Source organism: Rhizobium sp. 11_C7_N12_5 (assembly GCF_051811145.1).
In the GTDB taxonomy this organism is placed as follows: Bacteria; Pseudomonadota; Alphaproteobacteria; order Rhizobiales; family Rhizobiaceae; genus Rhizobium; species Rhizobium lusitanum.
Map to the genome: position 1 here is coordinate 1 of NZ_JBPWPY010000004.1, position 56,599 is coordinate 56,599.

The window sequence follows — 56,599 nt, forward strand, 5'->3', positions numbered from 1 at the left end:
TCCGCTCTGGACGCTGCGATCGAAATATTGGCGGAACCAGACCTTTCCCAGAGGGAGGGATCTGATCGTCCAGCAGACCTATGTCCCTATCGTCGGCAGTCAATCCTCGCTGTCGCTTGGCTCGCCTGACATGGGGGAGGATCAGCTGAAGTTCTATCGCGAGCGGTTCTGCACCGACGAAGCCTTCATGAAGGCGGCGCGCGGCCTCTACAAAAAGGTCGCTGACGACAACGCAACGACGTTTCAGGCTTTCGAGCAATATCTGTCCTATGTCATCACCTCTGGCGGCAACTGGGCGGGGCCGATCGGCGATTTCAAGCTGATCGTCGATAAGGGCGATCCAAAGACGCTGGTCTCCTTCTGCGGCAACGGCGTGAAGAAGATCAGTCCGACCCAGTTCGAGCTCGATACAAAGAACTACAAGCCCGATCGCGATATCGACGTGCTCCTGCTGAAAATCGTGCCGGTTCAATGATGTCGGCGCCCTCCCCATCCCTTTGGCCATCCATCCCGAGAACCGGAGCCCGCGCAAAATGAACTTCACCCCGAAGCGCTACTCTTCCAGAAACGCAATCGTCGCGCTGGCTTTTCTCCTTGCCCTCCCGTTGTCCGCCTTGGTCCGGCCCGCACTCGCACAAACCTCAAACCAAAGCACATCTCGACTCGATCTCAACAGCTCGGAATCGATCGAGAACGCGCTTAACATCTGGGAGAAACGCCTTAGCCAGGAAGGATTGATTGTGCTTGGCTACTACAACGGCTTCGCAGATGGCTCTTTCGGGCAGAGCAGCCGCAATGCCATCGCAAGCTATCAGGGCGATCACAAGCGGCCTTCAACTGGCAAGCTTTCTGCCCGGGATACCCTGGAACTGGGCGGCGCGGCCCTCGACTTGCGCAAGCAACTGCAGTGGCGCCCTCTGGACGGCTCCAAGGCCGGCGTAACCATCTCTTATCCAGCAGCGCTGCTCACGGAACGGCAGGACAACACGCTCGGCGGCGAAACCCTTCAAACCGCTGACGGCGCGCTCACCCTGAAGACTGCGCATTTTCCAAATTCCGGTCCGGGCCACATCGACGCGCTGTTCAAGAGCCTTTCCAATGAGCAGGGCAGCACGGTCACCTATCAGCTCAAGCGGCCGAACTGGTTTATCCTGTCGGGTACGGCGGGAGATCGAAAATTCTATTCCCGCTTCGAGCAGAAGAGCAACGACATACGTGGTTACGACCTGAGCTGGACCGCGAACGAAGCCAGCAAGGTCGTCGACAATATTTCGGTACTCATCTCCAACAGCTTCTACCCTTTTGGCGACAATCCGGCCGACGGCGATCCGAGCTATCCAACCCTGGTACAGCTTGCCAATCTCGCCAGCGCCGATGGCCAGGGCACTTCCTCAGGCGAGAACGGTCCCGCAAGCGACAGTGGTTCCGGAGGTCAGCCAGCCGATACGCAGGCTCAACCCCAGCAGAATGATGGTCAGGCTGCTAATCAGACTTCCCAATCCGGCGGCAAAGATGGTCTTACGGAGCAGAAGGAGGGCGCGCTTCCGCCGCCTTCGGATGGTTCGCTCGTCACGTCGGATGGCAAGGGACTACGTTTCGTCTATCACTATTTCCCGCCGGAAGACTCCAAGTTCAACTATGCCTATCAGTGGGCCGTCGACACGCACCTTTTCTTGAACATTCCGGAAATCGAAGGCCTCGACGGTCTCTTCGTGACGCCACGTCCCCTGCACTACGTTACCCGGCAATGCAACACGATCAACGCGTTCTATGACAAGAAGAACGGCGCGGTTTTCCTCTGTTATGAGATGATCGACAGCCTGTTGCAAATGGGGCAGGCTCTCTCGAAGGGCGCCTCCGATCCCAAGGCGTTGACCATCGAGTTCGTGCGCGACAATCTCCGCTTCATCCTCCTGCACGAGTCCGGACATGCGCTGATCGATCTGTTGGATCTTCCCGCCGTCGGGCGCGAAGAGGATTCGGTCGATCAGCTCGCCTCGGTCATGCTGCTCGCGCATGTGGACGACAGCGAGAACAAGAACGACATCGCGCGTGTCCTGCAACTGGCGTCCGTCTGGTTCAAGATTAACAGCCAGTCTTCCGGCAGCCCGGATGTCGCCGCCTTCGCCGACGAACATTCGCTCGACGCACAACGCTACTTCAATCTGCTGTGCATGGTCTACGGGCTCGACCCGCAAGATAATGGCGCAATCGTCGACAACGGGATGTTGCCCAAAGAGCGGGCAGCGCGCTGTCCGGACGAAGCCGCGAAGATCAATCGTTCCTGGGCGCGATTGCTGCTGCCGCACTTTTCGCCCAGATTCCAGCCGAAATCAGACAGTGATAGCGGAAACGGCACCAGTCAGCAGAATGCGCCGGCCCCGCAGCCGGCGGCGGGTGGGAATCCCCTTGAGTGGGACAAAAACAGCAATCCGTTCGCCAAATGAACGGATGATGGAAGGCCCTATGCGATCCGCCTCCGATAGGCTCAATGATCGGGTGTGCCGAAAGGCAATGTCCAGCCCGAGGGCAGATTGGCATCTTCGGGACGGTGCTGAGGAACCGCTTGCTTCGACACAGAGGCGCGAATGTTCTCCAGGGTCTCACCGGGCGTGTGGCCAAACTCGGCTTTGAATAGGCGGAAGAAGTACTTCTCGTTCGAAAAGCCGTGACGCCAGGCGACCTCGGCAATATGCGGCTGCGGACGGTTGGGATCTGCCAGCATCTGGTAAGCACGACGTAATCTTTTGCGCTGTATTTGCCGCATGACGCCCCCACTGCCTTCGAACAACTGATAGAGTTTTGCGCGCGACAGCCCGACATCTCGGCAAATGCCGTCAGGCGTGAGATTGGCGTCCAGCAAATGCGCATCGATATAGCGCAGGATTCGGCTACGCAGCATATCGCGAATCGGGCTGCCTGCTTCAGCGAGCACATGCGGCGTCGAAGAAACCGCCGCCGCCAAGAGCTGAAGGGTCGATTGGACGATATAGGGAATCTCGTTCTCACCCAGGTTTGCTAGGTTCTGGAGCAACGAAAGCAGATGATCTGCGACAAGACGACCTATGCCCGTTGCCAGCGTATGTCCATGCAAGAGCTCCGTCTGGCTTGGCAGGAGATCCCTCGGCACCACCAGGGAAATTACATCGCCAACCTCCACCATGGATTCGTTGATTTGGGCAGCATCGAGAACGAACAGATCGCCAGCCGTCTTGATGGATTGGGGACTTGTCCATCGGCAGAGAAGTCTGCCGCTGAGGACCAGCGTGAACCGAAAGAAATCATGACCGTCGGTTCGGATGTGCCGTTGGGTTCGATGAACTTCATATGTGGGAGCCCCATCCTGATTGAGCCACTTTCTGCCGGATAGAATAAGGGGGCCGAGAGAAGCGCCAGTCGCTTCTGCATTGAAGGCTAGATGATCACCATCCCGCAATCTGCAATCACAGTGATTGTCCTTCACCCAGGCGTGAAATCGGTCTTTTTTGGGAAAGTCGAGAGTGGAAAAATTGAATATGGGGGTCGAGGATATTTGCGCCATGCTTCTTCTGTCCACCGCCTAAAATGCTGAGGGAACGATCGCGATGAAGGCTGCGGTCGTCCCGACTCATCAGTCGTGTTGCACCGGCTTCGGTGCGGCCGTCGCTGCTTCCTGCTTTATAATCGTCTCCGCAGCATTCCACGCTCTTGATGCAATCGTCGGATCGTGAAAAGCTCGAGCGTCGATTGTTGCGCCATCAAGCAGAATCATCAGGATTGAAGCGGTGCGTGCCGCTGCTTGCTCTGGCAAAAGGGTCTTCAGTATGTCGCCCATCCATGACGTCATGGTTGTCTTATACTGAATGGCGATCATGGAGATCTTCGGATAGTCGGTTCCAAATTCAGCGAGCGCGCGCTCAAAAAGGCAGCCCGAAAATTCCGGAGCGGCAAACCATTTCTCGTGCCACGCAAAAATAGCTCTCAACTGTTCCTTTGCCGAGGCTGCTGGCTCAACGGATGCGCGAAGACTGGCCATGATATCTTGATAACGGCGATCGAGTACCGCGCGGATCAGATCGTCCTTGCCCGGGAAATGGTTGTAGAGCGTCATGCGGGCGACGCCGGCTTCAGCAAGAATTCGGTCGACGCCGACCGGATGAAAGCCGTGCCTTGAAAATAGGTCCGTGGCAACCTTGATAAGTTGCTCCTTCTTCGAACTCATCGGCCTCTCATCCAAAGTCCTTCAGTTACCCATAGAACAACCCATCCCGCAGCTGCAGGTGGCGGCCCGCCTTGAACACTACATACCGATCGTTCTATCTATTTTATATCGACACCGGCTCCGAAGCGCAAGCAAACAACGGTGAGAGATTTTATGACCTTATTGAGGAGCATATTTGCCCGGCTGCTTGCAACCACTGCGATGGCCAGTTGTGTTGCTCCATCACAACACGGTGCATAGCTGCCCCCCTCGCTCTATCTAGCATTACAGTTGCATATTTCTATAAACTCTGAATCTATGGGTCTCCATGATTCGGAGGTCATGGATGATGGGTGCATCAATCGAGACGACGCTGGAACTTTGGGCATCGTCGCTGCGTGACGTCAAGGCTCGTATGCGGCGACTGTTTACGCAGGAGCGAGTTGCAGCATCCGCGAACCTTTTCCTGGACGGCTTGCTGGGTGACGAGCGGCGAAAGACAGGTTGGATGCGCGCTGAGGCGGCCGGGGATCCCGGTCCGTGGCGGCAGCAAGCCATTTTGGGTCGCGGACGCTGGGACGCGGATGGACTTCGCGACATCGTGCGAGAGTATGTTGTGGAAAACCTCGCCGCCGATGATGCGGTCCTGGTCATCGATGAGACGGGCTTCCTCAAGCAGGGCAAGACATCGTGCGGTGTTTCGCGTCAATATACAGGTTCGGCAGGCAAGATAGCGAACTGCCAGATCGGTGTGTTCGCCGCCTATGTGTCCGTTCGCGGTCATGCCTTTATCGATCGAGCCCTGTACTTGCCCAAGAGCTGGACCGGTGATCCGGCAAGGCTTGCAGCCACCCATGTTCCTGAGGCTATAGCCTTCGCTACCAAGCCAGGCCTGGCTGTCGATATGATACGGCGTGCGCTGGCAGCCGATGTGCCGTTTTCATGGGTGGCTGCAGATGCGGTCTATGGCGTCGGGGACGTTGAAGGGACCCTGCGCGGAGCCTGCAAAGGCTACGTTCTTGGGGTTAAATCGGACCACCATTTCGGCTCCTGGTCGGGCAAGCCTCCGGTCGCCGGCACAGCTCAGGAGATCGCCCGTGACCTCGATCCAAAAGCATGGCAGCGTCTTTCCGCCGGTGATGGCACCAAAGGCGCGCGGCTTCATGACTGGGCCTACTGCGAACTCGCCGATCTCCATGCCGACGAATATAACGAGACGGAAACGGGCCTTTGGACCCGTGGCCTCCTGATCCGGCGCAATATCAGCGACGGCGATCTCGCATTCTTCACCACATGGTGCCCGGCCGGAACGGGCATCCAGACGCTCGTTTCCGTTGAAGGCCATCGCTGGGCCATCGAAGATAGCTTCGAGACCGCCAAGAACGAGCTCGGACTCGATCACAACGAAACCCGGTCATGGCATGGCTGGCATCGCCACGTCTCCCTGGTCATGCTCGCCTTCGCCATGATGGCGGTGATCCGGTATCGCGCCAATGACGTGACGCCCCAAAAAAGACCGCGGATGCCGCCCATCAGGATTTAATCCGCTGGTCTATCCAGGAAGTCCGGCGCATCGCCACAAGGCTTGCCCAGCGTCGCATAAAGCCCGCCTACGTCATCGCGTGGTCATGCTGGAGGCGCGCCCATCAGGCTGCCGCTCGACGAGCGCATTTGAAAGCAAAAATGCAACTGTAATGCTAGTTACGCGGCGCAATTGGCGCCGCCTTGTTGGCATGCTGATTGTGATCAGCCCCCGCTCTCCTTGCCCTGTTGGTGTTCATGCTCAACGTCCCCCCTCAGCAACGGCCTGCGTGCCGTTACAGGGTAATCTGCCTGGCCAAAGCGGGGCGTTTTTCGCGTCATGTGGATCATCTCGATTGCCGGAGGGAATGTCCTCGGCATCGACTTGAAACCGAGCATGCACCGAGTGCGGAGCTTAATACGCCGACGCTCCTGCGCAGGCCTCACGGACGCAGGTCGTGATTAACGACCGGATCGGTAAGGACTATATCCAAGGTCCGCAAACGGATACATACGAAGGTCGAAATCAAGAGGTGGCGCAGTCCTCTTCGGGTGGCAATCCAAATTCAGCCTCCGCCAAGGCCCTGAGCTCCCGTTCTTGATTTGGATAGGCTGCAGACGGAAGATCCAAAAGCGTCAATCGCAAGCTGGCCATATGGAGGAGCTGTTGTTGCGCCTCATTGGGACTCTCAATATCGAACAGAGACGCGATTCTGTCGCGCAACCAGGCTTCCTCGCCTGAAATCCACCCGCTGTACTGTAACCACTCTTCTTTCGGCGTCATGTGAGCGTCCTGGTGGGCCCGGAGAGAGCCTTTTCAGGTCAAAAGACCAGTTACATTTTCGGCTATAGTCCAGATCCAACGCTGTCAGCGATTGCCAATTGAAGGCTCTGGAATGTGGCGTATTGGATAATCAGGCACGGTACGCATGAGCTTGACGCCGGTCGTGGCGGTTTACTCGACGATGTTGATCGAGCACGATTGCACCATGCCCGAGCCCGACAAGTCCCCTTGTTCGAGCGATCATTAAGCCGGTCGATGCGTTCAACCATGGCGCGATGTATCTTGCCGACGGGAATGACAGCGCCATCCGAGCACATCGTTGCGTGCTGCAATCCAGCGGCGTTGGCTGCTTACCGGCATGGCCCGGATTTCGGGATCTGGTGTCTCTTTAAGAAGGGCGGCATAGGCTTGCCCGATGGCCGCGTCGGCCGCCTTGAGACTCGCATTGTCGCAGATCTTCTTATCGATGAGGCCGCCAGCAAGGAATGGTGGCACGCTCATCCTGCAGAGTGGCAGAAGTGCGCTCTAACCGCAGGGCACCAAGCCAACGGTGTCACCATAATTCACCGAGCACATTTGCTGGGTCTGAACGGGCTGTGGAGGCGTACAAATATCTTTTCCCATGGGGGACAGGCATGGATCGCTCTGCACGGCATTGAAGTGGATTGGATGCGCTGCCGCAGACTTCTGATCGAGTTCATTCCTTCTCGCGATAAGAGCATGATATCGTCGCGACCAATCCCGTGCCTTGGCCTGGTCATGCGAGGCGACGATCACTTGCCCTTCAGGAATCATCTTCGAAAGAGTGAGGTCGATCGGGATAATCTCCGGGGCCAACACACCTGCGTTCACCGCCTTCTGATCCATGGCGATGACATTGGCCCACTCATCAGGAGTAATGTTGCCAGCCGATCGATTGGCAATCGGAGCTCCTGCCTGTGATGCGGGCACACAACTCGTCATAACGGCCGCTGCAAACAACAGGACCGACACTCTCGTCATTACGCTCATGGGGTTTCTCGCGCAGTTGGAAGGCACCGCTCAGCCGGCGCCCGTTGGCGAGATAGATAGAACGATCAGTATATAAAGTCCATATGCGAATCGTTAGGCAAGCAGGTATCACCAGGTATCACAAGGCCTACTGCGGGGATCCAACTCGGCCGGAGTGGTTTTGTATCGAATGAAAGGAAACATATGTTTGCGCGCGGGGTAATCATCTTTTGCTTGTTGTCGACATCGGCTTTGGCAGCTGATGACAAGCCTTACCTGAATTCGAGGTTCGGGTATTCCATCGATCTCCCATCCGAGTTCAAGGTCGTCTCAGTCGCGGACAATAATGATGGCATGAGCCTCGAGTCGCCAGATGGATCGGCGAAGCTGTTGGTGTGGGGTAACAACATCATGGAACGAGATTTCAAGGCGGAGAGCAGCAGCCGACGCAAGTCGTATGCCGAAGACGGCTGGCTCATTTCCTATGAGAAGCACGCGAGCGCTTGGGCGAGCTATTCCGGCAGCCGCGGCGACCGTTTCCTCTATGTGCGAGAGATCGCGCTCTGCGATGGAGCAATGGGAAATTTTTCGCTTGAGTATCCCAAGGTCGACCAAAAGCGCTATGGTGGGCTCATCGAGAAGCTGGTGAAGAGCCTCGCAGCGCCGAACCGTTGCGAGTGAAATGGGCCTTGATGGGCCAGTTTTTGCTTCCGGGCGATCGCCGGCACCGTGCATCGTCGAAATTGTTGCGGCATCGATGAATGTGTCGATTGGAAGTGTAATTGTCCGCTCGTTTTTTGGACCGCCGTCCGCTTCTAAGTGGTTCGACTGCCATCACATTATCCGCCAACGAGCAAAGAACTCCGAAATATCGTAGGACAGCGCGACTGCAATCTTCTCCAGCGTTATCACGGTCGAATTTTTTCCGCCGCGTTCGATAGAGCCGATATACGACCGCTGGATGTGCCATCGTCGGCGAAAAAACCGCGAGCGCTGAGAAACTTCAACTGCGTGGCCAAGCCAAGCCTCGCAGCGCCCGGTTTGGAATTGATGAAATCTATGTCGGCAAAGCTCAGGCTCCATTGACCGACGAAATCAGAACTCGAGATACCCGTACTCACTGCAACGGTCCTCAATGTGGAGCGTAATGTCACGAACCGGCATTTAAATGGTCAATCCTGCAAACGATGTTCCAACAACGTACTTTGAGTTGGCCGAAATCGCAGCCTCGGGCCAACTGGGCCTGCTTGGTCAGAACGCGATGGCGATCTTGTTCGATTTTTTACGTCGGTCCAACGACAGCGCTCAGACCTTCTGTGGGTATCCTAGGGACAAGGTTCCGTGCAAACTAACTCGATTTCCTTCCACACGATGTCTACATGTGATAGTGTTTAATCCTATCCAATAGGACCTAAGAAGAGAGGTTGCCCCATGCGAAGCACGCAACAGTTCAGCGTCACATTGCCGAATGAAATGGCGCAGATGGTCAAGACAAAGGTTTCGTCGGGCGAGTATGCCAGCGAGAGCGAGGTTATCCGCGACGGTCTGCGTGCATTGCAGGCGCGCGACAAGGCTCTTGAGCATTGGCTGCGCACCGAAGGAGTTGCCGCCTATGACGAACTGAAGGCCGATCCGACCCGGGCGCTGAGCGTGGATCAGGTGCGTCAACATCTTGCGAACAAGCGCAAGCGGTCCGCCTCAGCGTGATGCACAGGGTTTACTTCGCGCCGGAAGCCCTGCAACAGCTTGATGAGCTGGAAACCCACATCGGGGCGGTGGCGTCGCCGAATGTGGCGGCACGATATGTTGATTCCATCGTAGAACATTGCGAGGGCTTGCAAACTTTCCCACAGAGAGGAACGCGCCGCGACGATCTTCGACCGGGTTTGCGGACACTTGGATTTCGTAGGCGCGTAACGATATTGTTCGAGGTGGCGGTCGGCACGGTGAATATTCTTGGGGTCTATTACGGCGGGCAGGACTATGAAGCAGATTTGCGAGAGGGCGAGGAATAGCAGAAGCTATCGTGTGAATCGCGCCTGCAACGACCTCAGACACTGTGCGTTGGACAGTGTCGGTCATTTTGGTGGGGTTGCTGCAAGCGATCGCTGCGATGACGAGGTTGAGGCTGGATGCACTCTGTTGGGTCACAGTCGCGATGGGTGATGTGTCCCTGGCAAAATATGCAGATTGCTTGCATTAGAGTTCGGCGCCGTTCGCTTTTTTCGCAGGAGCTTTAAGAATATCTCAACGACGTGTCTTTCAATCCGGAGGAGTTCGATGTGCTGTTGGCCGCAACGCCTTTCGCACCTTCCGCGAGAGTTCATCGACAGTCGCCATCACTCGGTTCACCTGTGACAGCGTGGACATGAGCTCTGGGGTATAGCTGACGACGTGATACTCGTTGCTTGTGGAGAGCGTTGCCAGATGCGCCATCGTACGCTTGCGCAGGACAAGGCCAGCTTCAAACGCCATACGCGTCCGCTCGCCGAGATCGTGCCGAGAACCGCGGATATTGGTGAGGTTTGCGGGTTTCGGAAAAGTCCGGACAGGATTTCCGGTAATCTCCGGACACTCGCCCAAAGAAAAGCCCTTACGCTCAACCGTCTGCCCTTCACATATTACAAAGCCACGTTGGTCTTCCGTCAATGGACGAGAAGGACCTGCTAACCTAGCGGTCGATTCTCTAGAATAGCGCTGCTCTTATTCATCGCCGTAATTTGCTGGCAAATGCTGCTCGACCTCCATCGAGTCGTGCAACACCCGACCAATGCCTACGAGGTCGGCATGGGCAAATCGGAAAAGAAGTAAATGGCGCGGCTGACGAACTATGCCGCTCTCATGCCTCGCACGTTCTCGGCTGTGCCGCAGATGGTAGCTGCAAACATGATCGCCCAGTTCGGGTCGCTCGACAATTCCGACGCGTTGGGGTTCAGCAGCAATGTCCCGCATTGCGGTCACCAAAAGCCGCTCGTATCTAAGACGCGCGAGTTCTCCGAATTTGTCCTGCGTCCAGGCAAGCATATCGAGGATGTCGGCTTGCGCCGACGTGGAAATACGGAATGACGGCATGGTTATCGGGACATATTCTTGACGCGCTGGCCGGCTTGCCGTCCGAGCCCACTGATAAACCCTTCGAGTTCGTCGTCATTCACATTGGCGAAGCGGCCGCCCTCGATATCCAAGAACCCAACGCGAGCCGCTTCGCGCAAAGCTTCCAGCTTGGCGACGTCAAGGGCATCGCGCTGCTCGACCAGCCGCAAGCCGTCGCGCAGAACCTCACTGGCGTTCTGATAGCGGCCTGACTTTACCAACTTGTCTATCACTGCTTCGTGGTGGTCGGTGAGGACAACGTTTCGTGTCGGCATTTTCGATTCTCCGGTCAGCTTATGTCCAAGTGCTCTTCTATCACCATATGGCATATTATGCCATATGGCCGAAATTTCAAGTAGAGGCGATCCGATTTGAGAGCCGTGGCGCCAATCAAGGCTTAAGTTTCGACGGCCCACAGCTTTCCGGGGCCGGAAGGCTCGCGTATGCTGCCAAATTGAAAAATCAAGAAATTTTGTCAACTGCGGGGCCTGATGTCATTCATCTAAAAATGAATATAAAGTGGGGCATCGATTCAGATCCCTCCAGAGAGTTTTCTAGAAGCGACCTCACTCTGCCACGGTGCAGGCCCCTACTCACCCCTGATGGGATCTCAAGAGTAAGCCAAATATTGAGGACTTGAGGTACGCTCGCCAGCCCTGCCCAGGTAAGGCGTAATCATGACGATGCCCGCAACACCTTTCGCACCTTCCGCGAGAGTTCATCGAGAGTCGCCATCACTCGGTTCACCTGTGACAGCGTGGACGTGAGCTCTGGGGCATAGCTGATGACGTGACACTCATTACTAGCGGAGAGCGTTGCCAGATGCGCCATCGTACGTTTGCGTAGAACAAGGCCAGCTTCAGACGCTATACGCACCCGCTCGCCGAGGTCGTGCCGAAAACCGCGGATCGTTGCGTGGTCCACGCCTTTGGCGAGCAAGAATGCATTCAGATAAAGCTCCATCGCATGGAGCGCCAGAAGACGCCGTGGTGCCTGGTTGGGCTTGGACGAGCCCTCGCCAAGCTTGTTGGCTGCGTCTTGGTACTGCATCGCCAAATTTAGAATGCCGAGTACGCCCGCTTTTTTTCCAGGGTATGCAAATCCATTGCATGATTTCGGCCCGCACTTCTCCAAAATGCGGATGAGATCCTTCAGCATTGTCCGTAGTTCGGGCCACGGGGCATCCACAAGCTTCAGACTGGCATCGTGCGTGACGATCAGGCAGTGGAGCTTTGCGGTGACTTCGATCAGCGAGGAGGGCCGTGTAATCCACATGACGCGTCCGGATATCCCAGCCCGTTCCGCCATTTCTTGTTCTCGAGCGACGATTGCACTGTATCCCAGGCGCCGATCGACTTCCTTCCATCGTTTCCGGCGCCGACGAAGCTCGGCTCGCGCCTGAGACAGGTGATCTGCATCGAGCTGAGGGGCCATTCGATTGAGGTCGGCAAAAGAGCGGACCTCGACGACGCCATCCTTTCCGACATTCGGAAGCATAACGACGGGAAGATCGCCGGCCTCTTCGAGCAATTCCGCCTGCAGCTTTTCTCTAAGACGGATGACCCTCATGTGCTCCTGATGGTACTCGTACCATCGAGGCCACATTTCTCTGACGGGCGTAGGACCACTCGCCTTTCGCTGCGGGGTTTCCGCGATCAATGCGCGCAGGAGGCGTGTGGCGACTGAAAGCAGGTTTCGGCGATCGATGATTGGAGGTAGGCCTTCGCACGTCCCGTGCTCAGGTTTTTCATTTCCACGCGAAATTGCAGGCAAAGTTCTGCTATTCTCAGAATCAGCCATGATCCAAGCTCCAGATAGCTAGGTTGTGGTTAGGTCAGGCAGGGCGGTACGAACGCCCCGCTTGGCCGTCTGCCAGTTGAGCAGATTCTCGATTGTAACCGGAAAACTTGGCGGAGCAATAAGTTTCGCCAAAAAATGGCGATTTTAAATGTTGGCGGTTCAATTCCGTATGGCGCGAGCGGCTCTGGATTGGGGTATTGTGGAGTTTGCCAAGCGGGCAGGGGTTTCCACCAATACGCTTGTTCGCCTCGAACGGGGCGAAGAGCTGAAACAATCAACCATTGATCATCTGCGTACGGTATTGGAAGAGGCCGGTATTGAATTTATTTCTGAAGGTGATGATTGGTTTGGCGTGCGCGTGAGACGCATCGAGAGGTCAAGCTCCTGAAGCACCGGTACCGACACCTCGACGTTTTCACTACGAATGGCGACGCGGTCGGTCCGGTGCTGAGGCAAACTCTCTTTCGATTGGAGATTGTCGAGCGCAAGTGCTTCGGGGTCCTGCATAAACCGCCGCGGACATTGCCTTCAAGAATGTATGCACGAAACAACATGACCGGGCCAACATCATTATCGAGAGCGAGACGCGACAGGCGGACTGGCGCCGAGCAAACCCTGCAAAATACGACGCCCATTTGGCGGTGCAGCGAGCGCTGAAGACAGGCGAACTGGAAAAGCAAACCTGCGAGGTCTGCGGCATCGAAGCAGTCGACGCCCATCACGACCGGTACGAACACCCATTGCAAGTTCGTTGGCTCTGCCGACGCCACCACACGCGCCTTCACCATTATGGGGAAGACATGTTCCCCATAAGATCGGTTGCTGCTCAACGCGAAGCTTAGGACCGGTGACTTCGATCACGACGGTGGCTTGTAGGAGGTCTTACGAATCTGCCCGTGATGGGTTTTCGACCTGCCGGAGACCGCTCACGCCGGATCGAACGTCCCCTCAAATTCCGCATCGGCATAGTACCGCAACTTCCTGGTCCACGCTGGGCGCTGCCCCTGTCTCAGCACAATCATCCCGTCGTCGGGTAGGCGCATGATCTCATCAGCGTTGATGAGATCACGCGCGGAGATGTGTTCCGATGTGGACTTCTTTCCCTCGCTCCACGACCGGGTGATGTATTGAGCGTCCGTTTTGCCAATCGACCGGGCGATAAGCTCGGCGGTTTCGATATCGTTGACCCCGAACACCTGGAGGACAGCGGCGTTGGACAGGAAGGTGCCAGCCCGTTTGCCATAGGTGGCGCGCAGCTGATGGATGTCCTGGAGGATCGGCCAGAGCTGAACGCCATAGCCAGCCATCAAACCCATGGCGCGTTCGACAGGAGCGAGATGGCCGAGAGCCGCAAATTCGTCGAGCAGGTAGAGCACGGGCCGGGCAGGGGAGGCTGGATCACGCGCCATATCGGTGAGGCTTTGGGTGACCAGCAACCGCAGCCATCGCGAATAGGTGGAAAGGCGATCCGGCGGTAAGACCAGGAACACCGTCGCGTTGTCGCGCTTGAGATCAGCGAAGCGGAAATCCGATCGGCCGAGCGCGACCATCATGCGCGGACTGTCGAGGAAATGGGTGTGACGTTGGGCAGCCGAGAGCACGCCGGCCGCCTCCCGATCGGACTTGCCGAGATGGCGATTGGCGGCGCGGGCAATCAGACCGCTCGCCTCTTCCATCTCCTGCATGACGGCGAGCAGCGTGGCGAACCGTTCTGGCGGAAACGTCAGATATTCGCGTAGTGTTCCCAGGTGTCGGCGCTCCGGAGATTCCGCAACGGCGATCGCGAGGATCAGCCCGGCAATGAGCGCTTTGGCCTCCTCGTTCCAATGCGCTTCCCCCGCCATGCCGGGTTCATCGAAGACGAGGGCGTCGGCAAGCATGCTTGCGTCTTCGGCGACGTCGAGGCCATTCGGATCGAGCGTATCGAGAGGGTTGAAGGCGGCGGATCGTTGTGCCGTCGCGCCGAATGGATCGAGGATATGGACGGGCCCGAATTGGGCTCGAGCGCGACCGGTGACCTTGGTATTCTCACCCTTCGGATCGATGCAGATCACCGAACGCTCGGCGGTCAGTAAATTGGGAATGATGGTGCCGACGCCCTTGCCGGTTCGTGTCGGTGCCATGGTCAGCAGATGCGCAGGTCCGTCATAGCGCAGCAGCTTGTTCGTCACCGGATCCCGGCCGATCAGCAGGCCGTTATTGGTAGCTGAGAGCGTCTGCAACTCTTTCGTCGTGGCCCAGCGGGCAGAGCCGAACACGGCAGGGATCAGAGCATCGGTCATGAAGGCCGAAAAGAAACCTCCGACGCCGAATAGGAGCGGCAGATACTTGACGACGGCAACGAGGAGCTGGCTCGCCGCCCCATGATCAATCCCGGCAACCAGATGGATGAGACCGTTGGCAAGCACGATCAGTCCGGCAAAAAGAATGCCGATGATCGCACCTGCGACGGCCATGACCGGTGCCTTGACGCTCCGTTTCAGCAGCCGGGTAAACGTCATTTCTCGTTGCCAATTGTCTCCGGCGGGGAGGCCGGCTTGAGGATGTCGTCGAACAGGGCTTTGTCACCATCGCGAGTGAGGAAACCGGGCAGCTCCCTGCGCAACCAATCACCCAGTCGTCGGGTGAAGTCGGCATCGTTGGAATTCTCCAGCCGATGGAGCACGAGCGCGCCGAGCAGCACCTTGCGCCGCGTGTCTTCCGCGCGCTCCCGTTTGCCAAGACGCGCCTGCAGCGTCTTCTTGCGAACCTCCAGTTCGGCGATGCGTTGTTCCAGGGTTTTACGTGCCATTGCTATTCCTTCATGTCGGGTGTCTGTCACACTGCTTTGAGGAAGAACGGGAATTGCCGCTGCATCGACGCGTTGCTTTCCGGCTCACGAGACTACACGGCGTTGCGTCTGCAACAACCCTGAATATATGGGGGCCTGAATATATGGGGGATGGTGCGTCTTGCCTGATCCCGGAGTGGCGTGAGCGAAGCGAACAGAATTCTAAGGGCGCACTTACGAGTTGCTGCGCAACTCAATGCTTGTTATCATCGATTGGCCGTTTCAATTCGGAAATCTCTCATTTGGCAATCTATCACTTCAGCATGAAGCCGATAGCCCGCAGCGGCGGTCGCAGCGCCGTGGCATCGGCTGCCTATCGTGCTGCGGTAAAGCTGACCAATGAGCGTGATGGGCTTACGCATGATTTTACCCGCAAGCGCGGTGTAGAGCATAGCGAGATCGTTTTGCCTGATGGTGCGCAGGCGGACTGGGCTCTTGATCGCTCAGCGCTATGGAATGCGGTCGAGCACGCGGAGAAACGCAGCGATGCGCGGGTGGCGCGGGAGTTCGAACTAGCACTTCCCCATGAGCTGAGTTCGGGTGAGCGGCTTTCGTTGACGCGAGACTTTGCCCGCGAGCTTGCAAACCGCTATGGTGCGGCGGTGGACTTTGCCATTCATCAGCCGCAGGGCGAGAGTGATATCCGCAACTTCCACGCCCACGTACTGATGACGACGCGGACAGTCGGGCCGGATGGGCTTGGCGAAAAGACGATGATCGAGCGGGAGAACAAGTGGCTGCTGAACCATGATCAGCCGACGTCACACATGCAGCTTCGGGATATCCGTCAGGCCTGGGAGAGCCACGCCAATCGTCATCTGGTGCGGGCCGGACTTGATGTGCGGATCGATCATCGATCGCATCAGGAACGTGGGCTTGAGATCGAACCGACCGAGCATATGGGCGTCTATGCATCGCAGATGGATCGGCGTGGTTTGGAGGTGTCACGGGTGCGGCTCGATGAGAAGGCGGCCCGGCGCAATGCCGAACTGATCCGTGAGAAGCCCGAGCAGGTTCTGGCGATCATTACGGCTGAGAAGAGTGTGTTCGATCGACACGATGTGGCGCGGGCGCTGCATCGCTATATCGACGATATCAAAGGTTTCCAGAATGCCTTTGCTTCCGTCATGGCGTCGTCGGCATTGGTCGAGTTGCGGCCGGAGCAGAATGGCGAGTTGGCGCGATATTCGACGCGGGAGATGTTGGAGATCGAGCAGGCCATGGTCGTGAGTGCTGAGCGGATGGAAGGCTCCTTCAGCCATGGTGTCAACCGACATCATGTCGATCAGGCATTGGGTCGGCAGGACGATGCCATCAGGGCGAGGACCATTGCCTCGCTCTCCGGGAAGGTTGAGCGCGGAGAGATGCTGCTGGCCGATCGCGAGCGGGCGATAGAGCGTTCCGGTTTGAGCCAGGAGCAACGCGCTGCAGTTCAGCATATTACCGGCCTTGGACAGATTGCGGTGGTGATCGGCTTTGCCGGTGCTGGCAAGTCCACCATGCTGGCGGCTGCATGCGATGCCTGGGAGAGGCAGGGCTACCATGTTCATGGTGCGGCCCTTGCCGGCAAGGCGGCAGAGGGGTTGGAGGAATCCTCCGGTATTGCATCGCGCACTTTGGCGTCCTGGGAATATGGCTGGCAGTCGGGAAGGGGGCAGCTTGGCAAGGGCGATGTTCTCGTTATCGACGAAGCCGGAATGATCGGAAGCCGGCAGCTCGCACGCTTCGTCAGCGAGGCCGAAGCACGGGGTGCCAAGCTGGTCCTTGTTGGCGATCATGAGCAGCTGCAAGCGATCGGAGCGGGATCTCCGTTCCGGGCGATTGCCGAGCGTGTGGGGGCGGTCGAGCTTTCGGAAATCCGCAGGCAGAGCGAGGGCTGGCAGCGGGAGGCGTCGATTGCGTTTGCGACACATCGAACGGGTGAGGGGCTTGCTGCCTATGCCGATCGCTGTGCCGTGAACTTTGGCGAAACGCGAGAGGCGGCACGAGCAGAACTGGTCCGCGATTATCTCTCCGATCTGGAACAGCGTCCGGGATCGCGGATCGCACTGGCGCATCGCCGCGTCGATGTTCGAGCGATCAATGCGGATATCCGCGTGTCGCTTCAGGAGCGAGGCCGGTTGGCGCGAGGAGAGGATGCCCAGGGCGAGCTTGGCCGCGAATTTGTCTATCAGACCAATGACGGCAAACGTTCATTCGCGCCAGGCGATCGGATCGTATTGTTGGAGAACAACCGCGATCTCGGTGTGAAGAACGGCATGCTTGGAACGGTGCAGGCCGTCGAGGCGGACGCACTACAACTACGTCTCGACGGCTCTGGCGACGGGCGGAACGGTGCCCGTGTCATTTCCATACCGGTCAATAGTTACCAAGCCTTTGACCATGGTTATGCGACGACGATTCATAAGTCGCAGGGAGCGACCGTCGATCGAGCTTTTGTGATGGCGTCGGCCACCATGGATCGGCATTTGACCTACGTGGCGATGACGCGCCATCGCGACAGTGTCCAGCTTTATGCCGGACGCGATGACCTCAAGGATATGAAGGTGCTCAGCGCCAGCTTGAGCCGATCTGGCGCGAAGGAAACGACGCTCGATTATATCGGTGCCTTTGCCGAGCGGCGGGGCCTTGCCGAAGAGTTTGGCGTTCGCAGCGAGATTGCTGTCAGCCCCTTGCATGATCGGGATGAACAGCGGATCGACAGGCCAGTCGAGACGGTCGAACCGCTTGTGCCGGCGCTGACGAACCATTCCCGCAGTGTTGAGGACGTAGCTCGCGAGAAAGCGCGTCCTGACTTCGAGCGTGCCATGGACGCGGTGCGCTCCGTTGGTCGAAGTGTCTATGTGGATCCGGACGGTGTTGCCGCGCGGTTTAGCCTGGCCATCGTCGATAAGGGCATGGACGCTCAGGTGTTGGCGAAATCGGTCGCCGAGCGGCCCCAGCGGTTCGGGGAACTGCATGGCAAGTCCGGGCTTCTTGGTGACAACAAGGAGCGTAACGCTGCACGTCACTATGCCAGAGCGCTCGGCAATCATGTAGCATCGGCAGGTCAGGTCTGGGAACGGCGGCTGGAGGCTGAACGCCAATCCGAGGTCTGGAGCCGCGAAAAGCGCGATGTCGTCGAGATTCCTGGGCTTACCCCAATCAGCGAAGCCCTCCTCAAGCAGCTCGATGGATTGCCTCAGGCAGAGAAGTCTAAATTCCTCGAACAGCTATCGGGCACGCCGGAAGGAAAGCAGGCTCTCGATGAGGCGAAGACGATCGTCCAGGCGCTTGAGCAACGGTTCGGCAGTTCCGATCCGCGCGCGTTGAAGAAAGAGAGCCTGCGGCTCGGGCCAGAGGTCACCGACAAGCTCGATCGTATCGAGGCTGTCGCTCGTATAGCCGATCGAGCCCGGAGGGCCGAGCTATCACGTCAATACGAGTTAAAGCGCACCCTTAACAAAGGGCTGGGATTGGGGATGTAGATAGCTGGCAAGTGAGCGTCCCGGGTTAAGGCACCAGGCCACTTGGCTTCGGCTGTCCCGACCCTTTTGCAGGCGAGGAGGGGGTCTGCTGTTGCTGGCGGAATCCCCAACCGTCGCATTCATTGAAATTGTCGCTGCTTTTTCTGCTCGCCAGTCTGGAACAAGGAGATCGCTATGGTGAAGCTTGCATATGGTTTAGGAGGACTGCTCGTTCTGATCGGTCTCGTCTGGATGGGTCAGGGGAGCGGGTATTTTCCATATCCGGCCGAGAGCTTCATGATCGATCAGGCGCCCTGGATTTATCGGGGAGCTCTGGTCGCCATTGTCGGCATTGTGGTGATCGTGCTGGCGCGACGCAAGCGGCCGCTCCCGTGATTGCTCCTGTTCACTAGTGTCGCAGGAACCATTTCCCCGCGTGTCTGGGTGGTGAAAACGGATCGCCAGGCGTCTCCCAGGTTTGGCTGCCCTCCGCGTGGGGGCATCGGTATCGGTTTGGGCCCCATTCTCATGCGTATGCTAAACACAGCCAGTTTGTCTTTCGGATTGTTGATGGACGGCTGCATACCCGCAATGAGCATACAGGGGCTTGGGCCATCGGCTGGAACGCGCCAAGAGCGACCAGTCCGGTTGTCGCGAAACAGCCTATTCTGCGATGTCACGGAAATCAGGACAACGATTGTGATCTGGCTTGCGGTTAGTATTGCTCCATGAGCCGGATCAGTAGAAAAGGCTTGAGACGCTTTGCTCCTTGGAGGTGCGGACGAGGGCTTCGCCGATCAGCGGCGCGATAGTGACGCGTCGGATATTGGCGGTCTGACGGTGAGCGTCGGTTTCTTCAATAGAATCAGTCACCACCAGTTCCTTGAGATTGCTGGCTCCAATGCGTCCGCAGGCACCGTCGGACAGTACACCATGGGTGATATAAGCGGAAACCTCCTTTGCACCGGCTTCCAGCAGGGCTTCGGCTGCATTGATCAGCGTGCCACCGCTATCCACGATATCGTCGATCAGAAGACAACTTTTCCCAGATACATCGCCAATGATGTTCATCACTTCCGACACTCCTGCGCGGGGTCGCCGTTTATCGACGATGGCAAGATCGGCACCAATGCGTTTGGCAATGGCGCGAGCCCGGGCCACGCCGCCCACGTCGGGCGAGATGATCATCAAGTTCTTGGTGTCGTAGTGCTCTTCAATATCGCGGGTAATTACTGGCGCTGAATAGAGATTATCGGTCGGAATATCGAAAAAGCCCTGAATCTGGTCGGTATGGAGATCGACCGTCATGACGCGGTGAACACCCGCGCCGGTAATCAGATTGGCTACGAGCTTGGCTGAGATCGGAGTGCGGCCGATGACGCGGCGATCTTGCCGGGCATAGCCGAAATAAGGGATCACGGCAGTGATCCGGCGGGCCGATGAGCGGCGCAGCGCATCTGTCAGGATCAGCAACTCCATCAGATTGCCGTCGGCGGGTGAACTCGTTGACTGGAGAATGAACACGTCCTCACCACGCACATTCTCATGGATTTCAACGTAGATTTCCTGGTCGGCGAAGCGCTTGACCGTACAGTCTGCGAGGGGAAGTTCTAGGTAGCTTGCAATGGCTCGTGAGAGGGCGCGGTTGGAGTTACCGGTCACCAGCTTCATTAGCGCGATCCTGTTTCAAGGAGCCTACGAGAGGAAAAACCTTCCAGTTTCGCGGGCACCTTTAGAGCCTTGCCACTGGACTTGCAACGGAGCAACTCGCATTACTTGCGAATGGGGCAAGAAAATCGTGGAGGTGCCAGGATTCATCTGCCGCAGAAGACGGCGCTTCGAGACTGACTTTTGCGGCAGCCTAGGGAAAAGCCAGAGATCCTAAATTCCATAATCCTCCAATTGATACAGCAATGGGAAACGTGGACGATGTTTCCGTAGAATGGCATTCCGCCGGACAATGCCGAGGACGCTGCTTATGCTGATTATCACCCGCGCGAATTCGAGTGATACATTGAGGTGCAGGTCTGGAGGGATGCGCCTGTCAGGGATTTGCTCGACCAAAGGAGCCAACTTTGAGGCTGCATAACGATTGCATCTTTTGTCGAATTTCCGGAAAGCAGTCTCCGGCTTACGTCGTGCACGAATCCCCGAATTTTATCTGCTTTTTCCCCATCAAGCCTGATGTCTATGGCCATACCTTAATCGCCAGCAAGGCGCATTACCGTGACCTCCGGGATTGCCCGCCGGAACTAGGTCAGGACTTTTTCGGGTCGGTACAGTTCATGTTCATGCTGTACGGCGAGCGACTCGGGGCAACAGGGTTCAATCTACTGAATGCAAACGGAAAGTCGGCGGAGCAGTCCATTGACCACCTACATTTTCATTTTCTTCCGCGCTTCGCGGAGGACGGTCTGAATGCATGGCCCGTGCTTCCCCCAATTGAAACTGACTTGAGCAAACTATTCAAAATACTGGAGGGCTCCTGACACGCAACGACGCGATGCCGGTTTCATTCTAAGGAGCGGCATAGCGCCATTCGTCAATTACCGGGCCGATGTCACGAGTATTTCGAACATGCCAAACCCGAACGCCCTGAGCGTTGGAAAGCTGCGCAGAAATCGAACGTCGGAACTTGGTATGATTTCGGAGGCTGCGAATTGCGAACTTGTATTGTTCCAAAGGCCAATCGACGTTGCCTTCGGGCAATTCAGGCCGAGTTTTTCCCAGATGGCGCAATGGTCTCAACCCCAAACGCCAGGCCCTTAGCCATATGGCGGGATCTAACCATACAACGCCATCAGCACGCTGGATCGCTTAGGGGAGGAGGCTGGGACCACCTTCTAAAACCCATCGATCCGTCTGGACGATACGACGCAGCTCTGCGTTGATTTCATCTCTGGACCGCTGCTTCCAGTTCGTGGTTAGCTTCATGGCGTCAAAGGAGATGACTGGCACTTCTCTTGCTGTCGCCAATTGCGCGGCGAGATAGCTTTTACCGGCTCCATTCGGACCGGTCACAATCAATCGCTGCATTTAACTGTGCAACTCCATTTCGGCGTTTACAAATCCAACTCTGCAGTCAGAGCCTTCAAAAATAAAGACTGATCACAACAGGTTTGTCGCGGATTTACAGCATTGGCTGACGGAGCTGTCATGAGCAGAGGCTATGTGAAGCGAGTGCATGCATATTCCAGGGGACCGAAATGATTAAGGCCGTCCTGTTCGACCTCGACGAAACGCTGGTGGACCGGCGGTCATCGGCCGCCGAATTCTTGAAGGTCCAGTACAGGGAGCTGGTCGCTCGCAGGTTCGGTGACGCCATTTCTGAGGAGCAGTATGCCGCACGCTACTTCAAACTGGAAGAAGAAGGTCTCGTCAAAAAATCCGATCTCTATCCGCCTCTTGTGGCGTCCTTCGGCTTACCTTCTGAGGTGTCCAGTCCGCTCCTGGACCATTTTCGTTTGCGATATCCCGAGATGGTGCGTCCCATGGAAGAGGCATGCGAGGTTCTTCAAGGTCTTCGGGAAATCGGATTGCCTTGTGCGATCATCAGCAATGGGGAAGGGATCGTTCAAAGGAAGAAGATCGATCTGACGGGTCTCGCGGACCTAATTGAGTTTGCCCTCATATCTGGCGAAGTGGGCATTCGGAAACCTGACCATCAGATTTTCGAGATGGCTGCTGAAAAGCTGGGCGTAGTTCCTGCGGAATGCGTGTTCGTTGGAGATAATCCAACAGCCGATGTGATGGGGGCTCTGAATGCTGGAATGAGGGCCGTGTATTTCGGGGACATCAATATGTGGCCCGCAGACCTTCCTAAGCCGACCTATGTTTGCCACTCTCTTCGCGATCTTCCGGCTCTCATTCGGCACTAGAATGACAATGTGATGATTGGAGCACCCTTACTGGATGGCGAGTTTTCTGATACGTGCTCTTCGAGCTGACGACACCGAGGCAGTTGTTCGTCTGTACGAGGCGGCATCCGCGCGAGATGCGAATATCGGGCCGATCACATCCGCCCAATGGGCGAGCTTCATGCAGCGTCCCCATAACCGGGGCGGGCAAGATTTCCGGGTTGCTGTACAAGACGATCAGCTTGTCGGGTTGGCAGAGTCCTCGTTACGAGATCAAGGCAGTCATAGCGTTCGTTTCTTCAAGCTGGTGGTTGACCCTTCGATGCGGAGACAGGGAATTGCCACAGCTCTTTTGAGAGAGCTGTTGGCGCTTAATGCCGTTGGCGACGCCATCTTGTTCCAGACATTGGCGGCCAGCGACCGGGGTGATGGCATCGCATTTCTGGAGGGACTCGGTTTTTCGCATATCGAGTCCGAGATCACCATGGGCTGTTCGGCACTGAAGCACCTAGCTCTCGCCTTGCCGGATGGACTGGTTATCGAACGCAGCGACCACCCGCCCCATGTGGCGGACGATGTCGCCCGTCTCCACAATGCCGCCTTCGCGTCGGATGTGGCGTTTCGGACCTATAGCGTAACCGAAATGAAGCACGTTCTTTCGGAGGATAACCAAGAGCTTTGGATCGTCAAGGACACGTCGCGTATTCTGGGCTACTGCCGGATCGAACGCGAACCGAAACTGACCTGGCTTGAACAGATCGCAATTGATCCAAAGCATCAAGGTCAAGGTCTTGGCATCGCGCTCGCTTATCAGGCGCTGCAGGCTATCGGGATTGACGAGGAGCGCCCGGCTGGTCTCAATGTTTCCAGTGTCAACGAAAAGGCGCGGTCAATATATCAGAAGCTTGGTTTTGTTGTTTGGCGGGAGGTGCGTCGATACGGCTTGCCACAATTCGATTTGATGGAACGTATCGCGACAGCTTAGCAGCTGCTTCGGGCTTACAGATGTCCAAAGCCTTGACGTACGTACGATAAAGGACCACGGAACTACAGCAGCTCAGCGGGTTTTCGCGCATATCGCTGACGGGTTACGCCATCCCTTGTCCAAATTTCGGTCGGCTTGAAGCAGCAGCTCCTATAAAGCCCTGCCGCTGCCTCAGCTCCGGCGCTACCTTCAGCAAAGGTATCGACATAGATGACGGAATTGGCAAGGGCCTTGGTAATCGCGGTTTTCACAAGAGTTCTGCCGATGCCGTGCCGCCAATGTTCAGAGGAAACAGCTAACCAACGTATCCAGAACTCGGTTCCGGCTCCGCCAATCAACATCCCGCCCGCAATTGCTGTGCCTGCTGTGCGTCGAGCGCAGAAAGCCTGCTTCCGCAATATCTTTCGTTCCAGGACGGCTCCAAAATCAGGCATCGGACCAAACAAGGGAGTAACCTGTTCAGCCAACGCCATCCATGATGCGATGTCCCGGGTTCCAGCGAGGGCAACTGAGAACTGCATCTTCTCTGAATCCGCTATTCCTATGGACAATAGGTTATCCTCACATCGCTGTTCTCAAGCTGAAGAATCGGAAGTTTCACTGAGCGAAGGCCGCCTTCGGCTCATGAGGCCAGACTGCTTGCGCCATTGATAAGACCTTTATCATGTTATGTGGGATCGGCTGTAGATGTGGGTGATGATCACAGAAATCGTATGCGACAGGCATTGCGGCTATCTTATGCGGGAGAACGCCGCTTCATCGGCAATCTCAGGCTTTCCCTTTCTATCAGCATTCGATTGAGCGTTTAGCGCCGAGAGGCGATTGAAGTGGTGGCGGGAATACGCGAGCTGCGGCCATTGCCTCCAATGCAAAAGTTGCTAGCGTTTGGCATGAACAAAATTCACGATATCCCGGAATGCTTCCATATCGCCGAAACTGACGGATGGTTGGTGAACCATCGTATCAATTCGGCTTTGCCTGGCTATCTCATGATCAGCTCTAAGAAATTCACCAATGACCTAAGCGAGCTTTCCAGTGAGGCTCTAGCTGAACTCGGACCGTTGCTTGCCAAAGCTCAGAATGCGTTGAGATCAGGTCTGGCTTGCGAGCGGGTGTACATCGAGCGGTATGGGCATACTCCCGGATATCCGATCCACTTTCATGTGATCCCAATATACCATTGGGTCGAGGAATTATTCTGGAATGATGCGCGTTATCGGCTCCTCGAAACATTCGCGGACGGGCCTGGGGAAACGGCTACGGACGGTGCCGAAATGACCTTGTTCGTGTGGCGCGAATTCTGCGAGCGGCCAGATCCACCTCCCATAAAGGGGCCGAGTGTTTCAGATGTCATCCAGCTTTTGCGCAAGATGATCTGGTAAAGGGCTTGACCGCAAAGGCTCAAGATAAATTGCATAAACGCTGGAATTCCAATGGTGAGAAGAACACAATTCAAGGGCATTTGCCACGATATCCTAGAGACTGTCCGCCGACTTAGAAGGGAACAGCCTTGAAACCGATTGTCCTGATAGCGGCCATGGACGCCAGCCGTGCCATCGGCAGAGGCAACGATATTCCGTGGCGCATTCCAGGTGAACAGAAGGTTTTCAGGGCACTGACGATGGGGAATGCAGTGATCATGGGACGTATGACCTACCTATCGCTACCTCGTCCACTTTCCGGTCGGCATTGCATCGTACTGTCTCGCTCGATTGCTCCCCAGACTTCCGCCGTGCACTCGGCTACGTCGACTAACGAGGCTCTTTCACTGGCATCGGAATTGCCGGGTTCAGAGATTTTCGTCGGTGGTGGTCAGGAGATTTATGAACTCTTCCTCCCTCTGGCCAATCGAATTCATCTTACGGTGTTGGACGCCACGTTCGGCGGCGACCGCTTTTTCCCGGTGGTGCCTGGCGACAAGTTCGCGATTTCGGCATCCGAGCGGGTGGAGGGCTCGATACCTTACACCCGGCTAATTTATGAACGCAGCGCTGCATTTTAGAATCCGCTATGAGAGGGTGCCGCTCCAGCGCAGCGGGTAGCAAGGCGCTCGGCAAATGAAGGACGCTCAGATCGAAAACCATATTGAAAACTGTTAGAGCATCTTACGATCCTGCTTGTCCGGCGATGTTTGTTCGAATGAAAGATGGAGTGCTTGCAGCTGTGGGATTGACTGTACTTGCTGTCGAGAGTGGGGTGTGGCTGGCAGATATTCCCTACTGCGTCGGTTTCGGGCGCGATATCGAAATTCTGACCGTCGTGCACGCCCGCCAGCGGCGGCCTTAAGAGCACTAGAGCGCCATGGATGCAGTGATTAATTGGGCGGAAGGCTGGCTCACGGCTCAGAACTATCAGGTATTTAACGGGCCGGAACTTATCCGTGCCGTACCATGGTCAAAGATCTACCGTTTCGCCACCAGTCGGGGAAACATCTACCTGAAATGGAGTGCGCCCGCTTACGCACGCGAGGCGGCATTGATGGAGCATCTGGCCGAACGCTTCCCAGCCGCCATTCTCCCGGTCCTTGCCCGGAACCAGGCCATTGACGCATTTCTTATGCCTGATGGTGGTGAGCCACTACGTGTCAAGCTCAAAGAATCCTATGATCAGCAACTCGTCGGCATAGTCATCGGCCAATATGCCCGCATTCACAGCGCCATAGCTTCTAATGTAGATGCGCTTCTCGCGTTGGGAATTGACGACTGGCGCATGGCTGTCTTTCCCAGTCTTTATGATGAGCTGGTTCATGACGAAGGTCTGCTGGGGCGCGAAGGTCTGGAAACTGCCGAGATCAAGCAGTTGCAACGGAGCGGAGACGACGTTCGCCGACTATGCCGCGCCTTGGCTGAATTCAAAATTCCGGAAACGCTTGAACATTGCGATTTTCACGACAACAACGTCCTCTCTAATACACAGGGCTTCCTAATTAACGACTGGGGCGATGCGGTCATCACCCATCCGTTCTTCTCCTTGGTTGGTTTTCTGGACAGTGCCGCGCGAAATCATGGGATGGATGTTGGTTCGCCGGTCTATACTGGTCTCAAGCACGCGTATTTCGAGGCCTGGCTGGGCCTTGAAAGCTTGGAACGACAAGAGCACGTCTTCGAAATCGCTCGGGTTCTCCGTCCCATAGAGTTTGCCTTCAATTTCAGGCGCGTCGTTAGAATGACAACCACGAAGGAGTTCGAGCCTTACCGTGGCTATATTGGCGAAGCTCTGCGCCGGTTCCTTTTCAAAATTCGGTAGATCTTGCCGCCGCCCAGTGTGCTATCGGCTGTTGCACGGTTATCAAAAGGGGCGACGCATGAGCCCTTGACCTGTCATGCAAGGATCGTCGCAATCTGCGCTATGGTGTCAGCGGCTAACGGCGGTCACCGAGACGAGCTATCAAATCCAAATAGCGAGCAGAGTCCAGTTCAGGCGGAGCTTCCAATCATGAATGATGTTCCAAAGTACGCTCAGCTGGAAAATGAGCGCCGATTTTTGGTTGACCGATGTCCAGACCTGTCTTCGATCCCGTCTCGATTGATCAATGACCTGTACGTTGAAGGGACACGACTTCGACTTCGCGCGATTGCACACGGCGATGGGTCTTCGACCGAGTTCAAGCTATGTAAAAAGTATCCGTCGGATAGCTTCACATCCAGCCCGGTAGTCAACGTGTACCTGAACGCAAACGAGTACGAGTTGCTGTCAAAGTTGCCGGGCAGAGCCCTTCGCAAGCGACGGCATCGCCTCAATGTCAGAGAAACCGCATTTGCAATCGACGTGTTTGAGGGCGAACTGGAGGGTTTGATATTGTGCGAGGTCGAGAAAGCGACCCTGGAAGAACTGAAAAGTTTAACGCTACCGGACTGGGTGGCGGCCGAGGTGACGAAGGATCCCTTCTTCAGAGGCGGCAATCTATCTGGGATTGACGCGGTGGAGCTTGCCCGGAAAATTGCTTCGTTGCCTTCTCGAAAGAACGGGCAGTGACCATTGCGGGCTAAGAGTGTTCCCGACACCCTGAAAGTACTGCTTATCCGAGGTTGAAGATAAAAACCTATGCGTGAATACTGTGATGGAAACGGCGAGTAAGACATTTCGGCCCGTTGACAAATGCTGCATCGTTGGAGGGCGGCTTGCCGTGATTATCCGAGAAATCCTGACCGGCAGAGAAGAGGTAGCGCGAAGCATACTTGATACCCTGCCAGAGTGGTTTGGTATCCCGTCCGCGCGAGAGGCATACATCAATCATGCAAGCCATGCCCCTATGCTCGGAGCGGAACATGAGGGTAGGGTAGTTGGCTACACGTCCTTGGCAGATCACTTTGGGAACAATTGCGAGATACATTCGATGGGCGTCGACCCTCGCTGGCATCGCAAGGGAATCGGCCGCGAGTTGATTACCGCAGCTGCTCAGTGGGCGGCGGCTCAGGGATTTGGCTATCTCAGCGTCAAAACGATCTCGGATAAGCACCCAGATCCAAACTATGCCAAGACTCGGGCATTCTACCGAGCTGCCGGATTTCATCCGTTCGAAGAGCTTCCGACGCTTTGGGGCAAAAATCTTCCGTGCTTGGTCCTCGTTCGCCTGGTCACAATCCGATGAGGCTGTTCCGTGCTGCCCGACAGGTTCAACACTTGACTGTCCCGAGATTACAGGCCCGAGCTTTCAATAAGCCTCTCTGTAACTCAAGGCCAAAGGCGAGGGGCGAAGAAATTGAAGGCTTCATGAAAGATTGGATGCCAGTCTTGGTCGAGCGGCAGATCGATGGGATGCCAGAAAAACGCAAACGTATGGCCGTGATCGTCTGCAGTCAGATGCTGCCACGTATCGGGTAGACCCACGGCTTGACACCCGAAGAAATGCCAAAGTTGGCGGCTAGGCCCGATTTGGCATTGACCCAAGAGAGCCATGGGCGATAGCGCTGTCAGGCCACTTTCTTCCCAAAGCTCTCGCTCGGCGGCGGCGAGGGGCGTTTCACTCGGCTCAATGGTCCCTTTCACAAACTGCTTTCCGGCAGATGGATGGATAAAGGCAAGAACCTCCGATCCGCTGTCACGCATTCTGAAAACAACGGGACAGGCTTTCTGGACTTTGCTCATGCGGTGATGAACAAGTCTTGCCGGGCGGTTGTCAATGACGGCTTTATGGTTTCCTCCACCGTAGCGGTGGGCAAACTTTCGGAGGGAATATGTTCTGGCGTTTGTTTAGAAAGCCGAAGGATACGTCGCAGACATTGGACCCGCTGCCCGATTTTAAATTGGATCTTGGGCAGACGGGGCCAGGGTGGACATCACTGTCAGGTCTTTCACTCAAGCGAGATGAATTCCTGGGTGACGATCCATACGACGTTTGGACACTAACCTTCGAAAAGCACGCCTTCATGATGATATTCAATCCTGCCGGGGAAGATCCAGCCTTTCAGGGGCCAGAGCAGTTTGCGGCTTCGAGATTGGTATTGGCTCTTGTTCGCAATCCAGGCGGAAAAGAATTCGAGCCACCCGAGGGAGAGGTTTGGTCCGAGCAAATCGAGTATCTGCGGGGCAACACGTTGCCAAAGCTGAATGATTTGCTCCGAAGGCAGAAAGTGGAATCCAGTCCCAATTTATCGAACCGGCCTTAGATGGGGCGGTGCCGCGAGATTCCCCCGGCGGGGTGGTTCAACTTCCCTTCCATGTTAGACCAAACACGCGAAGCCAATTATCGAAGGCGAATTTTCTCAAGTCTGTCTGATCAAATCCCGCTTTGCTCATCGCTTCAATAAGGCTTGGCAGCCCGCTCGCATCTTTGATTTCGCGCGGCGTCGGCCCGAAGTTGCGGCGGCTTTGACGAACGGAGGACCCTCCGATTATAGTGGGCGCAATTGGAGGCACATCCGATTGATTAGCCATAGCACAGGAGGCACCCGAATGTCCCCATCCCCGGCGCCCGTATCCACCCCCGGCGGCACCTACGCCCTCGGCGGTTTACCAGTCGCTCGGATTGGCTATGGCGCTATGCAGCTCGAGTGCTATCACGCCAATCCATCGGAAGGCGTGGAGCTTCTCGTCCGAGCCTTCGAACTTGGCGTCAATTGTGTGGACACGGCGCAATTCTACGGCGATGGCTTCGTGAACGGCCTAATCCGCGAAGCTCTGAAGCAGAAGAACTCTATCGTAATCGCCACGAAGGTGGGAGCGCAAACGCTGCGCATCTCAATCAAAATATAGAGACTGGCGCGATCGCGCTTGATCCTTCCGTAATGGCAGAACTCGAAACCATCAAGGTCACGCCTATCTCTTGAGTTTCTGAAAATAGAGTCTGCCCGGCGACTCAAGACATTGTCTCGTCACGTACACAACATCATCTATGTCATGAAAGAACCCGAACGGCGAGGCTGGCGCAGACGCATACAAAAACCAAAATATCCGAACCTATGATGATGCCCTCAAGCTCGAAGATAAATCAATCCTCGACCTGGTGCAGAAGTATGAAGAGGTGACGACCAACCACATTCAGAGCATCTTCCCTCAGCTTCTGATGCCGCAGATTCACAATGCATTGGTCGTGCGTCAGATTTTACCGAAAAAGGGGGGTGCGGAGTTCTGAATTACGGCTCGCGCTATCGACTGTCAGGCGAGGTGCGAAGCGCGGCAGAAGCAGAAGCGCGAAAGCAGTTGGACGTTATTCTGCAACGGGGAGAAAACCCGCTCGATATGTGCAGGAACGCTGACGCTATGTTCACCAAGGCGCTTACCGCGAACATGGAGCCGCCGACCGGAACACTAGCGTCAAGCGACGCCGAGATGGAAAACGAGGGGCTTGTGGATCAGCTCAAAGACGGCTTTCCTGGCTCAGTTCGATTGAGAAAGAAGATCCTCTCGTTCAACGTCGATCATTTCACGCGCACGGATCGTCATAATTTCGAAGCCATTATCCACTGGAAAGGCTCGGGAGCAGCCAACGTGATCAAAGGGCATGTCTGTGGTTACGAGCAATGCTCTGGAAAGAGACCACATCATTGGGCGGGAAGAGGTCACGGGAATACGTTTATATCCTCAATCGTCGTAGTCCGACGGCGATGGCAGGAAGCTGGGGTGATCGCAGCCGCGGCGGATTTGTCGAGATCAAGTTGCCAGCAGCAGAGCCGGAATGAGTCTGCGGGGCAGTTGCAAAAATCGGGGCTGCGGAAGAAGCTTCATGCTCTCCGTCGTCGTTGCGCTGCTTGAGTTTCGAGATGTTGGGTGAGAGAGGCTACCGACTGTTGAGTTTCATGAGGGTTTGACCCCAATTGCAACTTCACGCTAAACCGTTCAGACGGATCTAACATATTGAAAAGCTGGACAGTTCGGCTAGGCAGCCGAGTTATCACGAAACGCAAAACTGGGTTGAACCAACGCGCAAATCAACAGTATTTGCCTTAAAAAGTCCGCCGCATTTGCCTGCAGCGGTCTTGAGAATGCGCCCGATAAGAACGAACAGTCTCTTTTAGTTGGCCGTCTGGGCCGAGACCTTGGCGATCTTGGCTGGAGTCTGAGCCCCGGTTGCCTTGCCGGCCGGCACATAGCCGGCGCCGATCGCGACGTTCAGCAAGATATAGTCGTTAGCGCTCCCTTGAACGGCCTGCGCCAGGCTCTGCTGAGCATCTGTCACGTTACGCTGTGCGTCGAGAACGTCGAGCAGCGAGGACGCGCCGTCCTTGTAGCTCGCGGTCGAGAGCTGCAGCGCTTCCTGGTAGGACTTGACCTGCGCATGCAGTGCCGCAATGGTCCGCGCATCGCGGCTGACGGCCGACAAGTAGTCCTCCACCTGTTGGACAGCAGTCCTCACCGTCTGTTGCCAGACGATGTACTGTTCACGGCTTGAGGACTGGGCGCTCTTGACGCCGGCACGCAATGTGCCGCCGTCGAAGATCGGCAGGTTAAGCGCCGGGCCGAACGACCAGCTGGTCAGGCTGCCGCTTGTCGACGAGCTGTGGATATAGGATGGCGAGATCGCGCCGCTGAGCGTGATCGACGGGTAGAGCTTGGCTTCCGCTACGCCGATTTGGGCGGTGGCAGCGGCAAGGTTACGCTCCGCAATACGAATGTCCGGACGGTTGCGGATGAGATCGGCAGGCACGCCGCTGCGAACGTTGCCACGGAACACCGGCTGTTTGCCGCCGCCCTGCATCTGGGCGATGATCGTAGCAGAAGGCACGTTCAGCAGCGTGGCGATATGGTGCACGGCCTGGCGATAGCTGATCTCGAAACCGGGAATGGTCGAAAGCGTCGAATTGACGAGGCCCTCGGCCTGAACGACGTCGAGGCGGGATGCCGCACCGGCTTCGAGCTGGAACTTCGTCAACGAAAGGGTGTCGCGGCGGGACTTCAGGTTTTCTTGAGCGATTGCTACGAGCGCCTGGTAATAGCGGGCGTTGACATAGCTGGTAGCCAGATCTTGCAGGTAGACAAGGCGTGCAGAGTCGACGCTGGAGTAAGCGGCATCGAGCGATGCATTGGCACTTTCCTTGGCGCGGCGATACTGACCCCAGAGGTCGAGCAGCCAAGAAACCGACGCGCTGCCGTCCGTAGAGTTGCGCGTTTCGGTCTGCGTGCGCAGCGAGCCCTTCTGGCCGCTGGTCGTATTGTCGCCGCTGACGGTCAGGTTTGGCAAGCCGCCGGCACCTGCGGTTACGACCGCAGCCTCAGCCTGATTGATGGCTTCCAGCGATTGCTGGATGTTAAGGTTCTGGGCAAGCCCCTGGGCGGCGAAGGCATTCAGTTTCGAATCACCGAAGGCGGTCCACCATTGTGAACCGGCGATATCGCCGTTGATTTTCGTACCGCCCTCCGAGAATTTGGCCGGTAGAGGCATTTCCGGTGGCTTATGGTCTGGGCCGCTGACGCAACCTGCCAGAATAAGCAGCAGGGCGGGCGCGGCAATACGATTGGAAACCATCACATTGTCCCACAATTCAATTTACTGATCGGGTCGTAGTGACCCATGTGTGTTGGCGTTCCAATCCTACGCGATGCAAACAAATAGCAGGAAGGGATTGTCGTCAACCTAGCGATAGCTGAAAGGTTGTGGTGAACCGCGACTTGCGCGTTGATGGAGGCTAGCCGGTGAGCTTGTTTTGAGTGCGCGAATTGTTGCCGAAGACTTCGGCGGGCGTTCGAATAGCCAAGGCATTTTCGTGGCATCGTATCGACCCGGGTACGGGTCTCGATCTCCGCGAAATGTGAATGACGCCGGAGCTCACGTTAGATGGTCGGGCGGCGGCGGAGCTGCGAATAGTGACCAGCGCTGATCGGTAAAAAGATGGATAAATCATATGTATTTCAATATCTTAATGAATCACACGTAAGTCTAATTATGGAACTGCGGCCACCATACTTAAACCCGTCGCACTCCAAACTTTGAAACGCAATTGAGTTCCGCCGATGTCTCTGGATCTCGGACACCTAGTATCTCGCAACAATTGATGGCCTCAATCCGACCAGGAGCTCCATCGCTTGTATTCGAACATGGAATAGTCAGCCACAGGGCATGAGCGATTACTTCAGCTGCAAAGCGATGGCGGCGATAAAGCCGATTACGAGCGACTTGAATCTTGCTGGAAGATCGCGCAGACCGATCGCCGACAGGTTAACTTTACACTGCCGGAAACCCCGCTGTCGCGAGGGTTTTTGGCTGCGGTATTATCACGCAACCAAAGCAAGCCTCGTTGCAGCAATATCTGCGAGCACCGAAAGTGCGAGAGATGTAGAATCTTTCGTCGGTCCGAATATGCCAATCGGAGCCTTTATGCGGTCCACCTCCATCTCGCTGAAACCGTCAGCTCTTAATCGTTCACGCCTTTTGCGGTGGGTGCGCGTGCTGCCCAACGCGCCGATGTAGAAAGCTCGTGATCGAAGGGCCGCGGCCAATATCAGCGCCTCCGCATCTAGGTCGTGGTGGAGCAAGGCAACGGCGGTATGAGGATCAATCAATTTTGCAATGTCGTCTATCGTTGCCCCACGATCAAGAACGACTACTTCAAAATTCGCAACTGACGCCAGGCGAGCGACTCGTTCGGCTTCAATCGAATGGCTGGATACAATGACGCGCGTCTGCGGCCTGTAGACCGTTGTGAACCGTTCTTGATGCCATCCTGCTCGAGCAGGCGGATCGACAACGGTCAGAGACTGGGACCGCGGACAGTATTGAAGGGCAGCGACATTTCGTTCCGCCAGACAATCGAAGAGATGCCGCAATGGGCCGACTTCGCGCAAAAGATGGATGGCGACCGTTATCCCTCCCCCACAGGGCAACACTATGTCGAAAAACGGTGATCCGTCTCCAAACATAACCGACCGGTCGCATCCAACAGCCATCGCTTCCATCGCTTCAGCCGCCACGGCCGCCTCGATACACCCACCGGAGACATAGCCGCAAAAGCGGCGATCTGCAGATATCGCGATGTGTGCGCCTAGGGCGCGCGCCGCGCCGCCGCGGATTTCTACCAAAGTGGCGAGTGCTACAGGACCGCGAGCAAATGCGCTTATCGCAAAACCCAGAATATGTGCGGGGTCGTCAGTCATGCTTGCCCGGACCTGGACAGCTATTGCAGTGTCTTCAGCTATAACCACGACTCTTCCTTCTTAAACATCCTTTCCATTGAACCAGCACCAATCGGTTAAAACGGCGCGATTTACGCATCGACTCAACAAGAAGCGGCGTCAGCAGCAGCGGTCTTGCCAGAAAGCAAACTGACAACACCAAGCAGGATCGCCACTGCGATATAGACTGGCGCAAGGCCAACCAAGCCGCCAACAAAACCGATGAGGGACGGAGCCAACAAAATACCCGAATGGCCCATGGTGGTTAAAACGCTGAGGCTAACGCCGGCGTTCAGTCCGGGCTGATTGCCGGCTGTCGAAAATAGAATTGGCGCGAGATTTGCCAAGCCAATGCCGCAAAAGGCGAAGGCGGCGATTGCCAGCCACGGCCAGGGCGACAGACCGACAGCCAGCATGCCGACGGCCGCGGCAATGCCGGACAGACGGAAAGTCGCGACAGCGCCAAAACGATTGCGGATGCTATCGCCGCCAAACCGTGTTAGCGCCATCGCGCCAGAAAAGCCCGCAAAGGCGAAACCCGCCGTTGCGGTGTCGGCCAGAAGCTCCTTCTGTAAGTAGAGGGCCGACCAGTTGAGGACCGAGCCTTCGGCGCTCATGGACAGAAGCGCCATCGCACCAATAATATAGATCGTCGACTGATTGGGCAGGGTAAAACGATAGCGACTTTCCCGAAGCGGTTGAACGGTGTCTTCAGCAATATACGCGTAAGCCAGCGCCACCCCGATAGCAGCAAGAACAGCGACAATGACGGCATGATTGAGCGGGCCGAATGCCTGAATAGCGATGCCGCCCAAGCCGCCCCCGACGAAGCCGCCGAGGCTCCAGAAGCCATGCGATGACGACATGATCGCGCGTCCCAATTGCTTTTCAATCGCCACGACACTGGCGTTCATGGCGACATCCATGCCACCGATGACACCACCGAAAAGAGTGAGTACGATCGCCGCAATCCAGATATTGGAGGTCTGCGCTATCATTGGCAACATTATAACGACCGGCAGAGCAAACAGGCGCAGTGTTTGCCGCGATCCCCAATGAGCGATCAACTGGCCTGCCAGCGTCATAGCGAAGAGCGCTCCAATACCGAAACAGAAAATCAGCAGGCCAAGCGTAAATTCGCTGATGCCAAGTCTGGAAACAAAACTCGGAATCTGTGGCGCCCAACTGCCGACAACAAAGCCATTGATAAAGAATAGGGCCGCCGCGGCCCGACGGCCAATTCGAAGCGCGGTCTGTCTGTCATTCGATGTCACGTCGATACCTCCAATCCTTGAAATCTTGTCAGATTGTGTTTTTCAAATTCCACGCCCGAAGCTTCGCCAACGCGAAGTCTCCGGCTTGTTGACCATCTACCGCCGTGTCGCATTGGCATCGCTGCCGGTGCGATAGCGCAGATGCGGTCGAGCGCTGGGCTGCCCCGGACATCAGGTTCGACTCAATTCTAAGCGCCCGCTTGCGCAGCGGCGCCCGTCAGCCGGCTGAGATCAACGCACACTCTGGGAGATCGCTACATCGCGCGGGTCCATCAATACGGATCGAATCCAGGCCTCAGCCTCCTCGAACGACATCTCAAGCACATCCTCGGCTGTCAGCATTCGGCCATTTGACGATATTCCGGCGCTGGCGGTCTCAAGGACTTTCTGGATATTCGCCGAGGTCCATAGCTTCTCGCGCACTAGTCTGGCGGCACCCTCATTGTGTGGTAGATTATATTTTTCAATTACATAGACAAAGCCGTGCAGCTTCTGCCACCAGACCTTGACGTTGGTGAGAGCGATCCACGTTGTTTCAAGATCGGAATCTACCGATACGATCGGGATAATCGCAACGGCTGCGCGGCTTGTCTTGAGATATCCGACGATGTCGAAGTCGACGCAAAAGTCAAACACGTCCATATTTTGCAGAAGCGCCAACAGATACTCCCTCTCGAACATCTTGAATGGGCACGTTACGTCTCCAAGCAGAAGGTCGAAATCGAGCAAGGCGTGAACGCGCTTCAAAATGTAGTTGGCGTAGGACTCGCTTTCCCTTGTCGTGTGCCATTCCGAGATGCGGGTAGCCCGACGGTCCCCGATGGCCGCCTTTTTTCCGTTGCCCACCAGCTCGCGAAGAAACAGGCCAATCTGCCCGAGATGATTGCTATTGTCGCAATCGGTATACATGACATAGTCATGTCCATCATGCGCAGCCCTTTGCATCCCCAGAAGGACTGCGCCACCCTTTGTCGATGACGCCGCGCTATCGAGCTTGGACAAAGGCAATTCGGGTGATGGCAAAGCATCTCGAAGTTTTAGAAGAAAGACATTCTTCCATTTAAAAGCGTCAACGATACTGTGAGCGACGTCGAGGCTGTCCTCGGGGCACTCATCATCAACAATGTAAATGCTCCAGGTAACCGGCGTATCGCGAAACAACCACTCCAGTTCCGCAACCTTGGCTCGCAAGGCATCTTCACCAGTTGGGTTGTCCGAAGAATGCGGCTGCAGCCGCCGAACCTCTTTCCATACCGCAAAAACGACTGCAACGCTGAGTTCACCGGAAATAGTAAGCACGAACCGCCGAGATTCGGCCAAGAAAGAAACGAGCTCCGCGAGGATCTCATCGTTTTCGGCAATCTTGAGGATAGTTTCCCTGTCTTTGATCGACTCAGCCACCAACAAGTCGGCGATGCGAAATGCATTCGCGCGATAGGTCCATGAGCTTAGGAAACGGACAACATAGTCGTTGTCGGGAACGATTTTCGTAGTTTTTACAGCGGTCATATCGGCTTAACACTCCAATCTGGTTTTTAGAGGATGGCACGCACTTCAATGAAGCGAGCAGGCCACCGTTGCGATTGCCCTCTAGAGACACATATGTCGCAAATCGAGGGCCTCGGTTTTGTCGAGCATGAGCGCAAGGACGCGGGGCGGCGTCAGCGGCAGTTCCTGAACGTTTTTCCCGGTGGCGTTGGCGACTGCGCAAGCAATTGTGGCGCCGACGTTCAATATCGGGACTTCGCCAGCTCCTTTCGTGCCGAAAGGACCGATTGATGGAGCCCCCTCGTGAAGCACAATTTCGACCGGAACGACGTCCTGAGCCAACGGTACGCGATAGCTTCCGAAACCTGATTGAGAGATTTGCCCATCCGCATTGAGCGTCACCTCCTCATGAAGGGCATATCCAAGACCCTGGGTGACACCGCCCTGGATTTGTCCATGGATTGCACGTGGATTAAGCGCACGCCCGACATCCTGAACAACCCGGTAGCTCAAGACCTCGACGTGACCCGTGTCGGGATCAACAGCGACCTCGCACTCGTGCACCGCGAATACCGGCATATCGATCGCATCAAGGAAGTGGCCGGCCGCACAACCCGGCATCGACGGGACACCAGGGCGTGTGAACGAGCCGCTGCCGGATATGGGGCCGCTCAGCGACTGAGCGTGCTCGGCAACATTGGCGACAGCGGTGCCGGCTCCCTTCCTTCCGACGATTTCCACGCGGCCGTTCTGAAGAACCAGGTGCTCGGGGCTGGTTTGCAGCATCTCGCTTGCGACATCGAGAATTTTCTTGCGTACTTCGTCGCACGCGACGGAGGCGGCGGAACCAAGAGAAACCGTAGTCCGCCCGCCACCAACACCGACATCGAATCCGGCCGCATCGGTGTCGGCTGCTTTCACAATGATATCTTCGGGGCGCAGGCCAAGCTTTGCCGCGACAATTTGCGGCAATGACTGCATCATCGTTCCCTGGCCGATCTCCACTCCGGCTGTAACAACTGTGGCGCTTCCATCGGGGTTGAGATTGACGGTCGCCGCGGACGGTCCGACAAAAACAAACCATGTTCCTACGGTGATTGCTCTGCCGTAAAGGCGGCCTTCGGCATCGCTCTTTCGCGATGCTCTGGATTTGGACATTGCTTCCATGCGATCGAGCATCGGACCGAGGACATTTCCCTCAAACACCTGGCCTGTCGACCCGATATCCCCGTCGCCGAAAACATTCCGTCGGCGGAACTCCAGCGGATCCATCCCAATCGCGCCGCAAATCTCGTCTGTGTGACGCTCAAGGGCAAAGATATTGTAAACACCATTGCAGGCGCGAAATGCCCCATTGGGGGCCGTATTGGTATACACCGCGCGACTTGTCATCTTGACCGCGCCCAGCCGATACCCTGCTCCGAGCGTATGCGCAGTCATCGTCGTTAGATATATCTGCTCGCCCCCATAAGCACCGCAATCCATCAACACGGTCGCTTCACGACCCACGATTTGGCCATCTCCCGTCACAGCAGAGCGGATATGGATGTCAGCGTTCTCCCGGCAAAGGCAGGTCTGGATTTCCTCCTGACGCGAGTGGATTAAAACAACCGTTTGGCCCGTCGCACGTGCGAGTGCCGCAGCGTAAGGCTCAACGGAGCAACCGTATTTCACCCCAAACCCACCGCCCACGGGGGGCGATGTAACCCGAACTTGTGACGGAGGCAGGCCGAGGGTCCTTGCCGTCACGTTCTTCACAGTCCAGGGCGCCTGTGTCGAGGCGATGAGATGGATCCGCCCGTCTTCGCAAGAAGCAATGGCGGCGCGAGGCTCCAGTTGCATGTGGATTTGACGGCCGACACGGTAGGAGCTTTCTATGATGTGCACGTCATTGCGTGAGAAAGCCGCATCGATGTCTCCTCGATGGACGGTGGCCTCCCAGGCTATGTTGCCGCCACGCTTGGCACCTTCAGCTTCAAGGATCACGTCATAGTTTTTCCAATCCTCGTGGACGAGCGGCGCATCAGGAGCCAGGGCGTCGGCCATGGTGAGTACCGAAGGAATAGCCTCCAGGCCGACATCGATGGCGGCCGCGGCCTCTTTCGCTTGCTGTAGCGTGTCTGCCGCAATGGCTGCGATTGGTTCGCCGTGATATCGCACGACATCCCCTGCGAACAAAGATTGGTCGGCAATGCCGATGCCGAATTTGCCAGGCGCATCCTGCGCGGTCACGATGGCTCTTACCCCAGGCATTTTCCGCGCGGCAGACGTGTCCAGCTTCACGATCCGCGCAGACGGCACGGTCGCGCGCAAAATGAAGCCATGCAATGTGCCAGGTCCGACCTGATCCACGGTAAAGCGGGTTCGTCCACGCAGTTTATCCCGGGCATCTCGCCTGGCGAAATTCACCACTGCATTCGAAGGTTCTGCGTCCGACATCAGCTCTTCGATCCTTGTTCCTGGCATAGCGCAAGCGCAGCATCGATGATGCGTTCGTAGCCGGTGCACCGGCAGACATTCCCGGTGAGACCACGCTTGATTTCATTGCGTGTTGCAGCCGGTTTCTCCTCGAGAAACTTCGTCAGGCTCATCACCATGCCCGGAAAGCACATTCCACATTGGACCGCGTCGAGATCTTCGAGGACCTGCTGTAATGGAGAAAGGTCGCCTTCACGCCCGAGCCCTTCGATCGTTACTATCCGCTTGTCCATGGCTAGGCCGATGGGGATCAGGCAAGACGCCATGGCCACCCCGTCGACATGGACAATGCAGGCTCCGCAAAAACCCTCGCGGCAAACATCCTTGGCACCGGTGAGAAACAGGGTGTTCCGTAAAACATCCAGAAGCGGCGTCACCACTTCGCCGTCAAAGACGCGCTCTTCACCATTCACATTGATACGGATCGACATTCTTGTACCGCTCCGACTAGTGTTTCTGTAGTTTTTCGAAAGCGCGCCGCACCAAGGTTGGCAAGACGTGCACGCGATACCATCCGGGCACCTCAGGCCCGTCTCGTCCGACAAATTCGCCGGCAAGATCCGACGCGCATTGCTGAATGAGGGGCGAATTGTATGGGAGACCTGAAATCGCCTCTTCGAGGCTGCCCCATCGTCGCGCAGCGGCCTCGACGGATCCGATGCCAATGGCGGCATTGCTGATCAATCCGTCCGGCCGTCGCTCGACCGAGACGCTTGCAATCGCTACCGGATAGTCGCCTGCCTTTCGGAGCGGCAAGCGAGCATGGGCGGAGATTGCCCGGCGTCTCGGCACAAGGATATGGAGCAGCAGGGAGGCAGGTTGGAGTGTGTCCAATTTCTTTTGGAAGGCCGCCAAACCCATGCGCCGACGGCCCCCTTCCAGGGTCTCGAATTCGACCTCAGCACCCTGACAGAGGAGCGCCGGCACGATATCCGCAGCTGGGAAGCCCACGGCACAGAGATTGCCGCCCACTGTTGCGGTTTGGCGCACGGCCGGATTAGCAGAGTCACCTGCCGCGGCCATCATGCCACTTAACTCCGGAACCCCCTGAAGGTCACGTGCAAGCTGAGCATGGGTTACGCCGCTACCAATCGTGACGTGAGTATCGGTGACCACGACCTGGTGCAGCTCTGGTATCCGCGCGATCGTAACGTAAGCTTGCGCCAACGCCTCGTTACGCAGCGGCGCCCTCATGATCCATGTGCCGCCGGCCATGACTGCCCCACGCGAGCCCAGTTCCGCCAGAATAGCCAAAGAGTCCGCTATTGTTTCCGGTTGATATAGGTCGGTCTTTTGGTGATTTAGCATGCTTTCTCCAGACGGGTGCGAATGAGGTGCTATGCGATGCAGCTTCCCTTGGAACGTCAAACACGCCGCTCGAAACCGCCTTGCTGATCGATAGCCAACAGAAGCGACGCCGTCTCGGCGGCACCCGGCGCCGCGGCCAAGATCGAGCCGCTTTCGGCGCCGCTCTCAATGAAATCTTGAACGACACCACCGGCCTCGCGCACCAACACAAGCCCAGCGATCACGTCCCAGACGCTGGTGCGCGCGTCGGCGTAACCATCCAGCCGGCCGTCCGCGACATGGGCAAGCATCATCGCGGACGAACCGAAGCGGCGGTACTCGCAACCGTGATCGAGAATATGGCTGATCTGCTGGGCATGCGCCGCTACGCTTTTGCCCGACGTAAAGCCCACTCCGAATACTGACTTGTTAAGCGTCGTGTCTTGATTGACCGAGATTGGTTGGCCGTTGCGCGTCGCACCGCGACCCGCTGCCGCGCTAAACATTTCATCGTTGATCGGATCGAAGATAACACCAAGCACCGGCTTACCCTCTATCGTGGCGCCGATCGATACACACCAACTCGGTCGATGGCGCATGAAGTTCGACGTACCGTCGATCGGGTCCAGAACCCAGACGACACGCGCACCCTCCCTGTCCAGGCCGAATTCCTCACCCAATATGGCATGGTCCGGAAAGGCCTGACGCAATCTGTTTCGGATCAGCAATTCCACATGCTTGTCCACCGCCGTCACAAAGTCCTGCGGTCCCTTGGTTTCAATTTCCAAGGGCTTGTTCTCTGTCAAGTAAGACAATGCGAGCCGACCAGCCGCCTGAACGGTCGCCTCGGCCACGATTTGCATCAATACGAGTGCTTTCTCTTCCTGTATCATTAGCTCAACACCTCCCTTGTTGATTTTGTGCAATAATTTATCATTCTATTTCGTCGCAGAAGGGTCCTTGGCCCGATATGAAAAGAAGCGAATTTCTTGTTTCGTCGGAGCTACGCTGCGCGAAACCGGTACTCTGTTACCTGCCGATATGTTTCGCCGGGCCGCAGCACCGCGTCGGAGAAATGGCTGCGGTTAGGGCTGTCGGGATAGCGTTGTGGTTCAAGACAGATGCCGCAATTTTTCCCATATTGAGCACCATCGAGTCCCGCAGCCGGCCCATTGAAACTCCCGCCGTCGTATAGTTGCAGGTGCGGCTCGGTCGTATAGACATCCATGGCCATTCCGGTTTTGAGGCCGTAGAGTGTCGCTGCATGGATCAGTTCCGCAGCTGGCGAAGACCTCTCTCGCAGGACGAAACCGAGATCGTATTTGACACCCAGCGAATTCCGCAGCGGTCTTGCCTTGTGAAAGTCGAACGGCGTACCGGCGGTCGAACGAATCTCACCCGTGGGGATAAGGTCGTCATCGACTGGCGTATAGAAATCCGCTTCGACGACGAATTCATGGTCGATTGCGCTAGGAACGGGAGCGTTTTCAAACCCGACCGGCAGTTCGAGATTGAAATAGCCATGGCTGGCAAGATTGCAGAGCGTCGGCGCGTCTGTCGTCGCCGTCAGCTCGACACGCAAGGTTGCCGAGGCCAACAGGCGGTAAACGCACTGAACGTGCAAATTGCCGGGAAAACCGGCATCGCCGTCTTCGGATTGGAGCGACATCGTCGCCGATGATGCATCGTAACTTTGCAGCGTCCAGGGGCGCCGACTGAAGCCCTGGCCGTCGCCACCGCCATGCAAGGTGTGCTTCCCATCCTGATTGAGCGGCAATTGATGAGCTTGCCCGTCGATTTCAAAGCGGCCCTGAGCGATCCTGTTGGCAAAGCGCCCTGCGATCGCGCCAGCGTGAGCGGTGTCAGCCACATAGTCGTCAATAGCATTGAAGCCAATGACCACCCGTTGTTGGCCCAGAGCGGTTGGGATCAACAGATCACGTACGGCCGCCCCCCAGGTCAGGATTTTCGCCTCTGCACCCGTCTCCGAGCGTAAGGTGACCTCATGGATATCGATGCCGTCGGCTTGCCCAAATACACGATCGTTCATTTCATCTTCCGTCTGTTTTGTGTTCGAAGAAAGAGCCGCGGCCGACACTTCCGTCACTGCGAGGAACCACAGGGGTCCACGTTACCTGCGCGGTCAGTTCAGATATTTGTCCGGGTCCGCATTGCAGTTCGTTGATAGTCCATTGTCGAACGAAACCACCTCCGGCGCACCAAATACGAGGTTTTGGATCGATGTGTTGGCAATCGTATCAGCGTCGTCGATGAACTCGTCCCAGACACCAGGCTCCACAAGGCCGACATGCAAAAACCATCGGGCCGATTCCGTCGGAATCCCGAGCACATGTATCCGGTCCTTGACCTCTCCCTTGACCGTGATCGGGTGAAATGGCTTGCTGGTCACTTCAGCGCCCCCGACCCCCATGAAGTTTCTGAGGAGACCTGCATCGGCTAGGCTGCGAATGACCGGATTCTCATCCAGATCAACATTCGGTGCAGCAACATACGCGTCGATGAGAACATCGATCTCGACACTATAGTCCTTGACCTTGTCGGAAGAGGCGACAACAGCCGCTTCATCCGTTTTGCGAAAGGTCGCAGACGGGCCGAGCAATTCCAGCTTTCCGCATTGGATAAGAGCCAATAGTTGCTTTGCCCGTGTCCGGGAGGGGCCGGACGACAAGAATGCAATCGTCCGTGCCATCTTTGTTATGAAATCGTGATGGGACGAACGCGTTAGCCCGCCCAAATCCACGGCTTTGCGTATAATTGGCCTGATGTGCCGGAGCACATCGAGAGCGGCCTTGATCGGATCATTAAATTCACCGCGGTCCGCTTGGGCAACATCCTCGCCGACGACCGAAACCACAGCCCGCCTGAACTCTTCCTGGCTGTTGAAGGACAATCCCTGGAATGGCGCGGCAAGCGCTCCGAGGTCCAGAAGCTTGTCTATCCCATAAGGTCTTGCCAGCTGTGACATCACATGCATGACGGTGTCCGAGGTAACTTCACTTGCGTCGAGCTTCTTGCGAAACTGGCCATACTGATCGGAACCAAGAACCTTCTCGACATAGACAAGGTTCACTTCCGCCGTAATCCACGGTAGGTAGCTGGAACGGAAACACGCCGGACCGTTCGCGCGTATGCTTGCAACGCGCGAGGTTGTGAAGAACTGCGGAACATAAACGAGATTGGCTGGGCGATCGTCTTTGCCACGCACCGGCAATGGAAGCCCGCCTCGCGAGCCGGCGACAATCAGCTTAGGCTCGTTGCCGCTCGGAACGTATTGAAGAGTGCCTTGCTCAACAACATACCTGCCGCCACGACCTATCGTCAGCTCCGACAGGACATCGTAGAAGGAAAGGCCAAGGCCCCTGATACCAATGACCTGTTCACTCAGGTCGAGTGGCAACGACAATCCACTTTGAAAAGTCTCGAGGATGTCAAAAGAGGTCAGGTGCCGCACCGACGAGCCTGCCATGTTCTCCGCATGTTTGCTTTTCTCGCGATGAGGATAGCCCGAGCAAATTATGAGACGGTCGACATGCAACGCGCTGCGCCCGGATTCAAATGTCAGCTCGTATTGGTCGACATGTTCGGTGATGTTGACAACCCGATCCTGCACGCGTTCAAGCGACATGTTATCAGGCAAGTTCAACTCGATAACATCCAGAACAAACTTCAAATATTTGCCGTAGAGGCCTCTTGGGGCATATCCCGAAGGACCAGGGTAATTGGTATCAACCTGGCGCCACCACTCCATAAACGTCGGCCCATATCCAGGACGCCAAGCACCCTCGTCAGGCGCATTCGGGAACATCGTCGCGTTCTTGCAGCGGGTGTTCATGATCAGCCAGTCAGGCTGGTCGGTGCGCCATATCCGGCCACACCCGACCTCCACGCTGTCGATCGCATAAATGACGAGGGGCCGGAGCGTTTGTCTTTCAGTCAGTTTGCTGGCGATCCTTTCGATCACTGAAATTCCCCGCGGACCAGTGCCGACGATTGCGATGCGCTCCGGCACCATCTTGTCATCGTTCGGCAGTTTCCATCTGCCGCTTGCGTTGACGAATATCTTGCGTATGGCTTCTGTCATCTTGACCTTCATCATCAGCAGGAGACTTGCAACTCTTGGATGGAATGCCCGAATATACCTAGGCAGGTGCTGTTCGGGGCCTTCGCGAAATTCGCGTCAGCTGCTTCCTTCATGCCGATGGAAATCCCAGCCCAGATACTGGCGAGTTGCGTCAACTATGGCATCGCTGACAGAAGAGAAATTCGCCGCAACATGGTGCTCGAAGCCATTTTCGCAAATATAGCGCAACAACTTTTGCATATCGGGAATTTCGACGACGCCGGCGCCGCCAAAGGTCTCCAACGGATCGTCCGTGAACTTGCCTTCCCCGACATAACCACAGATGCGCCCGGACGCGTCATCGGTACTCACGCGGATATAGGTCATGTGTCCCGACTTAATTGATCCGTCGACCGTACCATACGTATTGTCTTTGCCAACGGTGCCAGCAATGATCTCCTGGAAATCCATCTTGTAGTCTTTGAAGAACTCTTTCGGCAGATTGCTGCAGTGGAAACATACGGCCTTATTGGCATTCGCGCCGTAGTTGTTGTTCCAGTCGAGAAGGGCGCTCGGCGTACCAGATGCCAATGCCAGCATGTGCATGCCGATCAGCCCGCATACGTCAACTTCGCATGCGCTCGACATGAGCTTTGAACTCATCATGCTCATCATGGTGCACGGCACGACGCCGTAGTTCTCTTCCAGCGATGTCCAACACTGGATGGCGCTGATCGAGACATCGGCCTCTTTCATCCATTCTTCGGTCACCGCCGCAAGCTTGGCCTGCCGTAGGATGGCAGGGTGCGGCACGCCTTCGACCGAAATGTAGTTCGTGATCGCCTCAAGCTTTTCCGTGACGATCGAGGCCCCGTCGTCAAGCCGGGCCACTCTTCCAAGGATTTCTGAAAGATCGAGCGTGACGACTGATATGCCCGCCGCCTCGAGAAGCTTCTCACTGTAGCGAACGGTATTGAAGGCCTGCGGCCGCGCACCGATGGCGCCAATTCGCAGCCCCTGCAAGCCACCGACGATGCGACAGGTTGCGGAAAATCGCGAGAGATCCTCTTGGAACTCATCGCTGAGCGGGTCAACGCAGTGCGATTTGGTGAGAGAATAGCGAATGCCATATTGTCGCAAATTATTGCAGGCTGACATCTTTCCGCAGAAGCTATCGCGGCGCCAATGAATTGACATTTTCTGCGGATCGTCAGGAGTGGCCTGGATCAGCACCGGAACCTTCAATCCCGAAAGACGAAGAGTGTCGGCGATAGGCCGCTCCTCCCCAAAATTCGGAAGCGTAACGATGATCCCGGCAATGTCATCTCGATGCTTCTTGAATAGAGCGGCGCATTTCTTTGCGTCCTCAAAGGACTGCACAGCGCCATGCTGGGTATCTTCAAGGCCGAGGACAACGCATTTGTGGCCAGCCTTTTCAAGGGCGCGGATCATATGATCGCGACCAGTCGCCGCAAGGTGGCCTGGAAAGAAGCCGCGGCTCCCGACCACAATACCAAATGTCATCGACTTCACTTTTACGTCCTTCCTGGTTTTCATGTGAACTTTTGTGATTCAATTTCTGACCAGCAACCGATGCGTGTTTCGGGAATGACCGGGCAGAAGGCGGTCTTGACTACATCGTGCGGCGCTCGCCGTACCTCCGCTTCACGCGGTCAGAACGGCGTCCAGAACTGAAATCTGCTCATGCCAATTCAGGCCCTTGCCGAAGGCTTCATCGAAAAGCGCCGACCCGATGGTGAAACCCCATGGCCTTAGCTTTCGCACCTGCTTTAGCCGGTCGAACGTATTGATGCTGCCGGAAATAATGGTTGAGCGCTGGCCGACGGCCCTCAGCGCAGCCGAACCGAGTTCATTAGGGTCGCCATCCTTGTATCGGTACATCGATAGGCAAATGCCATCGGCACCGCTTGCCAGGACGCGCTGTCCGTCGCCCACGACTTCCTCGATGCTGCCGTAGAGATAACGGGGGATACCCTCTCTTCGCCCGATAGTGGGGAGATATGACACTGACGATCCTTGCAGAAGGGAAACGACAGAAGTGTGGAACTGGCACCCAATAAGATATTTGCAGTTGTTTGTTATTGAGAATTCAGCGGCGCGCAGACAATCGTCTTCCTTCTCTCCAAAGGATTCAAAAACCAAAGTTTTTCCTTTGTCATAGATGTGCTTCGCCAATTCACTCGCGGCATGCACCGAAATACCCGTGTCCTTGAAGCCCCAGTATTGGGTCGGAGCGTGATTGGATGCGTCGAACGTTTCTCGTGCGTTTGCGACGGTCAAATCATTGTTCGTCAGCATCGCGATTATCTTGACCATTTTACTCTCTCCCCTTGTGTAGATCGCTTCACTCTAGCCCCTGCGTTTGTCGCAGCCTCACGCGGGCATACTCCTCCAGTATCCTCCTGCGCAAAGACCTCACCCACGGACATTGACGGTCAGTGCTTGGTGAGGATGCCTAGGTTGATCATGCCCCCCGAAATACATCAGAAGAGAAGACACAACCAAAAAACGAGTCCATAAAGAGGTACGTACATCATTATACAGCGTTCTGTCAACAGAGACAGCGCACCTATTGAGATTCAACTTTAGTATCTGAAATATCTATATTAATATTAATGTTGGCGTGCACGAAGCCAGATTTTTCGACGAGAATCAGGTTGTATATTGAGGTTTTCGGACGTATTTTTGAGGTGGTATTTGACAATTATGCAGTGCGTAACTCATATCATGAGTGGCTGCCAGCGTTCCGCCGGGGACCTGGGCCGGGAGGCGAGTTCCGTTGAGGGCTTTTTGTGATTGCCTTGGACGAGGCCAATTCGGCCGAACCAACTCGCTCCAAGCTGACCGCTAGGCCAACAAATGCTCAAGGAGGAAGCATGACGATTCACCTTTTCGATCTGACAGGGAAACGTGCGCTGATCACAGGTTCCTCACAGGGAATCGGCTTGGCTCTGGCGCGCGGCCTGGCCGCGGCGGGCGCGGAGATCATTTTGAATGGCCGCTACCGGGCAAAACTCGAAGCTGCCGCAGAAATTGTTGGAACGTCTCACCTGCTTGCTTTCGACGCGACGGACCATGCGGCCGTACGCGCCGCCATCGACACCTTCGAAGCGGAGACCGGGGCAATCGACATCCTCGTCAACAACGCCGGCATGACGCATCGCGCGCCTCTGGAAGATTTTCCTGCCGATGCTTTCGATCAGTTGTTGAAGACAAACATCTCGTCAGTGTTCAATGTTGGGCAAGCCGTTGCTCGACATATGATTGCACGCGGCGCAGGCAAAATCATCAATATAGCCAGCGTTCAGACTGCACTCGCTCGCCCTTGCATCGCGCCCTATACCGCGACCAAGGGCGCGGTCGGCAACCTCACCAAGGGGATGGCGACCGACTGGGCGAGACACGGTCTGCAATGCAACGCGATTGCGCCCGGCTATTTCGATACACCTCTGAATGCCGCGCTCATCGCCGACCCGGCCTTCTCAGACTGGCTGGTAAAACGCACACCAGCTGGCCGCTGGGGAAAACTCGAGGAGCTAGTTGGCGCCTGCATCTTCCTGTCCTCCGACGCCTCTTCCTTCGTCAATGGGCACGTCCTGTACGTCGACGGCGGAATGACCGCCTCACTCTGAGTTGCTGCACCGCAATGTCTACCGAGGGGATCGCCCCTGCAGAAACCCTAAGAGGCTTTCTGTGCGTCGCACACAAAGAGACGACAAGCCGGTAATTTGATTGGGGCAAACACCAGATAAGTCCTTCCAGACCTTGATCGTCAACGCGATTGAGATAGCTTAAGTCTTTGATTTAAGAACTGGAGTGATTTTAACGTGCGCCCTACGGTACAAGATGTGGCGAGACATGCCGGCGTCAGCCTAGCTACAGTTGATAGGGTACTCAATCAGCGCCCAGGAGTACGCGAGAAGACAATTGCGAAGGTCGAGGCTGCGATAGCGGCTCTTGGATATATCAGGGATGTTTCCGCTGCAAATTTGGCAAAGGGGCTGGCTTATCGCTTCGCCTTCGTGATTCCTGAGGGATCCAATAGCTTCATGCGCGGCCTGGAAGCCGAAATCGAAGCTGTTAAGCAGCATTCAGCTGCCGAGCGTACCGAGATATCGATATACAAGATCCCTCCCTTCGATGGGCCAGCGCTGGCGGCTGCCTTGGACAGCCTGGACCCTAAACGGTACTCTGGAGTGGCGGTCGTCGCGACCGAAGCCGTAGCCGTTCGTGATGCTCTGGCTCGGCTACGGAGAAACAATGTTCCCGTGGTCACGCTCGTTTCAGATGTTCCTGCTTTTCAATCCGATGCTTATGTTGGCATCGACAATGTCGCCGCTGGACGAACCGCCGCCAGACTTATGGGCAAGTTTTTAGGCGGGAGACCGGGTAAGATTGCATTGGTAGCGGGATCCATGCTGGTGCGCGACCATGTGGAGCGCCGCATGGGCTTTGAGCAGATTATCCGTAGCGACTACGCACATGTGCACTGCCTGCCTGTCATAGAGGGAAAAGACGATAGCCGCATAGTTCAAGAGTATTTAAGCGAATGCTTGCGGACCAACACCGACGTGGTCGGCGTCTATAATATGGGCGCCGGAAATCGTGGTCTCATCGAAGTTTTGTCCGCCGACGCCCAGAAGGAACGTGTGGTCATTGCACACGAGCTGACAGAACATACACGTCGAGCACTCAACGCAGGAATCCTTGATGCAATAATTCATCAAGACGCAGGCCATGAGGTGCGCAGCGCGCTCCGCATTTTAAAAGCAAAAATCGAAAAGACCCCCCTGCTCGCCGGCCAAGAGACAATTCGCATTGAGATATACCTCAACGAGAACCTCTCATAAGCCCGATGGACCTAGTTTGCACTTCCGACATTCGTCATTCCGCTCAATCGACGAGGGTTATTTCCAAAGCCGCGAATGGCGGTCTTGAAGGGAAATGAACCGCTGTTTTCGTGTCGCATCCCACATTATCAATGACTTAGGCATCCGATCCGGCGTAGTACGATTTGTCGAACATAGCCGATATGGCGATCCTTCGAAGCATACTGCCGATTAAACCTTCCTGAACCGTGATGTGCCATCAGATAGGATGACGGTAACCTGCCCTAACTGATGGCGAGACAGCCCGTATGACCCAGTTTCGTGACCCGGACATCACAGATCGCGCCTATATCGGCGCAACCGCCTACCATGCGATCAGGCGCTACTTCGCGCATGCCGAAGGATTACCTGTCGGTTACGACTTCGAGGCGCGTTACCGTGCCTATCTTGGAGAGGCATTAGAAGCGCCTAATCGGAAGGCTTTTTCCCTGGCTACGATGCGCTTCTTCGCAAGTCTGCGGAATGGCCATACGTCCTTCTGGGACGAAGAATTGAGGCAGCAGGCAGGATCGATACCGTTCAGGATGAGGCGGATCGACGGTCAGTGGACGGTGGTACGATCAGGCATAGCTGAGCTACACCCCGGTGACGTGGTGACCGTGGTTGACGGCAAACCTGTCTGCGAGTGGCTTGAGCCGGTGCGCGAACACATCGGTCAATCCAGCCTCGCGGCGCTGGATTGGATGACATGGCTCCGCTCCTTCCTGCTGCCGCAGCGCTTTACACTCGGCACGGATGACGGCGGCGAGGTACCAATCGATTTGACCGCGTTACCGAGCGGACCGGAAAGCGGGCTTGTGCTCGCAAACGAAGTCGAAACCGTCCACCGGTCGGACGGATTGGTGGTGATCCGCATTCCAGGCTTTGATGACCCGAAATATGAGGAAGCTGCGATTGAGGCCATTCGGGGCGTGGAAAATGCTCGTGCCATTCTCCTCGATCTTCGCGACAACAGCGGTGGCAGCTCGCCCGGCAAGCTGCTGTCCGCCATTATGACAAAACGCTGTCGAGGTACGTTGGTGTCCACCCCCATGACGATTGCCAAGTCCGACGCTTCCAATTCCTTCCACGGCAGCATCCCGGCATTGCCGACAACGATGATGCAGAGCGGCCCAGACATAACGCTTCCTTGCCCCGACGCCTGGAAGGGAAAGATAGCGCTGCTGATCAATAGTGGCAGCGCTTCGGCTTGCGAGGATTTCGCCTTGCGCTTCAAGGATGGCGAGCGAGGCCTTGTGCTCGGCGAGCCTAGTTTTGGATCTACGGGGCAGCCATACTTTGTCAATTTCACGGAGTTCGGTATGTCGTTCAGAGTATCCTCCAAGCGCGAATATTTTCCCGATGGACGTCAATTCGAAGGTATGGGCGTAACGCCCGACAAATCAATTCCCCTGACGCGCGAAGAATTGAGGAGCGGTGCCGACACTCAGCTGGAACTTGCGGCTAAAGCGGTACTGGCTCAATAGCCCGCCAATCGGCGGAAATCTTTCTAACGTAGAACCCAACGGCCACCCCAGCCATACCGTATGGGCTGTAAGAGGTCGACATTGCCTAGCTCCACGGCCATTCATTAGCCGTTCAGGTGCATGTGGATAACTAGTTTTAGATGATATCCTTGCGGAAAGTTGGCGGCATGACGTTATTTTCAAGCACAGGACACGCGGCCCCAATTACCACACTCAAGTTCCAGCCAATTCGAATTAAATCGCTGTTCAGTCGCGATTTGCTGCTGACCACGCTTTGGTCGGCGGTGGCAATTTTGGTAATTGGGTTCTTCATTTCCGATATCTACCGCAAAAGCGTTGAACGCAACTTTCATGATCTGCTACGAGCCGAGCTCTATAACGTCATCGATTCGGTAACAATAGGTGATGGGGGTGGGTTAGTAGGAAGCCCGCAGATCGGCGATCTTCGTTTCATGCAACCGAAGACGGGTTGGTACTGGATGGTCGAGCCGCGTGGTGGCTATACCGCGACGCTGCTTGTCTCGCCATCTCTTGGCGCGTCGAACCTGCCGGTAGTTTCCGAACTAGAAGCACCTTTCGATAAGAACTACGAGCGCTACTACAACGTCACCGATGCCTCCGGAAACCGCGTACAAGTAGTTGAAACGGAGGTTGTGCTCGATACGGGCGGCCGCGTTGCACGCTTTCGTGTTGCGGGAAACAGTGCTGTAGTGGAGGAGGATGTCCGCAATTTCTCCCATAGCCTTTATCTTGCGCTTGTTGGCTTCGTCCTAAGTATCTTGATTGTCTACGCGCTTGCCCGCCAAACCCGACAAGTAGCCCCATAGCAATTATTGCAATATTTCTCCTGAGTTTATTGTGACGGAGAATAGACCTTATCCGCAGGCGCTGGTCGCTTGGGGCCGAGGGCGGACGAACGCTTCGGCGGCTTCGCGCCAATTGCGGCCAGTGGGAGAGACTGGATCGGGTGAATCCCAGCTTCGTGTTTTGATATTATCGGATTGGTAGACTCTTGGATTGCCAAGTATACTAAATATGTAGAATGCGACCGCCACGCAGTAAGAAATCCACCGCCCCCACTTACGGCCCAAATGTTGAACCTCATACAACGACATCTGCTGACCTATCGACTGTTACTGGTGGGCTTGCCATCCGCAGGCCTCTATTTGTATCCGGACATCTTCTCAATCATACCATTTATGCTCCTGCCAGCGGTCATTGGTGCAATCTACAGCTCGTCGCGCGAGAAGTACAAAGACAACTCTCGGGCGAAAGGCGCGATAGACTGGTACGATGGTGTCGTTTGGATTTGGCGCGGTTTTCCGGCAGAAACAGGCGGCGGACCCCGTTGAAATTTCTGCGGTCCGCTGCAAACATCGCTCACGATCACCGGCTACATCATCCATCTGGATTTCCAATGAACGAACGTATGAATTCCGTTGAGCTTAAGAAGGCGTTTCGTCTGATCAACCATGGACCAACCATACTCTTGTCGGCACGACATGGCGGCATCGACAACGTAATGGCCGTGGCCTGGTGTTGCGGTATGGATATCGATCCACCGAAGCTCACCGTCGTCGTCGACAAAGTTGCGCAGACGCGCTCCCTCATCGAGGCGAGCGGGATCTTCGTCGTGCAAGTTCCGACGGTTGCCCAACTTGCACTGACAAGGGAGGTCGGAAGCCGGACGTTGCACGAGGAACCAGACAAGCTTCAGAAATCAGGTGTCTCGATCTTCGAAGTGCCAGGACAGAATCTGCCATTCGTTAAAGGCTGCTCGGCCTGGCTTGCCTGCAGACTGATCAATGAGCCGCATATCCAGAACACCTATGACCTCTTCGTTGCTGAGGTGACCGCTGCCTGGGCAGACGACCGCGTGTTCCGGGACGGACATTGGCATTTCGAAACGGCGGATCCGGAATGGCGCAGCCTTCATCACGTAGCGGGAGGGCACTTCTATGCGATTGGGGAGGCGCTTTCGACTGCGGCCGAAACTATCTGAAATCGCATACCCTAATATTTGATACCCGATACCCATGGTTCTTGCCGCTCAGACTGCCCATGCAACATAAAGTGGGCGCTGCCATCGCTTATCGGAAGGCCTACATTTTGAGTTTGCGGGCGAACGATCATGTCGATCAAGCGAAGCGACTGCCATCGGATTTACCGACTCATCAATAGCCTGCTCATCAACGAAAACGCCAATCCCCCACGGCTTGCCTTACCAGAATTTCCACCATGGCCGCTTTAAATCGAAAGCATGCGCGAGGACGCGAGAGGATACATTATCGGTCGAGGTTCCGATCACCTCCCCATCCTCGCCATAGTGTTCACCTTCATCTCCCTGGACGCTGGCATGTAGGGCTTGTGCAACGTGCCACATCTTCCGGCGAATTTCCCGGTCCGGGTTTTTGACGACGATATTGCCGAGGTTCCAGGTAAACCATGCGGTGCTCTCGGAATTTGCGCCTTGTGAGTAACCCTTCCAGATGCAGGTACCGAAACTCTCAACGCGCAACACGTCTCCACTGGCAGTGGCGGCTTCGGCAAAGCCTTCATGCTGAAGAGCCGGATCGCTGGCCACATATTCCAGCCAATCGTCAAGATCGATTGCTGGAGAGGCGTCAAACCAGTTTGCCTTTCGGGTGATGTGAAGATCGTATCCCATTATTGCGCCTCGCCTGAGTTGGGCGAAACGGGTGGTGCGGATCTCTCGACGCCAAACCTCTTCAACACCATGCTGACGCTTTCGCCGGAACCCCCGTCCAGCAAGCGTCCGTCGGCCAGCACAATCGTCGGCCCCTGCCCGATAATCTTATACTCATCACGCTTGGTTTCGAGCCATTTGAGCGTATTGAAGTAAAAGAGCCACCCCTCCGGATCGACCATTTTTTCCGCGAAGGTGATCGCCAGAGGGCCAAGTTCAACCCGAATGCGGGTAGTCTCCGCCTCTCTTAGAAACGCGTTCATGATTTTCAGGGCGTCCGATTTCTTCAATTGAATCCTCGTCTTCTAACGAAGACTGCCTGCGGGGTGGCGAACGTACAGCAGCTTTGCTTCGTGATACGCCTGTATCCTACGTACAAAGACAACTTACAAGGGCATTTTACCAGGCGAGCTGAGCGCGGTCTGTTTCGATTTTCCGTGGAGCGATGCAACGACCTGGCAAGCGAAAGCGCACGCCGATGACCTGATGGTCTAGGCACGAGATAAACCATTCAGGACTGTTCGTTTCAGTCGACAAGGCCGCGAAAAGGCATCCGGCAGTGCGGCTGCTCAAGAAGAGGAAGCAAGCTCAAGGCGTATTTTGGCCGTGCACTTCACGCTCCAAACGAAGCTCCGACCCGAATTGACGAAGGATGAGCGCCGGTAGCCCATGAGACTCGTCCGGCAAGAAAGTGACGTGAATGTCAACAATAGGCGAACTGAAGGTTCTTTCGCCGCTTGCCACCAGCAGAACCGGTTTGAGCGACCCAATTTGCAAAGTTAGATCATCACGCTCGAACCCGATGGTTGAAGTTATGCCGCCAGCGTGCCGGTATGTGCCTGCCAAGCTTCCATAGTCGAGCACGCTCAATACAGCGTTTGCACCGGAGCCGGACGTCCATCCGAATTCACGGCTAAGTGCTGACAGGATCTGCGAAATAAGCGGCCACCCCTTGACGGAGTTCATCATAACCACGGCACCGCTGCCGGATGCCCTAAACATCCGCATCTGAGCGATAAACCCGTGATCTTCTCCACCGTGACCGAAATAGAAAGGCTCTCCCTGACCACTGCAGAACCACCCCAGCCCCACAAATTCTCCTCCGAGCTGCTGATGCAGAAGTTGAGGCCGCAGCATAGAGGCTGCGGTTTCTTGGCTGAGCCCTATCAAAGAATGCCCGCCACCGAGAACGCGTAACATCTCCGCACCAAGTCGAGCTAGATCGCCTGCGGTTGTCCAGAGGCCTGCGGCAGCCATTTCCGGATAAAGATGCCACCCGCCGACTACGGGAAGGCCATTAGCGAGATGTCCGCTTGCCGCCACCAGCGCCCTATCCGGCGGAAGCGGTTGCTCGTATGTGCTGTTTTTCATTCCGACCGGATCTAGAACAAGCTCTCGCATTAGATCTGGAAAGGGCAGACCGAGGACGTCCATGATCACTTGCTGTGCGATGGTCGTGCCACCTCCTGAATAGCGATAGGAAAGTCCCGGAATGCCTTCGACAACGATTGGCAAGGTATTCGCTGGTGGTGCGCCGTTCAGCACCTGCACAAGCGTCGGGACAGGGCCACTCACCGGGTATCCTGGAAAGCCGTGCACACTGGTCGCGCCTGTGTGACTTAACAGATGGCGTAAGGTTATTCTTGGTACCCATTCCCCATTGGAGGGAACCCGCCAGGAGGTCAGATAGGCATTAACGTCCTCGTCAAGGTCGAGCGTCCCCATCTCGACAAGACGCATCACCGCCATGGCAAAGACTGCCTTGCTGATAGAGCCTGCCTGAAAAAGAGTGCTCGCTTTCACCTCATCCGGCCGGTCAGCAGATCGCGCTCCGAAACCGCTTTCCCACGCAACTTCGCAATGGTCGAGAATTGCAATGCTGACACCGGGGATTGCTCGCCGTTGCATGACATTGGCGAGCGACTTTGGCACTCCATTTCGACGCCGAGATGGCGTCTCAGGCCTCAAGTCATGCAAAACTTTCATCGCCCGGTCATGAATAGATGACTTGTTCATCATTGGCACTCCAAGCAAGAACGGCGCGATGCGTTGCAGAGTCAAGGTCTGGCACACGTAAGGCGTTAGAGGAAGGGCCCACAAGAGGCCACTGCGGTTCTCGAAATGTCTATCCTCTTATCGTGCTCGTCGATGGGAAATCGCCATGACAATCAAAAATAGGACCGTCGGAACGCCGACCACACCGAAGTAAGCAGTGAATGCCCAGACGTCGCTACCAGGAGCGTCACACCGCATGAAGGGACGGGTGACCCGCGCCCCGATTACCAGAGACAAGAATGCCACTGCGATTAGGAGTAAAAGCGCCAAGATCGCAAGAACTACCGCAAGCGCAACGCTGGCCTTTAGGAGGTTAAGGGCGTCTCGCGTCTTCCACTCTGTCTCGCTGAAGGATCTAGGCAGTCCACTCGCAAGCTATTGAGGGCTGGGACAGATGTAAATCGGTTTTGGTTGTCGTGCCCATCGGCCGCTATGGGTCATAACTCTTTCGCCAGGAGTGGCTCAGGTTTCGTCTCATCAACCATCGCCCATCCACAATGCCGATAGAACTCCACAGCGTCGGGCGCTGCATTTACCGTCAGCGACGCGACGCCCCGATCCATCGCGAAGTTTTCTATTCCCGACATAATTTCCCGGCCAAAGCCTTGCCGCTGGAACTCAGTTCTGATGGCTACGGTGCGCACGATAGCTTGATCGTCGCCTATAATATCCAGCCGCGCCGCGCCGACAGCAACGGTTCCTCTCAGAAGCAGAAGCGGAAAGTGGCCGTCTTTTCGGTCATCAGGATGATCAGGGTCATAACCGTCAAGGCCACGAGCTTCGAATAGGACGCGTCTGCGGATTTCGTGATAGGCGGCC

Annotated in this window: 57 protein-coding genes and 1 pseudogene (1 of these 58 cut by a window edge); 26 read left to right on the top strand and 32 right to left on the bottom strand. The window is 56.1% G+C overall.

Going from position 1 to position 56,599, the window contains the following annotated elements; all coding sequences use genetic code 11:
- Positions 1-475 (top strand): DUF4424 family protein (locus AB8B29_RS35130; protein ID WP_439007148.1); only part of this gene is annotated, 475 nt, incomplete at its 5' end.
- A 58-nt stretch (positions 476-533) separates the two neighbouring features.
- Positions 534-2,447, top strand: a complete 1,914-nt coding sequence (locus AB8B29_RS35135) for a DUF4344 domain-containing metallopeptidase (protein WP_439007149.1) — start codon at positions 534-536, stop codon at positions 2,445-2,447.
- Positions 2,448-2,488: 41 nt separating this feature from the next.
- Here the strand turns inward: AB8B29_RS35135 and AB8B29_RS35140 are convergent, their stop codons facing one another.
- Together AB8B29_RS35140 and AB8B29_RS35145 are read right to left on the bottom strand one after the other, a co-directional pair.
- Positions 2,489-3,541 carry a helix-turn-helix domain-containing protein gene (locus AB8B29_RS35140; protein WP_439007150.1) on the bottom strand — a complete coding sequence of 351 codons (1,053 nt, stop codon included), beginning with the start codon at positions 3,539-3,541 and terminating at the stop codon, positions 2,489-2,491.
- A 69-nt stretch (positions 3,542-3,610) separates the two neighbouring features.
- Positions 3,611-4,201: a TetR/AcrR family transcriptional regulator gene (locus tag AB8B29_RS35145; protein WP_439007151.1), complete on the bottom strand. Its 591-nt coding sequence runs from the start codon at positions 4,199-4,201 to the stop codon at positions 3,611-3,613.
- 307 nt (positions 4,202-4,508) lie between these two features.
- On the opposite strand from AB8B29_RS35145, the gene AB8B29_RS35150 reads away from it, so the two are divergent.
- A complete protein-coding gene (locus AB8B29_RS35150) occupies positions 4,509-5,723 on the top strand; it encodes an IS701 family transposase (RefSeq protein WP_439006094.1) in 1,215 nt (404 codons plus the stop codon).
- A 504-nt stretch (positions 5,724-6,227) separates the two neighbouring features.
- Here the strand turns inward: AB8B29_RS35150 and AB8B29_RS35155 are convergent.
- The 3 genes from AB8B29_RS35155 to AB8B29_RS35165 all read right to left on the bottom strand — a co-directional run bounded on the left by AB8B29_RS35155 (position 6,228) and on the right by AB8B29_RS35165 (position 7,496).
- A complete protein-coding gene (locus AB8B29_RS35155; RefSeq protein WP_113134428.1) occupies positions 6,228-6,485 on the bottom strand; it encodes a hypothetical protein in 258 nt (85 codons plus the stop codon).
- 261 nt (positions 6,486-6,746) lie between these two features.
- Positions 6,747-6,986, bottom strand: a complete 240-nt coding sequence (locus AB8B29_RS35160; RefSeq protein ID WP_113134427.1) for a lysozyme inhibitor LprI family protein — start codon at positions 6,984-6,986, stop codon at positions 6,747-6,749.
- Positions 6,987-7,010: 24 nt separating this feature from the next.
- Positions 7,011-7,496 carry a hypothetical protein gene (locus AB8B29_RS35165; RefSeq protein WP_439007152.1) on the bottom strand — a complete coding sequence of 162 codons (486 nt, stop codon included), beginning with the start codon at positions 7,494-7,496 and terminating at the stop codon, positions 7,011-7,013.
- 183 nt (positions 7,497-7,679) lie between these two features.
- Between AB8B29_RS35165 and AB8B29_RS35170 the strand changes: the two genes are divergently transcribed.
- The 3 genes from AB8B29_RS35170 (at position 7,680) to AB8B29_RS35180 (ending at position 9,490) form a co-directional block, all read left to right on the top strand.
- A complete protein-coding gene (locus AB8B29_RS35170; RefSeq protein WP_439007153.1) occupies positions 7,680-8,156 on the top strand; it encodes a hypothetical protein in 477 nt (158 codons plus the stop codon).
- 750 nt (positions 8,157-8,906) lie between these two features.
- The gene (locus tag AB8B29_RS35175; RefSeq protein ID WP_112441224.1) at positions 8,907-9,182 is read left to right on the top strand and encodes a type II toxin-antitoxin system ParD family antitoxin; all 276 of its coding nucleotides are present in this window, start codon (positions 8,907-8,909) and stop codon (positions 9,180-9,182) included.
- Entirely contained in the window at positions 9,179-9,490 is a 312-nt protein-coding gene (locus AB8B29_RS35180; RefSeq protein ID WP_439007154.1) for a type II toxin-antitoxin system RelE/ParE family toxin, read from the top strand. Before AB8B29_RS35175 ends, AB8B29_RS35180 begins: the two co-directional genes overlap by 4 nt.
- A 247-nt stretch (positions 9,491-9,737) precedes the next feature.
- Here AB8B29_RS35180 and AB8B29_RS35185 read toward each other — a convergent pair whose 3' ends face one another.
- From AB8B29_RS35185 to AB8B29_RS35200, 4 genes are all read right to left on the bottom strand, one after another.
- Complete coding sequence (locus tag AB8B29_RS35185) at positions 9,738-9,950, bottom strand: hypothetical protein (RefSeq protein ID WP_439007155.1); 213 nt, start codon at positions 9,948-9,950, stop codon at positions 9,738-9,740.
- Between the two features lie 228 nt (positions 9,951-10,178).
- On the bottom strand, positions 10,179-10,547 hold the full coding sequence (locus tag AB8B29_RS35190) for a type II toxin-antitoxin system RelE/ParE family toxin (RefSeq protein WP_439007156.1): 369 nt from the start codon (positions 10,545-10,547) through the stop codon (positions 10,179-10,181).
- A 2-nt stretch (positions 10,548-10,549) separates the two neighbouring features.
- A complete protein-coding gene (locus tag AB8B29_RS35195) occupies positions 10,550-10,843 on the bottom strand; it encodes a type II toxin-antitoxin system ParD family antitoxin (RefSeq protein ID WP_113134420.1) in 294 nt (97 codons plus the stop codon).
- A gap of 400 nt (positions 10,844-11,243) precedes the next feature.
- On the bottom strand, positions 11,244-12,368 hold the full coding sequence (locus AB8B29_RS35200) for a hypothetical protein (RefSeq protein WP_439007157.1): 1,125 nt from the start codon (positions 12,366-12,368) through the stop codon (positions 11,244-11,246).
- Positions 12,369-12,516: 148 nt separating this feature from the next.
- Between AB8B29_RS35200 and AB8B29_RS35205 the strand changes: the two genes are divergently transcribed.
- Positions 12,517-12,756 carry a transcriptional regulator gene (locus AB8B29_RS35205; RefSeq protein WP_439007158.1) on the top strand — a complete coding sequence of 80 codons (240 nt, stop codon included), beginning with the start codon at positions 12,517-12,519 and terminating at the stop codon, positions 12,754-12,756.
- 181 nt (positions 12,757-12,937) lie between these two features.
- Positions 12,938-13,210 carry a hypothetical protein gene (locus AB8B29_RS35210; RefSeq protein ID WP_439007320.1) on the top strand — a complete coding sequence of 91 codons (273 nt, stop codon included), beginning with the start codon at positions 12,938-12,940 and terminating at the stop codon, positions 13,208-13,210.
- A gap of 84 nt (positions 13,211-13,294) precedes the next feature.
- On the opposite strand, the gene AB8B29_RS35215 is transcribed toward AB8B29_RS35210, so the two are convergent.
- Together AB8B29_RS35215 and AB8B29_RS35220 are read right to left on the bottom strand one after the other, a co-directional pair.
- Positions 13,295-14,869: a type IV secretory system conjugative DNA transfer family protein gene (locus AB8B29_RS35215; protein ID WP_439007159.1), complete on the bottom strand. Its 1,575-nt coding sequence runs from the start codon at positions 14,867-14,869 to the stop codon at positions 13,295-13,297.
- Entirely contained in the window at positions 14,866-15,159 is a 294-nt protein-coding gene (locus AB8B29_RS35220; protein ID WP_112441216.1) for a mobilization protein, read from the bottom strand. Before AB8B29_RS35220 ends, AB8B29_RS35215 begins: the two co-directional genes overlap by 4 nt.
- Before the next feature lie 281 nt (positions 15,160-15,440).
- On the opposite strand from AB8B29_RS35220, the gene traA reads away from it, so the two are divergent.
- The gene (gene traA / locus AB8B29_RS35225; protein WP_439007160.1) at positions 15,441-18,665 is read left to right on the top strand and encodes a Ti-type conjugative transfer relaxase TraA; all 3,225 of its coding nucleotides are present in this window, start codon (positions 15,441-15,443) and stop codon (positions 18,663-18,665) included.
- A gap of 174 nt (positions 18,666-18,839) precedes the next feature.
- A complete protein-coding gene (locus AB8B29_RS35230) occupies positions 18,840-19,040 on the top strand; it encodes a hypothetical protein (protein ID WP_439007161.1) in 201 nt (66 codons plus the stop codon).
- 342 nt (positions 19,041-19,382) lie between these two features.
- On the opposite strand, the gene AB8B29_RS35235 is transcribed toward AB8B29_RS35230, so the two are convergent.
- Complete coding sequence (locus tag AB8B29_RS35235) at positions 19,383-20,315, bottom strand: ribose-phosphate pyrophosphokinase (protein ID WP_439007162.1); 933 nt, start codon at positions 20,313-20,315, stop codon at positions 19,383-19,385.
- Positions 20,316-20,719: 404 nt separating this feature from the next.
- On the opposite strand from AB8B29_RS35235, the gene AB8B29_RS35240 reads away from it, so the two are divergent.
- Positions 20,720-21,133, top strand: a complete 414-nt coding sequence (locus AB8B29_RS35240; RefSeq protein WP_439007163.1) for an HIT family protein — start codon at positions 20,720-20,722, stop codon at positions 21,131-21,133.
- Positions 21,134-21,461: 328 nt separating this feature from the next.
- Here AB8B29_RS35240 and AB8B29_RS35245 read toward each other — a convergent pair whose 3' ends face one another.
- A complete protein-coding gene (locus AB8B29_RS35245; RefSeq protein WP_439007165.1) occupies positions 21,462-21,680 on the bottom strand; it encodes an AAA family ATPase in 219 nt (72 codons plus the stop codon).
- A gap of 170 nt (positions 21,681-21,850) precedes the next feature.
- On the opposite strand from AB8B29_RS35245, the gene AB8B29_RS35250 reads away from it, so the two are divergent.
- Complete coding sequence (locus tag AB8B29_RS35250) at positions 21,851-22,522, top strand: HAD family hydrolase (protein ID WP_439007166.1); 672 nt, start codon at positions 21,851-21,853, stop codon at positions 22,520-22,522.
- A 34-nt stretch (positions 22,523-22,556) separates the two neighbouring features.
- Complete coding sequence (locus AB8B29_RS35255; RefSeq protein ID WP_439007167.1) at positions 22,557-23,486, top strand: GNAT family N-acetyltransferase; 930 nt, start codon at positions 22,557-22,559, stop codon at positions 23,484-23,486.
- Positions 23,487-23,548: 62 nt separating this feature from the next.
- Here AB8B29_RS35255 and AB8B29_RS35260 read toward each other — a convergent pair whose 3' ends face one another.
- A complete protein-coding gene (locus tag AB8B29_RS35260; protein WP_439007168.1) occupies positions 23,549-24,037 on the bottom strand; it encodes a GNAT family N-acetyltransferase in 489 nt (162 codons plus the stop codon).
- 339 nt (positions 24,038-24,376) lie between these two features.
- On the opposite strand from AB8B29_RS35260, the gene AB8B29_RS35265 reads away from it, so the two are divergent.
- From AB8B29_RS35265 to AB8B29_RS35285, 5 genes are all read left to right on the top strand, one after another.
- On the top strand, positions 24,377-24,868 hold the full coding sequence (locus tag AB8B29_RS35265; protein WP_439007169.1) for an HIT family protein: 492 nt from the start codon (positions 24,377-24,379) through the stop codon (positions 24,866-24,868).
- Positions 24,869-24,996: 128 nt separating this feature from the next.
- Entirely contained in the window at positions 24,997-25,488 is a 492-nt protein-coding gene (locus AB8B29_RS35270; protein ID WP_439007170.1) for a dihydrofolate reductase, read from the top strand.
- A gap of 299 nt (positions 25,489-25,787) precedes the next feature.
- Positions 25,788-26,732, top strand: a complete 945-nt coding sequence (locus AB8B29_RS35275; protein WP_439007171.1) for an aminoglycoside phosphotransferase family protein — start codon at positions 25,788-25,790, stop codon at positions 26,730-26,732.
- Between the two features lie 189 nt (positions 26,733-26,921).
- Positions 26,922-27,461, top strand: a complete 540-nt coding sequence (locus AB8B29_RS35280) for a hypothetical protein (RefSeq protein ID WP_439007172.1) — start codon at positions 26,922-26,924, stop codon at positions 27,459-27,461.
- A gap of 85 nt (positions 27,462-27,546) precedes the next feature.
- On the top strand, positions 27,547-28,077 hold the full coding sequence (locus AB8B29_RS35285) for a GNAT family N-acetyltransferase (protein WP_439007173.1): 531 nt from the start codon (positions 27,547-27,549) through the stop codon (positions 28,075-28,077).
- 83 nt (positions 28,078-28,160) lie between these two features.
- Here the strand turns inward: AB8B29_RS35285 and AB8B29_RS35290 are convergent, their stop codons facing one another.
- Entirely contained in the window at positions 28,161-28,574 is a 414-nt protein-coding gene (locus AB8B29_RS35290; protein ID WP_439007174.1) for an NUDIX domain-containing protein, read from the bottom strand.
- Between the two features lie 89 nt (positions 28,575-28,663).
- Between AB8B29_RS35290 and AB8B29_RS35295 the strand changes: the two genes are divergently transcribed.
- On the top strand, positions 28,664-29,095 hold the full coding sequence (locus AB8B29_RS35295; protein WP_439007175.1) for a hypothetical protein: 432 nt from the start codon (positions 28,664-28,666) through the stop codon (positions 29,093-29,095).
- 37 nt (positions 29,096-29,132) lie between these two features.
- Here AB8B29_RS35295 and AB8B29_RS35300 read toward each other — a convergent pair whose 3' ends face one another.
- The gene (locus AB8B29_RS35300) at positions 29,133-29,363 is read right to left on the bottom strand and encodes a membrane dipeptidase (protein ID WP_439007176.1); all 231 of its coding nucleotides are present in this window, start codon (positions 29,361-29,363) and stop codon (positions 29,133-29,135) included.
- An 18-nt stretch (positions 29,364-29,381) separates the two neighbouring features.
- Between AB8B29_RS35300 and AB8B29_RS35305 the strand changes: the two genes are divergently transcribed.
- Positions 29,382-29,681 (top strand): aldo/keto reductase, encoded by a 300-nt coding sequence (locus AB8B29_RS35305; RefSeq protein WP_439007177.1) that lies wholly within the window; start codon positions 29,382-29,384, stop codon positions 29,679-29,681.
- 507 nt (positions 29,682-30,188) lie between these two features.
- On the top strand, positions 30,189-30,680 hold the full coding sequence (locus AB8B29_RS35310; RefSeq protein WP_439007178.1) for a hypothetical protein: 492 nt from the start codon (positions 30,189-30,191) through the stop codon (positions 30,678-30,680).
- A 259-nt stretch (positions 30,681-30,939) separates the two neighbouring features.
- Here the strand turns inward: AB8B29_RS35310 and AB8B29_RS35315 are convergent, their stop codons facing one another.
- From AB8B29_RS35315 to AB8B29_RS35370, 12 genes are all read right to left on the bottom strand, one after another.
- On the bottom strand, positions 30,940-32,391 hold the full coding sequence (locus tag AB8B29_RS35315; protein ID WP_439007179.1) for an efflux transporter outer membrane subunit: 1,452 nt from the start codon (positions 32,389-32,391) through the stop codon (positions 30,940-30,942).
- Between the two features lie 746 nt (positions 32,392-33,137).
- A complete protein-coding gene (locus AB8B29_RS35320; protein WP_439007180.1) occupies positions 33,138-34,016 on the bottom strand; it encodes an XdhC family protein in 879 nt (292 codons plus the stop codon).
- Positions 34,017-34,138: 122 nt separating this feature from the next.
- Positions 34,139-35,308 (bottom strand): MFS transporter, encoded by a 1,170-nt coding sequence (locus AB8B29_RS35325; RefSeq protein WP_439007181.1) that lies wholly within the window; start codon positions 35,306-35,308, stop codon positions 34,139-34,141.
- A gap of 231 nt (positions 35,309-35,539) precedes the next feature.
- Positions 35,540-36,817 (bottom strand): hypothetical protein, encoded by a 1,278-nt coding sequence (locus AB8B29_RS35330; protein ID WP_439007182.1) that lies wholly within the window; start codon positions 36,815-36,817, stop codon positions 35,540-35,542.
- An 81-nt stretch (positions 36,818-36,898) separates the two neighbouring features.
- Positions 36,899-39,235, bottom strand: coding sequence for a xanthine dehydrogenase family protein molybdopterin-binding subunit (locus tag AB8B29_RS35335; protein WP_439007183.1), 2,337 nt, complete (start codon positions 39,233-39,235; stop codon positions 36,899-36,901).
- A complete protein-coding gene (locus AB8B29_RS35340) occupies positions 39,235-39,705 on the bottom strand; it encodes a (2Fe-2S)-binding protein (protein ID WP_439007184.1) in 471 nt (156 codons plus the stop codon). Before AB8B29_RS35340 ends, AB8B29_RS35335 begins: the two co-directional genes overlap by 1 nt.
- A 16-nt stretch (positions 39,706-39,721) precedes the next feature.
- Positions 39,722-40,582 (bottom strand): FAD binding domain-containing protein, encoded by an 861-nt coding sequence (locus tag AB8B29_RS35345; RefSeq protein ID WP_439007186.1) that lies wholly within the window; start codon positions 40,580-40,582, stop codon positions 39,722-39,724.
- Between the two features lie 56 nt (positions 40,583-40,638).
- Positions 40,639-41,487, bottom strand: coding sequence for an inositol monophosphatase family protein (locus AB8B29_RS35350; RefSeq protein WP_439007187.1), 849 nt, complete (start codon positions 41,485-41,487; stop codon positions 40,639-40,641).
- 77 nt (positions 41,488-41,564) lie between these two features.
- Positions 41,565-42,668, bottom strand: a complete 1,104-nt coding sequence (locus tag AB8B29_RS35355; protein ID WP_439007188.1) for an aldose epimerase family protein — start codon at positions 42,666-42,668, stop codon at positions 41,565-41,567.
- Between the two features lie 36 nt (positions 42,669-42,704).
- Positions 42,705-44,678 (bottom strand): FAD/NAD(P)-binding protein, encoded by a 1,974-nt coding sequence (locus AB8B29_RS35360; RefSeq protein WP_439007189.1) that lies wholly within the window; start codon positions 44,676-44,678, stop codon positions 42,705-42,707.
- 81 nt (positions 44,679-44,759) lie between these two features.
- The gene (locus AB8B29_RS35365) at positions 44,760-46,199 is read right to left on the bottom strand and encodes an L-fucose/L-arabinose isomerase family protein (protein ID WP_439007190.1); all 1,440 of its coding nucleotides are present in this window, start codon (positions 46,197-46,199) and stop codon (positions 44,760-44,762) included.
- A 108-nt stretch (positions 46,200-46,307) separates the two neighbouring features.
- A complete protein-coding gene (locus AB8B29_RS35370; RefSeq protein WP_439007191.1) occupies positions 46,308-46,979 on the bottom strand; it encodes a hypothetical protein in 672 nt (223 codons plus the stop codon).
- Between the two features lie 560 nt (positions 46,980-47,539).
- Here AB8B29_RS35370 and AB8B29_RS35375 point away from each other — a divergent pair.
- The 5 genes and pseudogenes from AB8B29_RS35375 (at position 47,540) to AB8B29_RS35395 (ending at position 53,020) form a co-directional block, all read left to right on the top strand.
- Positions 47,540-48,295 (top strand): SDR family oxidoreductase, encoded by a 756-nt coding sequence (locus AB8B29_RS35375; RefSeq protein WP_439007321.1) that lies wholly within the window; start codon positions 47,540-47,542, stop codon positions 48,293-48,295.
- Positions 48,296-48,490: 195 nt separating this feature from the next.
- A complete protein-coding gene (locus AB8B29_RS35380) occupies positions 48,491-49,513 on the top strand; it encodes a LacI family DNA-binding transcriptional regulator (RefSeq protein WP_439007193.1) in 1,023 nt (340 codons plus the stop codon).
- Positions 49,514-49,800: 287 nt separating this feature from the next.
- Positions 49,801-51,018 (top strand): S41 family peptidase, encoded by a 1,218-nt coding sequence (locus AB8B29_RS35385; protein WP_439007194.1) that lies wholly within the window; start codon positions 49,801-49,803, stop codon positions 51,016-51,018.
- Between the two features lie 227 nt (positions 51,019-51,245).
- Positions 51,246-51,818: pseudogene (locus AB8B29_RS35390) on the top strand (histidine kinase); the annotation flags it as partial.
- Between the two features lie 617 nt (positions 51,819-52,435).
- Entirely contained in the window at positions 52,436-53,020 is a 585-nt protein-coding gene (locus AB8B29_RS35395) for a flavin reductase family protein (protein ID WP_439007195.1), read from the top strand.
- Positions 53,021-53,239: 219 nt separating this feature from the next.
- Here the strand turns inward: AB8B29_RS35395 and AB8B29_RS35400 are convergent, their stop codons facing one another.
- From AB8B29_RS35400 to AB8B29_RS35415, 4 genes are all read right to left on the bottom strand, one after another.
- On the bottom strand, positions 53,240-53,686 hold the full coding sequence (locus AB8B29_RS35400) for a hypothetical protein (protein ID WP_439007196.1): 447 nt from the start codon (positions 53,684-53,686) through the stop codon (positions 53,240-53,242).
- Positions 53,686-54,015 carry a YrhB domain-containing protein gene (locus AB8B29_RS35405; protein ID WP_439007198.1) on the bottom strand — a complete coding sequence of 110 codons (330 nt, stop codon included), beginning with the start codon at positions 54,013-54,015 and terminating at the stop codon, positions 53,686-53,688. Before AB8B29_RS35405 ends, AB8B29_RS35400 begins: the two co-directional genes overlap by 1 nt.
- A gap of 298 nt (positions 54,016-54,313) precedes the next feature.
- Positions 54,314-55,744, bottom strand: a complete 1,431-nt coding sequence (locus AB8B29_RS35410; protein WP_439007199.1) for a serine hydrolase domain-containing protein — start codon at positions 55,742-55,744, stop codon at positions 54,314-54,316.
- Between the two features lie 473 nt (positions 55,745-56,217).
- Positions 56,218-56,599 carry the end of a GNAT family N-acetyltransferase gene (locus AB8B29_RS35415; protein ID WP_439007201.1) on the bottom strand. It continues 548 nt past the right edge of the window, so the window shows 382 of its 930 coding nt (coding positions 549-930); its start codon lies beyond the right edge, outside the window; the stop codon is at positions 56,218-56,220.

What these genes read in the sequence shown, in the direction of transcription:
- AB8B29_RS35135 (WP_439007149.1), top strand. Translation starts at nt 534, where the DNA reads ATGAACTTCACCCCGAAGCGCTACTCTTCCAGAAACGCAATCGTCGCG.
- AB8B29_RS35140 (WP_439007150.1), bottom strand. Translation starts at nt 3,541, where the DNA reads ATGGCGCAAATATCCTCGACCCCCATATTCAATTTTTCCACTCTCGAC.
- AB8B29_RS35145 (WP_439007151.1), bottom strand. Translation starts at nt 4,201, where the DNA reads ATGAGTTCGAAGAAGGAGCAACTTATCAAGGTTGCCACGGACCTATTT.
- AB8B29_RS35150 (WP_439006094.1), top strand. Translation starts at nt 4,509, where the DNA reads ATGATTCGGAGGTCATGGATGATGGGTGCATCAATCGAGACGACGCTG.
- AB8B29_RS35155 (WP_113134428.1), bottom strand. Translation starts at nt 6,485, where the DNA reads ATGACGCCGAAAGAAGAGTGGTTACAGTACAGCGGGTGGATTTCAGGC.
- AB8B29_RS35160 (WP_113134427.1), bottom strand. Translation starts at nt 6,986, where the DNA reads ATGAGCGTGCCACCATTCCTTGCTGGCGGCCTCATCGATAAGAAGATC.
- AB8B29_RS35165 (WP_439007152.1), bottom strand. Translation starts at nt 7,496, where the DNA reads ATGAGCGTAATGACGAGAGTGTCGGTCCTGTTGTTTGCAGCGGCCGTT.
- AB8B29_RS35170 (WP_439007153.1), top strand. Translation starts at nt 7,680, where the DNA reads ATGTTTGCGCGCGGGGTAATCATCTTTTGCTTGTTGTCGACATCGGCT.
- AB8B29_RS35175 (WP_112441224.1), top strand. Translation starts at nt 8,907, where the DNA reads ATGCGAAGCACGCAACAGTTCAGCGTCACATTGCCGAATGAAATGGCG.
- AB8B29_RS35185 (WP_439007155.1), bottom strand. Translation starts at nt 9,950, where the DNA reads ATGGCGTTTGAAGCTGGCCTTGTCCTGCGCAAGCGTACGATGGCGCAT.
- AB8B29_RS35190 (WP_439007156.1), bottom strand. Translation starts at nt 10,547, where the DNA reads ATGCCGTCATTCCGTATTTCCACGTCGGCGCAAGCCGACATCCTCGAT.
- AB8B29_RS35195 (WP_113134420.1), bottom strand. Translation starts at nt 10,843, where the DNA reads ATGCCGACACGAAACGTTGTCCTCACCGACCACCACGAAGCAGTGATA.
- AB8B29_RS35200 (WP_439007157.1), bottom strand. Translation starts at nt 12,368, where the DNA reads ATGGCTGATTCTGAGAATAGCAGAACTTTGCCTGCAATTTCGCGTGGA.
- AB8B29_RS35205 (WP_439007158.1), top strand. Translation starts at nt 12,517, where the DNA reads ATGTTGGCGGTTCAATTCCGTATGGCGCGAGCGGCTCTGGATTGGGGT.
- AB8B29_RS35215 (WP_439007159.1), bottom strand. Translation starts at nt 14,869, where the DNA reads ATGACGTTTACCCGGCTGCTGAAACGGAGCGTCAAGGCACCGGTCATG.
- AB8B29_RS35220 (WP_112441216.1), bottom strand. Translation starts at nt 15,159, where the DNA reads ATGGCACGTAAAACCCTGGAACAACGCATCGCCGAACTGGAGGTTCGC.
- AB8B29_RS35230 (WP_439007161.1), top strand. Translation starts at nt 18,840, where the DNA reads ATGGTGAAGCTTGCATATGGTTTAGGAGGACTGCTCGTTCTGATCGGT.
- AB8B29_RS35235 (WP_439007162.1), bottom strand. Translation starts at nt 20,315, where the DNA reads ATGAAGCTGGTGACCGGTAACTCCAACCGCGCCCTCTCACGAGCCATT.
- AB8B29_RS35245 (WP_439007165.1), bottom strand. Translation starts at nt 21,680, where the DNA reads ATGCAGCGATTGATTGTGACCGGTCCGAATGGAGCCGGTAAAAGCTAT.
- AB8B29_RS35250 (WP_439007166.1), top strand. Translation starts at nt 21,851, where the DNA reads ATGATTAAGGCCGTCCTGTTCGACCTCGACGAAACGCTGGTGGACCGG.
- AB8B29_RS35255 (WP_439007167.1), top strand. Translation starts at nt 22,557, where the DNA reads ATGGCGAGTTTTCTGATACGTGCTCTTCGAGCTGACGACACCGAGGCA.
- AB8B29_RS35265 (WP_439007169.1), top strand. Translation starts at nt 24,377, where the DNA reads ATGAACAAAATTCACGATATCCCGGAATGCTTCCATATCGCCGAAACT.
- AB8B29_RS35275 (WP_439007171.1), top strand. Translation starts at nt 25,788, where the DNA reads ATGGATGCAGTGATTAATTGGGCGGAAGGCTGGCTCACGGCTCAGAAC.
- AB8B29_RS35280 (WP_439007172.1), top strand. Translation starts at nt 26,922, where the DNA reads ATGAATGATGTTCCAAAGTACGCTCAGCTGGAAAATGAGCGCCGATTT.
- AB8B29_RS35285 (WP_439007173.1), top strand. Translation starts at nt 27,547, where the DNA reads ATGGAAACGGCGAGTAAGACATTTCGGCCCGTTGACAAATGCTGCATC.
- AB8B29_RS35290 (WP_439007174.1), bottom strand. Translation starts at nt 28,574, where the DNA reads ATGAGCAAAGTCCAGAAAGCCTGTCCCGTTGTTTTCAGAATGCGTGAC.
- AB8B29_RS35295 (WP_439007175.1), top strand. Translation starts at nt 28,664, where the DNA reads ATGTTCTGGCGTTTGTTTAGAAAGCCGAAGGATACGTCGCAGACATTG.
- AB8B29_RS35300 (WP_439007176.1), bottom strand. Translation starts at nt 29,363, where the DNA reads ATGGCTAATCAATCGGATGTGCCTCCAATTGCGCCCACTATAATCGGA.
- AB8B29_RS35305 (WP_439007177.1), top strand. Translation starts at nt 29,382, where the DNA reads ATGTCCCCATCCCCGGCGCCCGTATCCACCCCCGGCGGCACCTACGCC.
- AB8B29_RS35310 (WP_439007178.1), top strand. Translation starts at nt 30,189, where the DNA reads ATGTTCACCAAGGCGCTTACCGCGAACATGGAGCCGCCGACCGGAACA.
- AB8B29_RS35315 (WP_439007179.1), bottom strand. Translation starts at nt 32,391, where the DNA reads ATGGTTTCCAATCGTATTGCCGCGCCCGCCCTGCTGCTTATTCTGGCA.
- AB8B29_RS35320 (WP_439007180.1), bottom strand. Translation starts at nt 34,016, where the DNA reads ATGACTGACGACCCCGCACATATTCTGGGTTTTGCGATAAGCGCATTT.
- AB8B29_RS35330 (WP_439007182.1), bottom strand. Translation starts at nt 36,817, where the DNA reads ATGACCGCTGTAAAAACTACGAAAATCGTTCCCGACAACGACTATGTT.
- AB8B29_RS35335 (WP_439007183.1), bottom strand. Translation starts at nt 39,235, where the DNA reads ATGTCGGACGCAGAACCTTCGAATGCAGTGGTGAATTTCGCCAGGCGA.
- AB8B29_RS35340 (WP_439007184.1), bottom strand. Translation starts at nt 39,705, where the DNA reads ATGTCGATCCGTATCAATGTGAATGGTGAAGAGCGCGTCTTTGACGGC.
- AB8B29_RS35345 (WP_439007186.1), bottom strand. Translation starts at nt 40,582, where the DNA reads ATGCTAAATCACCAAAAGACCGACCTATATCAACCGGAAACAATAGCG.
- AB8B29_RS35360 (WP_439007189.1), bottom strand. Translation starts at nt 44,678, where the DNA reads ATGATGAAGGTCAAGATGACAGAAGCCATACGCAAGATATTCGTCAAC.
- AB8B29_RS35365 (WP_439007190.1), bottom strand. Translation starts at nt 46,199, where the DNA reads ATGAAAACCAGGAAGGACGTAAAAGTGAAGTCGATGACATTTGGTATT.
- AB8B29_RS35370 (WP_439007191.1), bottom strand. Translation starts at nt 46,979, where the DNA reads ATGGTCAAGATAATCGCGATGCTGACGAACAATGATTTGACCGTCGCA.
- AB8B29_RS35375 (WP_439007321.1), top strand. Translation starts at nt 47,540, where the DNA reads ATGACGATTCACCTTTTCGATCTGACAGGGAAACGTGCGCTGATCACA.
- AB8B29_RS35385 (WP_439007194.1), top strand. Translation starts at nt 49,801, where the DNA reads ATGACCCAGTTTCGTGACCCGGACATCACAGATCGCGCCTATATCGGC.
- AB8B29_RS35395 (WP_439007195.1), top strand. Translation starts at nt 52,436, where the DNA reads ATGAACGAACGTATGAATTCCGTTGAGCTTAAGAAGGCGTTTCGTCTG.
- AB8B29_RS35400 (WP_439007196.1), bottom strand. Translation starts at nt 53,686, where the DNA reads ATGGGATACGATCTTCACATCACCCGAAAGGCAAACTGGTTTGACGCC.
- AB8B29_RS35410 (WP_439007199.1), bottom strand. Translation starts at nt 55,744, where the DNA reads ATGATGAACAAGTCATCTATTCATGACCGGGCGATGAAAGTTTTGCAT.